The 53788-nt window shown below is 73.3% G+C and carries 57 protein-coding genes and 1 pseudogene (1 of these 58 cut by a window edge); 19 read left to right on the top strand and 39 right to left on the bottom strand.

The window, feature by feature from the left end; translation table 11 throughout:
- The 6 genes from rlmB to QK440_RS24550 all read right to left on the bottom strand — a co-directional run.
- Positions 1-504 carry the 5' portion of a 23S rRNA (guanosine(2251)-2'-O)-methyltransferase RlmB gene (gene rlmB / locus QK440_RS24575; protein WP_282795358.1) on the bottom strand. It extends 438 nt beyond the left edge of the window, so only the first 504 of its 942 coding nucleotides appear in the window; the start codon lies at positions 502-504; its stop codon lies beyond the left edge, outside the window.
- Positions 505-628: 124 nt separating this feature from the next.
- The gene (gene cysS / locus QK440_RS24570; protein WP_282795357.1) at positions 629-2032 is read right to left on the bottom strand and encodes a cysteine--tRNA ligase; all 1404 of its coding nucleotides are present in this window, start codon (positions 2030-2032) and stop codon (positions 629-631) included.
- Positions 2033-2133: 101 nt separating this feature from the next.
- A complete protein-coding gene (locus tag QK440_RS24565; protein ID WP_282795356.1) occupies positions 2134-2538 on the bottom strand; it encodes a PPOX class F420-dependent oxidoreductase in 405 nt (134 codons plus the stop codon).
- A gap of 307 nt (positions 2539-2845) precedes the next feature.
- Positions 2846-3355 (bottom strand): 2-C-methyl-D-erythritol 2,4-cyclodiphosphate synthase, encoded by a 510-nt coding sequence (ispF, locus tag QK440_RS24560; RefSeq protein ID WP_282795355.1) that lies wholly within the window; start codon positions 3353-3355, stop codon positions 2846-2848.
- On the bottom strand, positions 3345-4082 hold the full coding sequence (gene ispD, locus QK440_RS24555; protein WP_282795354.1) for a 2-C-methyl-D-erythritol 4-phosphate cytidylyltransferase: 738 nt from the start codon (positions 4080-4082) through the stop codon (positions 3345-3347). The genes ispF and ispD overlap by 11 nt, the downstream gene beginning before the upstream one ends.
- Positions 4083-4469: 387 nt before the next feature.
- Positions 4470-4952, bottom strand: a complete 483-nt coding sequence (locus QK440_RS24550) for a CarD family transcriptional regulator (protein WP_003953493.1) — start codon at positions 4950-4952, stop codon at positions 4470-4472.
- 731 nt (positions 4953-5683) lie between these two features.
- Between QK440_RS24550 and QK440_RS24545 the strand changes: the two genes are divergently transcribed.
- Positions 5684-6436 (top strand): DUF461 domain-containing protein, encoded by a 753-nt coding sequence (locus QK440_RS24545; RefSeq protein ID WP_282795353.1) that lies wholly within the window; start codon positions 5684-5686, stop codon positions 6434-6436.
- Between the two features lie 69 nt (positions 6437-6505).
- Here the strand turns inward: QK440_RS24545 and QK440_RS24540 are convergent, their stop codons facing one another.
- Together QK440_RS24540 and QK440_RS24535 are read right to left on the bottom strand one after the other, a co-directional pair.
- Entirely contained in the window at positions 6506-7186 is a 681-nt protein-coding gene (locus QK440_RS24540; protein ID WP_030682312.1) for a response regulator transcription factor, read from the bottom strand.
- Entirely contained in the window at positions 7183-8445 is a 1263-nt protein-coding gene (locus QK440_RS24535; protein ID WP_282795352.1) for an ATP-binding protein, read from the bottom strand. Before QK440_RS24535 ends, QK440_RS24540 begins: the two co-directional genes overlap by 4 nt.
- Before the next feature lie 297 nt (positions 8446-8742).
- Here QK440_RS24535 and phoU point away from each other — a divergent pair, with 297 nt between their 5' ends.
- Positions 8743-9423, top strand: coding sequence for a phosphate signaling complex protein PhoU (gene phoU, locus QK440_RS24530; protein WP_282795351.1), 681 nt, complete (start codon positions 8743-8745; stop codon positions 9421-9423).
- A 673-nt stretch (positions 9424-10096) separates the two neighbouring features.
- Here phoU and QK440_RS24525 read toward each other — a convergent pair.
- From QK440_RS24525 to QK440_RS24515, 3 genes are all read right to left on the bottom strand, one after another.
- Positions 10097-10288, bottom strand: a complete 192-nt coding sequence (locus QK440_RS24525; RefSeq protein ID WP_282795365.1) for a hypothetical protein — start codon at positions 10286-10288, stop codon at positions 10097-10099.
- A gap of 65 nt (positions 10289-10353) precedes the next feature.
- Positions 10354-10602 carry a hypothetical protein gene (locus tag QK440_RS24520; RefSeq protein WP_282795350.1) on the bottom strand — a complete coding sequence of 83 codons (249 nt, stop codon included), beginning with the start codon at positions 10600-10602 and terminating at the stop codon, positions 10354-10356.
- An 88-nt stretch (positions 10603-10690) separates the two neighbouring features.
- The gene (locus QK440_RS24515; protein WP_282795349.1) at positions 10691-11977 is read right to left on the bottom strand and encodes an MFS transporter; all 1287 of its coding nucleotides are present in this window, start codon (positions 11975-11977) and stop codon (positions 10691-10693) included.
- A 286-nt stretch (positions 11978-12263) separates the two neighbouring features.
- On the opposite strand from QK440_RS24515, the gene QK440_RS24510 reads away from it, so the two are divergent.
- Entirely contained in the window at positions 12264-13025 is a 762-nt protein-coding gene (locus tag QK440_RS24510) for a phosphoglyceromutase (protein ID WP_282795348.1), read from the top strand.
- A 73-nt stretch (positions 13026-13098) separates the two neighbouring features.
- Here QK440_RS24510 and QK440_RS24505 read toward each other — a convergent pair whose 3' ends face one another.
- From QK440_RS24505 to mshA, 3 genes are all read right to left on the bottom strand, one after another.
- Positions 13099-13314 carry a hypothetical protein gene (locus QK440_RS24505; RefSeq protein WP_282795347.1) on the bottom strand — a complete coding sequence of 72 codons (216 nt, stop codon included), beginning with the start codon at positions 13312-13314 and terminating at the stop codon, positions 13099-13101.
- A gap of 171 nt (positions 13315-13485) precedes the next feature.
- Positions 13486-14001 carry a YbjN domain-containing protein gene (locus QK440_RS24500; protein WP_282795346.1) on the bottom strand — a complete coding sequence of 172 codons (516 nt, stop codon included), beginning with the start codon at positions 13999-14001 and terminating at the stop codon, positions 13486-13488.
- On the bottom strand, positions 13994-15349 hold the full coding sequence (gene mshA / locus QK440_RS24495; protein ID WP_282795345.1) for a D-inositol-3-phosphate glycosyltransferase: 1356 nt from the start codon (positions 15347-15349) through the stop codon (positions 13994-13996). Before mshA ends, QK440_RS24500 begins: the two co-directional genes overlap by 8 nt.
- Positions 15350-15635: 286 nt before the next feature.
- Here mshA and QK440_RS24490 point away from each other — a divergent pair, with 286 nt between their 5' ends.
- The 3 genes from QK440_RS24490 to QK440_RS24480 all read left to right on the top strand — a co-directional run bounded on the left by QK440_RS24490 (position 15636) and on the right by QK440_RS24480 (position 19908).
- Complete coding sequence (locus QK440_RS24490; protein WP_282795364.1) at positions 15636-16364, top strand: class I SAM-dependent methyltransferase; 729 nt, start codon at positions 15636-15638, stop codon at positions 16362-16364.
- 350 nt (positions 16365-16714) lie between these two features.
- Entirely contained in the window at positions 16715-17764 is a 1050-nt protein-coding gene (locus tag QK440_RS24485; protein WP_349239318.1) for an NlpC/P60 family protein, read from the top strand.
- Between the two features lie 563 nt (positions 17765-18327).
- A complete protein-coding gene (locus tag QK440_RS24480; RefSeq protein ID WP_282795343.1) occupies positions 18328-19908 on the top strand; it encodes a fused response regulator/phosphatase in 1581 nt (526 codons plus the stop codon).
- A 123-nt stretch (positions 19909-20031) separates the two neighbouring features.
- On the opposite strand, the gene QK440_RS24475 is transcribed toward QK440_RS24480, so the two are convergent.
- The 3 genes from QK440_RS24475 to QK440_RS24465 form a co-directional block, all read right to left on the bottom strand.
- The gene (locus QK440_RS24475; protein ID WP_190137634.1) at positions 20032-20364 is read right to left on the bottom strand and encodes a DUF2516 family protein; all 333 of its coding nucleotides are present in this window, start codon (positions 20362-20364) and stop codon (positions 20032-20034) included.
- Between the two features lie 152 nt (positions 20365-20516).
- Complete coding sequence (locus QK440_RS24470; protein WP_282795342.1) at positions 20517-21302, bottom strand: hypothetical protein; 786 nt, start codon at positions 21300-21302, stop codon at positions 20517-20519.
- A 25-nt stretch (positions 21303-21327) separates the two neighbouring features.
- Positions 21328-21897 carry a helix-turn-helix transcriptional regulator gene (locus QK440_RS24465; RefSeq protein WP_282795341.1) on the bottom strand — a complete coding sequence of 190 codons (570 nt, stop codon included), beginning with the start codon at positions 21895-21897 and terminating at the stop codon, positions 21328-21330.
- Positions 21898-22026: 129 nt separating this feature from the next.
- Between QK440_RS24465 and QK440_RS24460 the strand changes: the two are divergent.
- The 3 genes and pseudogenes from QK440_RS24460 to QK440_RS24450 form a co-directional block, all read left to right on the top strand.
- Positions 22027-22437: pseudogene (locus QK440_RS24460) on the top strand (histidine phosphatase family protein); the annotation flags it as partial.
- A 123-nt stretch (positions 22438-22560) separates the two neighbouring features.
- Positions 22561-22935 carry a helix-turn-helix transcriptional regulator gene (locus QK440_RS24455; RefSeq protein ID WP_282795363.1) on the top strand — a complete coding sequence of 125 codons (375 nt, stop codon included), beginning with the start codon at positions 22561-22563 and terminating at the stop codon, positions 22933-22935.
- Positions 22936-22944: 9 nt separating this feature from the next.
- Positions 22945-23361 (top strand): VOC family protein, encoded by a 417-nt coding sequence (locus tag QK440_RS24450; protein WP_282795340.1) that lies wholly within the window; start codon positions 22945-22947, stop codon positions 23359-23361.
- Here the strand turns inward: QK440_RS24450 and QK440_RS24445 are convergent.
- Entirely contained in the window at positions 23336-23941 is a 606-nt protein-coding gene (locus tag QK440_RS24445; RefSeq protein ID WP_282795362.1) for a hypothetical protein, read from the bottom strand. The two genes, QK440_RS24450 and QK440_RS24445, sit on opposite strands and share 26 nt — an antisense overlap.
- Positions 23942-24333: 392 nt before the next feature.
- Between QK440_RS24445 and QK440_RS24440 the strand changes: the two genes are divergently transcribed.
- Entirely contained in the window at positions 24334-25779 is a 1446-nt protein-coding gene (locus QK440_RS24440) for a PLP-dependent aminotransferase family protein (RefSeq protein WP_282795339.1), read from the top strand.
- A gap of 184 nt (positions 25780-25963) precedes the next feature.
- Here QK440_RS24440 and QK440_RS24435 read toward each other — a convergent pair whose 3' ends face one another.
- The 4 genes from QK440_RS24435 to QK440_RS24420 form a co-directional block, all read right to left on the bottom strand.
- Entirely contained in the window at positions 25964-26761 is a 798-nt protein-coding gene (locus tag QK440_RS24435; RefSeq protein WP_282795338.1) for an ABC transporter permease, read from the bottom strand.
- A complete protein-coding gene (locus tag QK440_RS24430) occupies positions 26758-27858 on the bottom strand; it encodes an ATP-binding cassette domain-containing protein (RefSeq protein WP_282795337.1) in 1101 nt (366 codons plus the stop codon). Before QK440_RS24430 ends, QK440_RS24435 begins: the two co-directional genes overlap by 4 nt.
- 121 nt (positions 27859-27979) lie before the next feature.
- Complete coding sequence (locus QK440_RS24425; protein ID WP_282795336.1) at positions 27980-28762, bottom strand: DUF4097 family beta strand repeat-containing protein; 783 nt, start codon at positions 28760-28762, stop codon at positions 27980-27982.
- 399 nt (positions 28763-29161) lie between these two features.
- Complete coding sequence (locus QK440_RS24420) at positions 29162-31249, bottom strand: AAA family ATPase (protein ID WP_282795335.1); 2088 nt, start codon at positions 31247-31249, stop codon at positions 29162-29164.
- A gap of 202 nt (positions 31250-31451) precedes the next feature.
- Here QK440_RS24420 and QK440_RS24415 point away from each other — a divergent pair, with 202 nt between their 5' ends.
- Positions 31452-32027: a TetR family transcriptional regulator gene (locus QK440_RS24415; RefSeq protein WP_282795361.1), complete on the top strand. Its 576-nt coding sequence runs from the start codon at positions 31452-31454 to the stop codon at positions 32025-32027.
- Here the strand turns inward: QK440_RS24415 and QK440_RS24410 are convergent.
- From QK440_RS24410 to QK440_RS24395, 4 genes are all read right to left on the bottom strand, one after another.
- Entirely contained in the window at positions 32011-32634 is a 624-nt protein-coding gene (locus tag QK440_RS24410) for a hypothetical protein (protein ID WP_282795334.1), read from the bottom strand. The two genes, QK440_RS24415 and QK440_RS24410, sit on opposite strands and share 17 nt — an antisense overlap.
- A gap of 171 nt (positions 32635-32805) precedes the next feature.
- A complete protein-coding gene (locus QK440_RS24405; protein ID WP_282795333.1) occupies positions 32806-33960 on the bottom strand; it encodes an aminoglycoside phosphotransferase family protein in 1155 nt (384 codons plus the stop codon).
- Positions 33961-34125: 165 nt separating this feature from the next.
- On the bottom strand, positions 34126-34845 hold the full coding sequence (locus QK440_RS24400; protein WP_282795332.1) for an HAD-IA family hydrolase: 720 nt from the start codon (positions 34843-34845) through the stop codon (positions 34126-34128).
- Positions 34846-35754, bottom strand: a complete 909-nt coding sequence (locus tag QK440_RS24395; protein ID WP_282795360.1) for a GntR family transcriptional regulator — start codon at positions 35752-35754, stop codon at positions 34846-34848.
- 126 nt (positions 35755-35880) lie between these two features.
- Between QK440_RS24395 and QK440_RS24390 the strand changes: the two genes are divergently transcribed.
- The gene (locus QK440_RS24390) at positions 35881-36069 is read left to right on the top strand and encodes a hypothetical protein (RefSeq protein WP_282795331.1); all 189 of its coding nucleotides are present in this window, start codon (positions 35881-35883) and stop codon (positions 36067-36069) included.
- An 8-nt stretch (positions 36070-36077) separates the two neighbouring features.
- Here QK440_RS24390 and QK440_RS24385 read toward each other — a convergent pair whose 3' ends face one another.
- The 3 genes from QK440_RS24385 to QK440_RS24375 form a co-directional block, all read right to left on the bottom strand.
- Positions 36078-37013 (bottom strand): winged helix-turn-helix domain-containing protein, encoded by a 936-nt coding sequence (locus QK440_RS24385; protein WP_282795330.1) that lies wholly within the window; start codon positions 37011-37013, stop codon positions 36078-36080.
- Positions 37014-37520: 507 nt separating this feature from the next.
- Positions 37521-38489 carry an asparaginase gene (locus tag QK440_RS24380; protein WP_282795329.1) on the bottom strand — a complete coding sequence of 323 codons (969 nt, stop codon included), beginning with the start codon at positions 38487-38489 and terminating at the stop codon, positions 37521-37523.
- 172 nt (positions 38490-38661) lie between these two features.
- Positions 38662-39246 (bottom strand): ABC transporter substrate-binding protein, encoded by a 585-nt coding sequence (locus QK440_RS24375; protein ID WP_282795328.1) that lies wholly within the window; start codon positions 39244-39246, stop codon positions 38662-38664.
- Positions 39247-39803: 557 nt separating this feature from the next.
- Here QK440_RS24375 and dtd point away from each other — a divergent pair.
- The gene (gene dtd, locus QK440_RS24370) at positions 39804-40229 is read left to right on the top strand and encodes a D-aminoacyl-tRNA deacylase (protein WP_282795327.1); all 426 of its coding nucleotides are present in this window, start codon (positions 39804-39806) and stop codon (positions 40227-40229) included.
- 58 nt (positions 40230-40287) lie between these two features.
- Here the strand turns inward: dtd and QK440_RS24365 are convergent, their stop codons facing one another.
- Genes QK440_RS24365 through QK440_RS24355 form a run of 3 tightly spaced genes read right to left on the bottom strand, consistent with a single transcriptional unit; the run spans position 40288 to position 42450 of the window.
- A complete protein-coding gene (locus QK440_RS24365) occupies positions 40288-41253 on the bottom strand; it encodes a folate-binding protein (RefSeq protein ID WP_282795326.1) in 966 nt (321 codons plus the stop codon).
- 34 nt (positions 41254-41287) lie between these two features.
- A complete protein-coding gene (locus QK440_RS24360) occupies positions 41288-41842 on the bottom strand; it encodes a Fur family transcriptional regulator (protein WP_282795359.1) in 555 nt (184 codons plus the stop codon).
- A 20-nt stretch (positions 41843-41862) separates the two neighbouring features.
- A complete protein-coding gene (locus QK440_RS24355; RefSeq protein ID WP_282795325.1) occupies positions 41863-42450 on the bottom strand; it encodes an FABP family protein in 588 nt (195 codons plus the stop codon).
- A 248-nt stretch (positions 42451-42698) separates the two neighbouring features.
- On the opposite strand from QK440_RS24355, the gene QK440_RS24350 reads away from it, so the two are divergent.
- On the top strand, positions 42699-42944 hold the full coding sequence (locus tag QK440_RS24350; protein ID WP_282795324.1) for a DUF3099 domain-containing protein: 246 nt from the start codon (positions 42699-42701) through the stop codon (positions 42942-42944).
- A 152-nt stretch (positions 42945-43096) separates the two neighbouring features.
- On the opposite strand, the gene QK440_RS24345 is transcribed toward QK440_RS24350, so the two are convergent.
- The 6 genes from QK440_RS24345 to QK440_RS24320 all read right to left on the bottom strand — a co-directional run bounded on the left by QK440_RS24345 (position 43097) and on the right by QK440_RS24320 (position 48304).
- Positions 43097-43384, bottom strand: a complete 288-nt coding sequence (locus tag QK440_RS24345) for a DUF1416 domain-containing protein (RefSeq protein ID WP_282795323.1) — start codon at positions 43382-43384, stop codon at positions 43097-43099.
- Between the two features lie 57 nt (positions 43385-43441).
- Positions 43442-44287: a sulfurtransferase gene (locus tag QK440_RS24340; protein WP_282795322.1), complete on the bottom strand. Its 846-nt coding sequence runs from the start codon at positions 44285-44287 to the stop codon at positions 43442-43444.
- A 495-nt stretch (positions 44288-44782) separates the two neighbouring features.
- Positions 44783-45535: a DUF2993 domain-containing protein gene (locus QK440_RS24335; protein WP_282795321.1), complete on the bottom strand. Its 753-nt coding sequence runs from the start codon at positions 45533-45535 to the stop codon at positions 44783-44785.
- 180 nt (positions 45536-45715) lie between these two features.
- The gene (locus tag QK440_RS24330) at positions 45716-47188 is read right to left on the bottom strand and encodes a hypothetical protein (protein ID WP_282795320.1); all 1473 of its coding nucleotides are present in this window, start codon (positions 47186-47188) and stop codon (positions 45716-45718) included.
- The gene (locus QK440_RS24325) at positions 47185-47439 is read right to left on the bottom strand and encodes a MoaD/ThiS family protein (protein WP_282795319.1); all 255 of its coding nucleotides are present in this window, start codon (positions 47437-47439) and stop codon (positions 47185-47187) included. Before QK440_RS24325 ends, QK440_RS24330 begins: the two co-directional genes overlap by 4 nt.
- Positions 47440-47458: 19 nt before the next feature.
- Complete coding sequence (locus QK440_RS24320) at positions 47459-48304, bottom strand: alpha/beta fold hydrolase (RefSeq protein ID WP_282795318.1); 846 nt, start codon at positions 48302-48304, stop codon at positions 47459-47461.
- A 295-nt stretch (positions 48305-48599) separates the two neighbouring features.
- On the opposite strand from QK440_RS24320, the gene QK440_RS24315 reads away from it, so the two are divergent.
- Together QK440_RS24315 and QK440_RS24310 are read left to right on the top strand one after the other, a co-directional pair.
- Positions 48600-49451: a response regulator transcription factor gene (locus QK440_RS24315; RefSeq protein ID WP_282795317.1), complete on the top strand. Its 852-nt coding sequence runs from the start codon at positions 48600-48602 to the stop codon at positions 49449-49451.
- A gap of 79 nt (positions 49452-49530) precedes the next feature.
- Entirely contained in the window at positions 49531-50556 is a 1026-nt protein-coding gene (locus QK440_RS24310; protein WP_190136278.1) for a LacI family DNA-binding transcriptional regulator, read from the top strand.
- A 160-nt stretch (positions 50557-50716) separates the two neighbouring features.
- On the opposite strand, the gene QK440_RS24305 is transcribed toward QK440_RS24310, so the two are convergent.
- Positions 50717-50971: a CopG family transcriptional regulator gene (locus QK440_RS24305; RefSeq protein ID WP_190136277.1), complete on the bottom strand. Its 255-nt coding sequence runs from the start codon at positions 50969-50971 to the stop codon at positions 50717-50719.
- 496 nt (positions 50972-51467) lie between these two features.
- Between QK440_RS24305 and QK440_RS24300 the strand changes: the two genes are divergently transcribed.
- The 3 genes from QK440_RS24300 to QK440_RS24290 all read left to right on the top strand — a co-directional run bounded on the left by QK440_RS24300 (position 51468) and on the right by QK440_RS24290 (position 53585).
- Entirely contained in the window at positions 51468-51791 is a 324-nt protein-coding gene (locus tag QK440_RS24300; RefSeq protein WP_282795316.1) for a hypothetical protein, read from the top strand.
- A gap of 162 nt (positions 51792-51953) precedes the next feature.
- The gene (locus tag QK440_RS24295) at positions 51954-52367 is read left to right on the top strand and encodes a hypothetical protein (protein WP_282795315.1); all 414 of its coding nucleotides are present in this window, start codon (positions 51954-51956) and stop codon (positions 52365-52367) included.
- A gap of 150 nt (positions 52368-52517) precedes the next feature.
- The gene (locus QK440_RS24290) at positions 52518-53585 is read left to right on the top strand and encodes a trypsin-like peptidase domain-containing protein (RefSeq protein WP_282795314.1); all 1068 of its coding nucleotides are present in this window, start codon (positions 52518-52520) and stop codon (positions 53583-53585) included.
- Positions 53586-53788: the final 203 nt, after the last annotated feature.

Here is a 53788-nt window from a genome sequence, read left to right as displayed (position 1 = left end):
GGCGACGATGAGCGGGTCCTCGCCCTCGTCGTACGCCGCGGCGGCGAGGTCCTCCGGGTGCGCGTACTCGTACGGCGGCACCTGGAGGACGAGCCCCTGGTGGTTGAGGCCGTTGGTCATGCGGTCCAGCTCGGGGCGCGGCGCCTCCATGAGGTTGATGCCGCCGCGGTCGGCGGCCAGCTTCAGCGCCTCCCGCACCCGCTCGTCGTTGTCGATGAACTGCTGGACGTAGAGCGTCGTCGCGGGTACGCCGTCCCGCAGCGCCTCGAAGACCGGGTTGCGCCCGACGACCAGCTCGGCGGTCGACCTGCCGCCCCGGCCCTTGGCCTGCGGACGGCCCTGGGCGCGCCGCGTCTTGGCCTGCGCGGCCCGCTGCTTGACGTGTCCCTTGCGCATTTCGGCGGGCGGCGTCGGGCCCTTGCCTTCCAGGCCCCGGCGCCGCTTGCCGCCGCTGCCGACCTGCGCGCCCTTCTTGCCGGACATGCGGCGGTTGTTAGCGGCCATGACCTACCCGTCTGTGTGAAGCGTGGCCCCGTACGCGGTCGGCGTACGCGGCGTGAAGTCTCGTACTGATGTCCTGCATGCAGTGTGCCGCCCGGCGACCCGGGCGGCACATCAGCGGGTCGCGCTAGCGCGACCCGAGCGTCCAGCGCGGCCCCGAGGGGCTGTCCTCGATGGTGAGGCCCGCCTGGGCGAGCTGGTCGCGGATGGCGTCGGCGGTGGCCCAGTCCTTGCGGCCGCGCGCGGCCTCGCGCTGGTCGAGCACCAGCCGGACCAGGGAGTCCACGACGGCGCCCAGGTCGTCGCCGCCCTGGCCCTCGGTGCCCGCCCACCGCGGGTCGAGCGGGTCGAGGCCGAGGACGCCCAGCATGGCCCGCACCTCGGCGAGGCGCGCCACGGCGGCCTCCTTGTCGTCGGCGGCGAGCGCGGAGTTGCCCTGGCGGACGGTGGTGTGGACGATCGCGAGCGCCTGCGGGACGCCCAGGTCGTCGTCCATCGCGTCGGCGAACGCGGGCGGCACCTCGGCCGCGGGATCGACGACGCCCCCGGCCAGCTCCACCACGCGCTGCGCGAAGCCCTCGATGCGGGAGAACGCCGCCTCGGCCTCGCGCAGGGCCTCCTCGCTGTACTCGATGGTCGAGCGGTAGTGCGGGGTGCCCAGGTAGTAGCGCAGGACGATGGGGCGCCAGTGCTTGACCATCTCGGAGACCAGCACCGAGTTGCCGAGCGACTTCGACATCTTCTCGCCGCTCATGGTGACCCAGGCGTTGTGCACCCAGTACCGCGCGAAGTCGTCGCCGAAGGCCTTGGCCTGGGCGATCTCGTTCTCGTGGTGCGGGAAGACCAGGTCGAGGCCGCCGCCGTGGATGTCGAAGGCGCTGCCCAGGTACTTGTGCGCCATGGCCGAGCACTCCAGGTGCCAGCCGGGGCGGCCGGGGCCGAAGGGCGTCTCCCAGGCGGGCTCGCCCGGCTTGACGGCCTTCCACATGGCGAAGTCGCGCGGGTCGCGCTTGCCGGTGATGCCCTCCTCGGCGGGCTGCTGCATCTTGTCCAGGTCCTGGCGCGACAGCTCCAGGTACTGCGGCCAGGAGCGCACGTCGAAGTAGACGCTGCCGTCGGCCTCGTACGCGTGGCCGCGCTCGATCAGGGCGCGCATCATCGCGACCATTTCGGTGACGTGGCCGGTGGCGCGCGGCTCGTAGGTGGGCGGCAGGCAGCCGAGGACGTCGTAGCCGTCGTTGAAGGCGCGCTCGTTCTCGTAGCCGATGGCCCACCAGGGGCGGCCCTGGTCCGCCGACTTCGCGATGATCTTGTCGTCGATGTCCGTGACGTTGCGGATGAACGTCACGTCGTAGCCGCGGTACGTGAACCAGCGGCGCATGATGTCGAAGTTCAGGCCCGAGCGGATGTGCCCGATGTGCGGCGCGGCCTGCACCGTGGCACCACAGAGGTAGATCGAGACACAGCCCTCGGCGAGGGGCTGGAAGTCACGGATCTGCCGGGCGCTGGTGTCGTACAGGCGAATCGTCACCACTCCAGGGTAGTGGGCGCCGGGCAGTGCCCCGCGCCCTTGGGGGACACAGGGCGTCCGGCCGCGCCCGGGCCCCGGCCGGAGCCGCGCCCGGGTCCGGGTCAGAGCCGGCCGACGACCTTGCGGGCGCGGACGCGGACGACGACGCGCGGGCCGTCGTCCTTGGCGGCCGGGTTGAAGTCGGCGTACCTCTTGCCGGTGTACTTCATCGACAGCTCGTCGATGAGCTCCTGGCCGCCCTCGGTGGTGATCTCGGCGGTGCCGCGGATCTCGGCGTAGGTGTAGGGGGCGTCGAAGGGCTGGAGCAGCACGGTCACGCGGGGGTCGCGGCGGAGGTTCTTCTCCTTCTGCCGCCCGACGGTCGTGGAGAAGACGACGTCGTCGCCGTCGCGCTTCACCCAGACCGGGGAGAGCTGGGGGCTGCCGTCGGGCTGGATGGTGGCGACGGTGATGAAGACCGGGGTGTCGAGCAGGGACTTGATGGCGTCGGAGAGTGCGGCGCTCATGGGGTCGCTCCTGGTGCTGGTGGTTCGGGTGGCTGTTCGGTTCCGGTGGCTGTTCGGTTCCCGTGGCTGTCCGGTTCCCGTGGCTGTTCGGTTCCGGTGGACCGCGCGGGTCGTCTGTACGCGGCCGTCCCCGTACGTGGCTGACCGCTGTACGTGGCTCACCGCGCGGCCCGGGTCGGCCACGGGACGATGCGTACCCCTACCTGATCGCGGGGCCCCGCACCACGGGGCGGGCGGATGTCCACCCGCCCGCACCCCGTACGGACCACCCGGCCGCGCCCGGCCCCGGACGGAGCCCCGCCCGTCGTCAGCCGGTACGGACCACCAGCGCGGTGGCGATGCCCATGAGGCCCTCGTCGCGGCCGGGGAAGCCGAGGCCGTCCGTGGTGGCGCCGGAGACGCTGACCGGGGCGCCGACCGCCTCCGAGAGGAGCTTCTGGGCCTCGTCGCGGCGCTTGCCGATCTTCGGGCGGGGGCCGACGACCTGTACGGCGACGTTGCCGATGGTGAAGCCGGCCTCCCGGACGATCCGCGCGGCCTCGGTCAGCAGCGTGAGCCCGGACGCCCCGGCCCACTCGGGCCGGCCGGTGCCGAAGTGGGCGCCCAGGTCACCGAGCCCGGCCGCGGAGAACAGCGCGTTGCAGGCGGCGTGGGCGACGACGTCCGCGTCGGAGTGGCCGGCGAGCCCGGGCCCCTCCCCCTCCCACTTCAGGCCCGCGCACCACAGCTCGCGGCCCTCCTCGAAGGCGTGGACGTCGGTACCGACGCCGACGCGCGGCAGCGGGTACGGCAGCGCGGGAGCCGGTTCAGAAGCCATCGTTGGCCCTCCTGCGGGCGAGCACGGCCTCGGCGAGCACGAGGTCCAGCGGCCGGGTCACCTTGAACGCCTCCTCGTGCCCGGGCACGAGCACGACGGGCTCGCCCAGGCGCTCGACGAGGCCCGCGTCGTCCGTGGCGCCCTCGCCGACGACGTCCGCCTCGTGGGCGCGCACCAGCGTGGCCCGGTCGAAGCCCTGCGGCGTCTGCACGGCGCGCAGCCGCGCGCGCTCGGGCGTAGCGACGACGGGCTCGGGCTGTCCGGGCGCCCCCGGCTCGACCTCCTTGACGGTGTCCGCGAGCGGCAGCGCGGGCACGACGGCGCGCGCGCCGTCGCGTACGGCCTCGATGACGCCGTCGACGGTGTCCACGGGCACCAGCGGGCGGGCCGCGTCGTGGACGAGGACGATGTCGACGCCGGGCGGCAGGGCGTCGAGGCCGAGCTTGACGGACTCCTGGCGGGTGGCGCCGCCGGGCACGACCAGGAAGTCCGTGCGCTCGGGCAGCGCGTGGTCGGCGAGCAGCGTCTTGACCTCGGCGGCGCCGTCCGGCGGGGCGACGACCACGACGAGGGACACGGCGCGCGAGGCGGCCAGCGCGCGCACGGCGTGGACGAGCATGGGGGTGCCGCTGAGGGCGCGCAGGGCCTTGGGGGCGCCGGGGCCGAGGCGTACGCCGCGTCCGGCGGCGGGGATCACGGCCGCGGTGCGAGAGGTTACGTCAGACATCGGTTCCGTTCAGGTTTGTGCGCTCGGTTGACATGGGTATGGCCACACCGTGCCGGGCGCGACGCCTTGACCGGACCCTTCCGTGACATCTGGTCGAGCCAGAACTGCCCGAGCCCGGCACGCCAACGTACCGGGGGATCTTTCCGCACCCGCGAACCGCCGGTGAAGACCGGAAGACCGGGGGACGTGCGGCCCCGGCCCCGAGCACCGTCCGGGCGGCCCGCCGCCGCGCCCCGGACGGGAAACGCAGCGGATGTGCACATGCCGCAGTGCCCGGCGACACCCTGAGGGTCGGCGGGCACTGCGGCATGGTGGTCGTACACCTGGTATCCCGGACGCGGGCCCACGCGGGGCACCCGTGTCCGCGCGCGGCGGGGCCGCGGGCGGTCAGGACGCGAGAACCTCGTCGAGCAGGGCCTCGGCCTTGTCCTCGTTCGTGTTCTCCGCGAGCGCGAGCTCGCTCACCAGGATCTGACGGGCCTTGGCGAGCATGCGCTTCTCACCGGCGGACAGTCCGCGCTCACGCTCGCGGCGCCACAGGTCACGGACTACTTCCGCGACCTTGATGACGTCGCCGGAGGCGAGCTTCTCGAGATTTGCCTTGTAGCGACGCGACCAGTTCGTGGGCTCCTCGGCGTACGGCGCGCGCAGTACTTCGAAGACCCGGTCCAGGCCGTCCTGGCCGACCACATCACGCACACCGACGAACTCCGCATTGTCCGCTGGCACACGTACCGTCAAGTCGCCCTGGGCGACCTTCAGCACCAAGTAGGTCTTGTCCACGCCTTTGATCTGACGAGTTTCGATGGCCTCGATCAGCGCGGCCCCGTGATGGGGATAGACCACGGTGTCGCCAACCTTGAACGTCATGTGACAGGTACCCCTTCCGTGGCTATCCAGGGTAACACGGATACGGCGTCTTCTGAATGGCGTTTTCGCAGGTCAGGGCATATCTCGGGGCTTGACAACAGCGACACGAACGTGCTGCGAGCGGGGGGCGGAAGGGGGTATTCGCAGGTCGGAGCCGCTGTCCGGGGAAGGTGAAACGCCCACGTTACACACTCCACGAGGGTGCTCCAAGGTGACGTACGTCCCGTTTTGCCGGGTTCCCGGAGGTGAACTTCCGCTACTCCGTTCGGTGACCGCGGACACGTGCGGCGCCACCGGGCGGGCGAAGTGCGGGCCCCCCGGAGTGAATCCAGAATTGATCAAGAAGCGCGGGCTCCGATGCGCCGGAAGCGTGCTCCGACGCGCCAGGCGTTGCACACCGTGATCCCTGCACCGATCGGCACTGATCAATTTCCCGGACTGTCCCGCATTCCTTACGGGAAATCCCCCGCGACTCCACCGGCGGGGATATGCGAATGGGGAAACGCGAGGCCGCGGGGAAGCCCGGGGCGCGGCAGCCGCCGCAGGCTCGTGACCACCAGGGGCGGGTCGGGTGCGGGCGCGCGGGAACGGCTCGGTAACCTAAGCGCGCTGACACACCCTTAGGGCGGCTTTACGGCCGCCCGCCCGGCTCGACCCGGCCCGGCCCGTCCGTGCCTGCTCGACCTTGCTCGACCCTCCGTATCGCCCACGTTCAAGGAGTTGCCGCCGCCGTGAGCCGCAGCCTTCGACGCGGCGCCATCGCCGCCACCGCCCTCGCGTTCTCGCTCGCCTCGCTCACCGCCTGCGGTGCCGGAAACAACGCCCAGACGATCGAGATCAAGCCGGACAACGCGGCGACCGCCGTCGGCGACATCAAGATCCAGAACGCCATGATCATCACCCAGCCGGACCGCGAGTCGACGGGCCCCGCCGTGGTCTCCGCCACCGTGTTCAACGGCGGCCGCACCGACCAGATCCTGGAGTCGATCACGGTCGACGGCACCGGCAAGAAGGCCCGGCTCCGCCCCGCCAAGGGTGACCGGCCGGGCCAGAAGGGCAAGGGCGGCGGCCTGGTCGTCCCGGCCGGCGGCTCCGTCGTGATCGGCGGCAAGGACAACGCCGTGGCCCTTCTGCCCAGCAGCCGCGAGTCCGTCAAGGACGGCAACGCGCAGCCGGTCACCTTCGGCTTCAGCAAGACCGGTGACGTCAAGCTGAAGACGTTCGTCGTCCCGGCCGAGAGCTACTTCGAGGAGTGGGGCCCGACCGAGGTCCCGCAGTCCCCCGACGCCAAGCCGTCCGGCAGGCCCTCGGGCAAGCCGTCCGGGAAGCCGTCCGGCAGCCCCTCCGGCTCCCCGTCCGGTTCGCCCTCGGGCTCGCCCGAGTCGCAGCGGTCCGGTGAGGCCGGCACCCCGGCCGGCGGTGCCGAGGCGGACGCCTCGCACGACGCCGGTGCCGCGCACGAGTCGGACGCGCAGCAGCACTGACGCCCCGGGGCCCGTGCCCCGTGCGTACGTACGGGGGACGCGGCCCGGCCGCGGCTCCCCGGACGCGGTCTACGGCTCGAACTTGTAGCCGAGGCCCCGCACCGTCACCAGGTAGCGCGGCGCCCCGGGGTCCGGCTCGATCTTGGCGCGGAGGCGCTTGACGTGGACGTCGAGGGTCTTGGTGTCGCCGACGTAGTCCGCGCCCCAGACGCGGTCGATGAGCTGCATGCGGGTCAGCACGCGGCCCGCGTTGCGCAGCAGCATCTCCAGGAGGTCGAACTCCTTCAGCGGCAGGTCGACCTTGGAGCCGGAGACCGTGACCACGTGCCGGTCGACGTCCATGCGGACCGGACCCGCCTCCAGGGCCTGCGGGGTGACCTCCTCCGGCTCGCCGCGGCGGCGCAGCACGGCGCGGATGCGGGCGACCAGCTCGCGCGAGGAGAACGGCTTGGTGACGTAGTCGTCGGCTCCTATCTCCAGGCCGACGACCTTGTCGATCTCGCTGTCCTTCGCGGTCACCATGATCACCGGGACGTTCGACCGGCTCCGGAGCTGGCGGCAGACCTCGGTGCCGGGCAGGCCCGGCAGCATCAGGTCGAGCAGGACGAGGTCGGCGCCATTGCGTTCGAATTCGTCGAGTCCGTCCGGGCCGGTGGCCGCGATCGCGACCTCGAAGCCCTCCTTGCGGAGCATGTACGACAGGGCGTCGCTGAAGGATTCCTCGTCCTCGACGACGAGCACTCGGGTCACGGAAGGACCTCCGGGGCGGCAGGAATGGGTTCGTATGCGGTGGTGTCGGGCCTGATGCCCTGGTGCGCGTCCTCGTCGCCGAGACCGTGCCCGGATCCGCGGTCGCGGGTCGCGCCCGCCTCCGGCAGGCGCAGGGTGAAGGTGGAGCCCTGTCCCTCGGAGCTCCACACCGTGACCTCCCCGCCGTGCGAGGCGGCCACGTGCTTGACGATGGCGAGACCGAGCCCGGTGCCTCCGGTGGCACGGGAGCGGGCCGGGTCGACGCGGTAGAAGCGCTCGAAGATGCGCTCCTTGTCCTTGTCGGAGATGCCGATGCCCTGGTCCGTGACGGCGATCTCGATGAGGTCGCCGCCGGGGGCGTTGACGCGGCGCGCGGCGATGCCCACGCGGGTGCGGGCGGGCGAGTAGTTCACGGCGTTCTCGACGAGGTTGCCGAGCGCGGCCGCCAGCTGGCCCCGGTTGCCCCACACGTGCAGGTCGGCGGTGCCGCCGGTGGCCATGGTGATCTGCTTCGTCCCCGCCTGGTGGCGGCAGCGGTCGATGGCCTCGCCGACGAGCTCGTCCACGCGGACCGGCTCGGCGTCCTCCAGCGGGTCGTCGTTCTGCACCCGGGAGAGGTCGATCAGCTCCTGTACGAGGTTGGTGAGGCGGGTCGCCTCGTTCTGCATGCGGCCCGCGAAGCGCTCGACGGCCTCGGGGTCGTCGGCGGCGTCCATGACGGCCTCCGAGAGCAGGCTGAGGGCGCCCACCGGGGTCTTCAGCTCGTGGCTCACGTTCGCCACGAAGTCGCGGCGCACGGCCTCGATCCGGCGGGCCTCGGTGAGGTCCTCGACGAGCAGCAGCACCAGGCGGGAGCCGAGCGGGGCCACCCGCGCGGAGACGGCGAGGGCGTCGCCGCGGCCGGTGCCGCGGCGCGGCAGGTCCAGCTCGACCTGGCGTATCTCGCCGTCGCGCCGGGTGTCGCGGGCCATCTGGAGCATCGGCTCGACGGCGAGTTTGCCGCCGCGCACGAGACCGAGCGCGTACGCCGCCGAGCTGGCCTTGACCACGCCGTCCGACTCGTCGAGCACGACGGCGGAGGAGCGCAGTACGGAGAGCACGGTGTCGACGCCGGGCGGAAGCACCGCGTCGGTGTGCAGGGAGGTCCGGGTGGGGCGCTTCTGGTCGCGTTCGCTCCAGCGGAACGCCAGCATGGCGATGACACCGGTGCACACTCCGGCGATCGCTGCCGCTGCGGCGACCGCCGCGTTCACGTCCATGCCTCCAGGTTATGCGGGTGCGGAGCACTGCCCACAGCCATCCGAGTGGCCGCTCGAACAGTCGTCGCTCAGAGTTCACCGAGGGGACAGCGATGGTTCATTTCGGACGCCCGGACCGGCGGAGGGATCACTTCCGGGGTGACGGGGGCGTCGCCCACCGTTCACCTGGGGGACGGCGCCGGTTCACATGGGGTGCCGGTAACGGACGCGTCCGCGCCACACCGTGGGAGCGTAGGGGACAACCCCTGATGGACGTAGGGGGCAGCCCCCTGTGACGTACGAGAGAGGGACAGCCAGATGCGTGACGCGTACCACGAGGAACTTGACTCGATCGGCGAGGGCCTGGTCGAGATGGCCCGTCTCGTCGGGTCGGCGATCGGGCGCGCCACCACGGCCATGCTCGACGCGGACCTGAAGCTGGCGGAGAGCGTGATCGCCGCCGACCAGAAGGTCGACGACCTCCAGCACGACCTGGAGGCCCGCGCGATAGCCCTGCTGGCCCGGCAGCAGCCGGTCGCCACCGACCTGCGCATCGTCGTGACCTCGCTGCGGATGAGCGCGGACCTGGAGCGCTCCGGCGACCTCGCCCAGCACGTGGCGAAGCTCGCGCGGCTGCGCTTCCCGGACTCGCCGGTGCCGCGCGACCTGCACGCGACGATCCTGGAGATGGGCCAGCTCGCGCAGCGTCTGATGGCCAAGGCGGCGGAGGTCATCATCACCAAGGACGTCGACCTGGCGCTCCAGTTGGAGCAGGACGACGACGAGATGGACCTGCTGCACCGCACGCTCTTCCAGCACCTGATGGACGACCGCTGGAAGCACGGCATCGAGACCGCGGTCGACGTGACGCTCCTCGGCCGCTACTACGAGCGCTTCGCGGACCACGCGGTGTCGGTGGCGAAGCGGGTCGTGTACCTGGTGACGGGCGAGCACGCCGACGAGATCCAGCCGGGCACCGCCCCGGTCGAGGGGGCCTGACCTCAGGCCCCGGTCTCACGCACCAGAGTGGGCGCCGCACCCGGGGGGTGCGGCGCCCGTTCTTTCACCGGCTGACGCGGCCGGGCCTCAGCCGCAGCCGCCACCGCACTGGCAGGGACCGCCGGACTGGCAGCCGCAGCTGCACCCGGGACCGCACTGACAGCCGTCGGCACAGGTGTCGCGCTCGGGGGATTCGGCCATGGTCTCCTCCTCGAAGGCGTGAGACGTACTGCTTGCCCTCCATTCCATGCAGCGACCAACGGGGCGCGTCAACGGCGCACATATGCGCGCTCGCCACCGAATGCGCCGGGCGGTGCCTCCCGTGTCACCCCCTCCTCGGCCGTCGTGGGGGTGGCTTGTTCCGCGCTGTACAGCGGGGGCGGGCGGGTGCGGGGGAGGCCGGGCCGCAGGGGGGTGACCGGGGTGGGGCGGCTGGGGCGACGCCGGGGGTCGGGGGCCGGGGCGTGCTCCGCTCACGCAGTGCTGTACGTGAACTCCATTCACGTACACAAACACATGGACGCGCAGACGCGCAGAGGCACTGTCGCGCAGACGCACTGCCCCATGGACGCGGGGAGAGGTGGGGGCGCGTCATGGCCGACGCGGACTTCTCGCCGAAGGGAACTGGGCGGGATCCCTTTGGAACTGGGCTGGATCCCTTTGGAGGGGAGGCCTAACCGAACGGGACGAGGCGGACCACCGTGACCGTCAGGACCGAACCCGACACGTAGTAGAGGACGATGGCGCCGCCGACCGTCGCCTCGCGGCGGTCGCGCTCCGCGTCCACCGCCGCCGAGCCGTGCCCGTACGGGTCGCGGCCGAGCGTGCGGGCCATCGCCGACCGGAACTCGTCGGCGCCGTCCATCTTGGCGAGGGTGTCGTCGGCGGGCGGGGCGTAGGTGATGCGGTAGCTGCGCCTCCGGTGCCGGCTCACGCGATGCTCCGCCTCTCGGCCTCGTCGGCCGCGAGGCGGTCGAGCAGCGCCTCGGCCTCGGGGTCGGGCACGGCCTCCAGCATCCAGTGGCGCATCACCGCGTGGATCTCGTCGACGCCCGCCTGGTTGATGGCCCGGTCGAAGTCCGCGCGTCTGTCCTCCGGGAGGGCGGCGCGGATGTCCGGGATGGTGTTGGGCACCTCGACCTCCTCGCCGCCGATGAAGGTCTTCAGTGGTTCGGCCATGTGCGGGTCACTCTCCCTGGGGGTCCCTGGACGGTCCCGGCGCAGGGCTCACGGTAGCGGCCGGGGCCGGGGCCGGGGCCGCGGGAGTTCAGCCGGTGGCCTCGGCCTGCCGGGCGTGGTCCGGCAGGCTCACACCCGTGTCCAGCGGTTCCGTACGCGGCTTCGCGCCGGGGGCGGGTTCCGAGAGCCCGCGCATCAGGCTCCAGTACCCGAGCGCCGCGACCGTGCCCACGAGCGCGCAGAAGCCCCACAGCCACTCCTGGCCAAGGCGGTCGATGAAGAACCCGGACAGGAGCGGGGCCGCGAGCGCCGCCACCGACCAGGACATGGCGTACATGCCCTGGTAGCGGCCGCGGGCGTGCGCCGGGGAGAGGCGGACCACCAGGGTGGACTGCGTGGGGGCGTTGACGATCTCGGCGAGCGTCCACACGCACACCGTGAGGGCGATGAGGCCGACCGACCCGGCGAACGCGGTGAGGCCGAAGCCGTACCCCGCCACGAGCGAGGAGATCACCAGCAGGCGCTGGGGGTCCCGGTGCTCGATGAACCGGGTCACCGGGATCTGGAGCAGCACGATCATGACGCCGTTGCAGGCGATGGCCACGCCGAAGTCGCTCGGCGTGAAGCCCGCCTCGCCCATCGCCACCGGCAGGCCCACGTACGCCTGTTGGAAGACCAGCGCGACCAGGAAGGAGAGCCCGACGACACCCATGAAGCGGCGGTCCCGCAGCACCGTGCCGAGGCCCCCGTCGGGTGTGTGCGCCGCCGCCCCGTCCGGGTGCTCGGGGCGCGACTCGGGCAGCTTGACGAACACCAGAACCGCGCAGACCAGCGTCATCACGGCCTCGATGAGGAAGCCCGCGCGGTAGCTGTACGCGGCAATGAACCCGGCGCCTGCCGAGGAGATGGCGAAGCCGAGGTTGATGGCCCAGAAGTTGAGCGAGAACGCGCGGACCCGGTCCTCGGGCCGGACGATGTCGGCCATCATCGCCTGCACGGCGGGGCGGGACGCGTTGCTGGCCATGCCGACCGCGAAGGCCACCGCGGCGATGGCCACCGGGTGCGACATGAAGCCGAGCAGCGCCACGGAGACCGCCGTGGAGGTCTGCGCGACCAGCAGCGTGGGCCGCCGCCCGAGCCGGTCGGTCAGGACGCCCGCGCCGAGGGAGGAGATGACGCCGCCGAGCCCGTGCAGGGCGGCGACGAGCCCCGCGTAGGTGGCCGAGTACCCCATCTCCAGGGTGAGGTAGATCGCCATGAAGGTGGACACGAACGCGCCCAGGCGGTTCACCAGGGTGCTGGTCCACAGCCACCAGAAGGCCGGGGGCAGCCCCGACACGGATTCCTTGACGGCACGTCTGGCGGCGGTGAGCATGCGGGTCCCCCGGGGCGGTGCTGGCTGGCTTGCTGGCTGGCTGGCGGCTGAGCGGAGCGAGTGCGGGTGCGAGTGCAGGTGTGGGTGCAGAGGCGGGCGTGGGTGCAGATGAGGGCGTGGGTGATGTAAGTGTCGAAACCCGCGCCGACAACTTACGAACCCTGCGCCCGCCCCGCCACTCATTTGACGACCACCGTCAATCGAGGAGGCCGGGCCCCGGCGGCGGCTCCGGGGCCCCCGGGCTCCCGGGCGCGGCCCTCACGGGGATTCCATTACGCTCGTGGGCATGGCCGACGCACCGTACAAGCTGATCCTCCTCCGCCACGGCGAGAGCGAGTGGAACGCGAAGAACCTGTTCACCGGCTGGGTGGACGTCAACCTGAACGAGAAGGGCGAGAAGGAGGCGGTCCGGGGCGGCGAGCTGCTCAAGGACGCGGGTCTGCTGCCCGACGTCGTGCACACCTCCCTCCAGAAGCGCGCCATCCGCACCGCGCAGCTCGCGCTCGAGGCCGCCGACCGGCACTGGATCCCGGTGCACCGCTCCTGGCGCCTGAACGAGCGCCACTACGGCGCGCTGCAGGGCAAGGACAAGGCCCAGACCCTCGCCGAGTTCGGCGAGGAGCAGTTCATGCTGTGGCGCCGCTCGTACGACACCCCGCCGCCGGCGCTCGAGGACGGCGCGGAGTTCTCCCAGTCGGACGACCCGCGCTACGCGACCATCCCGCCGGAGCTGCGCCCCCGCACGGAGTGCCTCAAGGACGTCGTCGTCCGCATGCTCCCCTACTGGTACGACGGCATCGTCCCCGACCTCCTGACCGGCCGCACCGTCCTGGTCGCCGCCCACGGCAACAGCCTCCGCGCCCTGGTCAAGCACCTCGACGGCATCTCCGACGCCGACATCGCGGGCCTGAACATCCCCACCGGCATCCCGCTCTCCTACGAGCTGGACGCCGACTTCAAGCCCCTGAACCCGGGCGGCACGTACCTCGACCCGGCCGCCGCGAAGGCCGCCATCGAGGCGGTCAAGAACCAGGGCAAGAAGAAGTAACCTCCTGACGTTTCCTGCCCCCTGCCCGGGTGTTCTGGGCAGGGGGCTTCGGTATGGGCGGGGGTGCGGGGGGTCAGGGTGTGCCCGTGTTCGAGATGGTTCTGGCCAGGTCGCCCGTTGTGTCGAGGATTCCCTGGCCCAGGTCCGTGGGGGCTATCAGGACTCCGAAGACGACGGCTACGGCCAGGGTCATCGCCTGGTCGGCCCGGCTTCGGGCCTGGACCTTGCGGCGGATCAGCAGGACGAGGACGACGGCCAGCAGGACCGCCATGTTGATCGTCAGTTTCATGGGGTCGGCCCTCCCCCCGGGCGGAGACGTCCCAGCTTTCCTCTGTAGCAGGGGGCGGGCGTGCGGGGGTGCCGGTCGGCCGGGGTTGGCGGCAAAGTGCGCAGACGGGGCCGGATCGGCGCGGCGCCGGGCCCGGGCGGTGCTACTCCGGGGTGCCGGGTCCGGGCGGTGCTACTCCGGGGCGCCGGGGCGGGGCTTCGTCAGGTGGGCGAACGCGGCGAGGTTGCGGGTCGATTCGCCGCGCGAGACGCGCCAGGCGTACTCCTTGCGGATCGCGGTCGCGAAGCCCAGTTCCAGGAGGGTGTTGAAGGAGCCGTCCGAGGCCTCCAGGACGGAGCCGAGGAGGCGGTCCAGCTCGTCGGGGGTGACGGCGGCCAGGGGGAGCTTGGCGGTGACGTAGATGTCGCCGAGGGGGTCGATCGCGTAGCTCACGCCGTACAGGCGCAGGTTGCGCTCCAGGAGCCAGCGGTGGACGGCCTCGTGGTTCTCGTCGGGGTGGCGGATGACGAAGGCGTTGAGGGACAGGGAGTGCTTGCCCACGATCATCGACAGGGTCGTCGAGAGCTTGCGGGTGCCGGGGAGGGTGATCACGTACGAGCCGGGGTCGGGGGACTCCCAGGTCAGTTCGGCGTCGTCGAGGAATCGTTCGATCACCGCGTCAGGCGCCCCGCCGGCAACGTCACCCATGGTGCGAGGGTACGCGACGCCGGTGGTCGTGCATCGCGGCGGTGTACACGTCGGCCGTGGTGGACGCCGCCGTGCCCCAGCCGAAGGACTGCGCGTGGCGCGCGGCCGCCGCGCCCATGCTGTCCGTGAGGTGGGGGCTGTCGGCGAAGTCGCGGAGCACGCGCGCGTAGAGGGCCGGTTCGTGGCCGTGGACGAGGAAGCCCGTCGTACCGTCGCGGACCGCGACCGGCAGGCCGCCGACCGCCGCCGCGAGCACCGGGGTGCCCGCCGCCTGCGCCTCTATCGCGACCAGGCCGAAGGACTCGCTGTACGAGGGCATGACGAGCACGGACGCCGCGCGGAACCAGTCGGCCAGTTGCTCCTGCCCGACCGGCGGCTGGAAGCGGACGACGTCGGCGATGCCCAGGCGGGCCGCCAGCTTCTGCAGGCCCTCCGGCTTCGCCAGGCCGCTGCCGCTCGGCCCGCCCACGACCGGAACGACCATGCGGCGGCGCAGCTCCGGGCGTTCGTCGAGGAGTACGGCGACCGCGCGCAGCAGGATGTCGGGCGCCTTCAGGGGCTGGATGCGGCCCGCGAAGAGGGGGATCAGGGCGTCCTGGGGCAGGCCGAGGCGGTGCCGGGCGGCGGCGCGGCCGTCGGCGGGGCGGAAGCGGTCGAGGTTGACGCCGGGGTGGACGACGGCGACCTTGCCGGGGTCGGCGTCGTAGTGGTGGACGAGTTCGCCGGCCTCTTCGGAGGTGTTGGCGATCAGGCGGTCGGCGGCGCGCACGATCTGTGTCTCGCCGATGACGCGGGCGGCGGGCTCGGGGGTGTCGCCCTCGGCGAGCGCCGCGTTCTTGACCTTCGCCATGGTGTGCATGGCGTGTACGAGGGGGGCGCCCCAGCGCTCGGCGGCGAGCCAGCCGACGTGGCCGCTGAGCCAGTAGTGCGAGTGGACGAGGTCGTAGTGGCCGGGGCGGTGGCCGGCCCAGGCGAGCATGACGCCGTGCGTGAAGGCGCAGAGCTGGGCGGGCAGCTCCTCCTTGGCCAGACCCTCGTACGGGCCCGCGTCCACGTGGCGGACGAGAACGCCGGGGGCGAGCTCGACGGCGGGCGGCAGGGCGGCCGTGGTGGCGCGCGTGAAGATCTCCACCTCGATGTTGATCTCGGCGAGGCGCTTGGCGAGCTCCACGATGTAGACGTTCATGCCGCCCGCGTCGCCCGTGCCGGGCTGGTGCAGCGGTGAGGTGTGCACGCTGAGCATGGCCACGCGGCGGGGGCGGCGCGGCGAGCCGGGCAGCCGGAGCCGGGCCGGCGCCGAGGGGGCCGCTGGGAAACGACGCCCGAGCCTGGTCACGTAGTGGCTCACGTGGCGATCCTCCTTGGCCTCGGCGGCGTCCTGGACCTCGTACGGCGGGCATGGCGATGCGGAGGACGTACGGGGCCTCTGGAGCGGGAACACCGGAACACTCGACTCCATTTCGCTCTTTGCCAAAGCATTACCTTGGAGGTTCCTGGCGGGGGCCTTGCTTACGCTTGCCCTCATGGCCCCCCGCGCCCCCCGCACCTCCCGTCACTCCAGTACCTCGCCTTCCTCGCCCCGCCCCCGGGGGACCGTGACGCGCGGGACCACCAACCCCAACCGGCTGCGCCGCATGGACCGCTGGATCGCCGCCGTCCACGGCGCCGCGCTGCGCCGCGCCGCCGACCCGCTCACCGTGGACCTCGGCTACGGCGCCGCGCCCTGGACCGCCGTCGAGCTGCTGCTCCGGCTGCGTACCGCCGCCCCACGCGCGCGCGTGGTGGGCATCGAGATCGACCCGGCGCGGGTCGAGGCGGCCCGGCCGTACGAACGGGAGGGGCTCTCCTTCCTGCACGGCGGCTTCGAGGTACCGCTGCCCGCGCGCCCGGTCCTCATCCGCGCCGCGAACGTGCTGCGCCAGTACGACGAGGGCGAGGTCGCCGCCGCCTGGGAGCTGCTGCGCGCGCGGCTGGCGCCCGGCGGGCTGCTCGTCGAGGGGACGTGCGACGAGGTCGGGCGGCGGCACGTGTGGGTCGCGCTCGGCCCCGAGGGCCCGCGCACGGTGACGTTCGCGGCGCGCCTCGCCTCCCTCGAGCGCCCCTCCGACCTCGCCGAGCGGCTGCCGAAGGCGCTGATCCACCGGAACGTGCCGGGCGAGCCGGTGCACGCGTTCCTGCGCGACTTCGACCGCGCGTGGGCGGCGGCGGCCCCGTACGCGTCGTACGGGGCGCGGCAGCGGTGGATCCGGACGGTACGGGAGCTGCGGGCGGACTGGCCGGTGGTGGACGGTGCTGCGCGGTGGCGGCAGGGCGAAGTGACGGTGGAGTGGGGGGCGTTGGCGCCTCGCGGGGGTGGGAGCTGAGGGGATTCCTCGCAGGGGCCGCTGAGGCCGGGGCTCCCGTCAGGGGCTGAGGGGTTTCCCTTGCGGGCGTCGGCTGCGGCGAGGGCTTCAGACGGGGCTGAGGGGCTTGCGCGCGGGTGGCGGCTGAGGCCAGGGCTTCGCCGTGGGCGAACCCTTGTGCGAGGGGAACGATCACCGCGTGCCGCTCGTCACACGAGTCGGGAGGGGATCGTCCGTCGCCGTGTGGCCCTGTCGCCACGGGCGCGGACGTGGCACCATCCCGGGGAGCCCAGGCGTTACTGACGGTATATCAGGGATCGGTTGTGGGGGTGGCGAGCGTGTCCGGCAAGCGGTGTTCGACGGCGACAGCCGTGGCTCTGATCTGCGCGACGGCGGTGCTGGCCGCGCCCGGCACGGCGTTCGCGAGCCCTGCCGAGCCCGCGCCGCCCGCCCCGCCGAGACCGCCGGCGCCCACGGCGCCCGCCGGGGACACCGCCCTGGAGCAGGTCCGCAAGGAGATCGACCGGCTCTACCGCGAGGCGGGCTCGGCCACGGACGCGTACAACGCGGCGGAGGAGCGGGCCGAGCGGCAGTCCAAGGAGATCGCCCGCCTCTCCCGTGCCCTCGACAGCGGCCGGAAGAAGCTGGAGCGGCTCAAGGCCCAGGCGGGCGCCGCGGCCCGCGCGCAGTACCGCGGCGGGAGCATCCCGGACCAGGCCCGCCTGATGCTGAGCCGCAGCCCGGAGCGGTTCCTGGACGGCGCGGGCCGCCTGCGCCAGGGCCAGCACGGCGCGAAGTCCCTGCTCACGGAGGTGAGCCGGACCCAGGACGACCTGAAGACGTACGCCAAGGACGCCTCGGCGCAGTGGCGGAAGCTGGAGGCCAACCGCCGGGCCAAGGCCGAGGCGCGCAAGAAGGTCGAGAAGAAGATCGCCGCCGCCGAGAAGCTGGAGTCGCGCCTGGAGAAGAGGGAGCGCGACCGGCTGCGCCGCCTTGAGGAGGAGGCCGCCCGCAAGCAGCAGTCGGCCTGGGTGAGCACGGGGATACTGGACGACCTCAAGGGCGGCGCGACCGCCCGCGGCAGGAAGGCCGTCGCCTTCGCCACGGCCCAGCTCGGCAAGCCGTACGTCTGGGGCGCGGAGGGCCCGAAGTCGTACGACTGCTCGGGGCTGACGTCCCAGGCCTGGGCGGCGGCGGGGCGCGGCATCCCGCGCACGTCGCAGGAGCAGTGGAAGCGGCTGCCGCACGTGGACGTGAAGAACATGCGCCCCGGGGACCTGATCATCTACCACAAGGACGCCAGCCACGTCGGGCTGTACGTCGGCAACGGCACCATCGTGCACGCCCCCCGGCCGGGGCGGGACGTGACGATGGCGGGCGCGGGCTCGATGGAGATCCTCGGGGTGGTGCGGCCGGGGTAGGGGTTGGGGCTTGGGCTGGAGTGGCCCTGCGGAGGCGGCGGGGGCAGTGCGACCCGGCGGCCTCTGAGCCCCGGGGCTCCGGTGATCCCTCCACCACGGCAGGGGCGACCGGGCACCCGCCGGGCCCCAGCAATCCCTCCACCACGGCAGAGCGATCCGGCACCCGCCGGGCCCCGGCGATCCGCCCCTGCGGTGGAGCGGCCCGGCACCTGGAGAGGCCCGACGATCACCCGCCCCACCCACGGTGAGCCCCCGTGCCCAGGCGTGGCCGCGCGCGGCAAGGGGACAGCAGGGGAGCGGCCAGGGAAGGGACGACGCACCCCGGCGACGGGGTGTGACCCAGTGCACCGGGGGCCGGGGCGCTCAACCTTCCGGGGGTGATGTTCGTCATCCCAGGAAGACCCGGTTCGTGCCCTCTTGCGGTTCAGGACACGGCATATGCCGTCTGCCGGGTGCCGCGCCGCGTTCCCCAGGGGGTCCGGCTACCGCTAAGGTCCCCGTCTGGTGTGGGGCGTGCGACCGTCGCCCCACCGTGCCCTCGGGGGGAGGGAAGGATTCCACGCATGTCCGCACGCATACCGCGGCCAAGGGCGATCCCGGCCGCGGAAGGCGGTCAGGCTCCGCCGACCTCCGCGCCGCACCGCCCCCCTGGCGGCTCCGGCGACTCCGGCGGCCCTGACGGCTCCGGCGGCCGGGGCGGCCCCGATCGCCGGGGCGGCCCCGACGGCCACAGCCGTGTCCGAGACCCCCGCGGCCCCGGCCCGGCCCACGGCTCCGGGCTCACCCTGCTGGTGATCGAGGACGACCCGGGCGGCTCCCTGCGGCTTCCCGAGCTGCTGGCCGCCGACGGCAAGCCCATGCGCATCCGCACCGCCCGCAACCTCACCGAGGCCGAGCGGCTGCTCACGGACGACGTGCACTGCATCCTGCTCGACCTCGCCCTGCCCGGCGGCTCCCCCGCGAACGGCGGCACGGGCCCGACGGGCACCCCGCCGCCCACCGGACCGGGCCCCGCACCCAGCGGCCCTCCGCGGACCGCCACCAGCGGCACCGGCGCCAACGGCAGCGGCAGCGGCCCCACCGGCACCACCGGCACCGGCACCGGCACCGGCACCGGCACAGACATCGACGCCGACGAGCTGGCCCCCTTGCGGCACGTGCTGCGCCTCGCGCCCCGCCAGGCCGTCCTCGCGCTCACCACGTCCGGCGACGCCGAGCGCGGCGCGCGGGCGGTGCGGGTCGGCGCCCAGGACTACCTGCTCCGCGACGAGCTGGACAGCCGGGTGCTGAGCCGCGCGATCCAGTACGCGGTCGAGCGCAAGCGCGCCGACGCCGCGCAGCGGCAGCTCTTCGAGTCCCGTGTACGGGCGCAGGAGAACGCCCGGCTCGAGCGGGGGCTGCTGCCGACGCCGCTGCTCGACGGCTCGCCGCTGCGGTTCTCCTCCCGGTACCGGCCGGGGCGTTCGCGCGCCCTGCTCGGCGGCGACTTCTACGACACGGTGCGCACGCCGGACGGCTCGGTGCACGTGATGATCGGCGACGTCTGCGGGCACGGCCCGGACGAGGCGGCGCTCGGGGTGGAGCTGCGCATCGCCTGGCGGGCCCTGACGTTCGCGGGCCTCGTCGGCGACGAGCTCCTCGGCACCCTGCAGAAGGTCCTGGAGCACGAGCGGCCCAACGACGAGATCTTCGCGACGCTGTGCACGGTCGACATCGCGCCGGACGGCCGCCGGGCGGGCCTGTGCCTGGCCGGTCACCCGTCGCCGCTGATCGTCCGCCACGGACCCGCGGCCGCCGCCGGTGTCACGCGGGAGCAACCGGCGCCCCGGGCGGAGCTGTTGCCGTACGACAACGGCGGACCGGCGCTCGGCCTGCTCCCGCGCGCCCGCTGGCCGCGCCAACAGGTGGAGCTCGGTGGCCGCTGGAGCCTGATGCTGTACACGGACGGCCTGATCGAGGGCCGGGTCGGCGAGGGCAACCAGCGGCTGGGGCAGGACGGCATGGTGGAGATGGTGCGCCGCCAGCTCGCCTCGGGCCTGCGGGGCGACGAACTGCTGGAGGCGGCCGTGACCGAGGTGCGGGAGCTGAACGGCGGCGAGCTCACGGACGACGTGGCGGTCCTCCTCCTCGACCGCGAACGCTGAGGCGGAACACCGGACGCGGTGGCCGCGCCCAACGGAGCAGGGCCGTCCGGTCACCTGCCCCGGGGCCCGAGCAGAGCAGTCCCCGGCGCCGCCCCGCGGGAGGCGCCGGGGAAACGCTGCTCGCTAGCGCCCGCCGTTGTACGGCCCGTACGGACCGTCGCTGCTGGAGCCGCGGCGACCGCCGCCCTTGCCCATGACCTGCCGCAGCGCGGGCCGGACGTCGACCATGTACACGATCGTGGCGATGAGGCCGATGATGGGCAGGAACGACAGGATGTTGAAGATCAGGTTCACCACGAAGGCGAGCCCGAGGATGATGAGCCAGAACGGCTTGGTCTTCTTGTCGGCCGCGCGATAGGCGTCCTCACGCCGGACGGCGGCGTCGAGGAGCGCGAATCCGCTGAACAGGATCAGGGCCAGCGACAGCAGCCACATGAAGTTCGCGAACCCCTGCATCAGCACAACGTCCACCACCAGTCTCGGCGTATCCAACGCGACGCACGCGTCCTGCGTACAAAGTCACGGTACCGCTACCCGTACAACGGGCCGGGCACTCCGAGAGTGCCCGGCCGCGTGTACGAACACCAGCCCGTCCGTACGTCCCTCGGCTACTTGGACGCCGGGGACGACGCGGACGAGTCCGTGGAGTCCGACGAGTCGGAGGAAGCCGTGGACGCCGTGGACGACTGGGACGCCGTGGACGACGTCGTCGAGGACGTGGACCCGGTGGACGACGGAGACGACGTAGACCCGGGAGACGCCGGAGACGCCGGAGACGAGGCGGACGCCGGGGTCGGCGCCGCCGCGGGCTTCTTCGCGGTCGTCTTCTTGGCCGGGGCCTTCTTGGCGGCGGGCTTGCGCGCCGCGGCACCTTGCTCGGTACCGGTGCCGGTGTCCCCGGCGGCGGTGGCGCTCGCGGCTCCGTCCGCGGGCTGCTGCGGGTCGGGCTCCACGGTGTCCGCCAGCTCGACGAGCTCGTCGGCGGCCTCGCCGCGCAGGTGGCGCACGGTCTGCTCGCCGTGCTCGGCGACCTTCTCGTACGTCTCGCGCGCCTGGACGGCGTACTCGACGGCGACGCCGACGCCGCGCAGGGCGAAGTCCTGGGCGTTCTCGCCGAGCCGCTTCAGGTCGGTGTCGAGCGCGCCGAAGAGCTCGTTGACCTTGGACCGGAGGACCTGCCGCGCCTCCTTGGCACGGGCGGTCGCGCGGTCCTGGACCTCCTTGGGGTCGGTGTTGCGGACCGCGTCCAGGCGGGCCGGCGCCTCGGCGGCGAACTGCTCGAGGACGGTCGGTACCTTCTTCGCCTGCTGGTACGCCAGGTCGGCTCCGCCGACGACGAAGTAGAGGGGGGTCGGGTTGGTGACGGCCTTGCGTACCTCATCGGAGATGGGCATGACGATGGTCCTCCCGGAAATCGCTTCAGCTTGAGTGCTGTCGGTCCGTGGGCTCGCCGCCCGCGGGGTCGGCGTCGCCGCCGTCGGCCGTGCGGGGTCCGTCAGCGGTGGGGGCCGGTGCGCCGTTCTCCCGGGCGGTGGCCGCCGCGCTCCCGGGAGCGGCGCCGTTGGTGCTCGGGGACGCGGACGCCGAGGACGGCGCGTCCGCGGGGGACGGCGCGTCCGGCAAGGGCGGCGCCGGCGGTGACGTGAAGCCGTTCTCCTTGCGGAACGACTCGTAGATCTGGAGCAGTACCTGCTTCTGCCGCTCGTTGATGGACGGGTCGGCGAGGATGACGGCGCGCGTCTCCAGCTCGTCCCGCTCCTTCTCGTCGAGGATGCCGGCCCGGACGTACAGGGTCTCGGCGGAGATCCGCAGCGCCTTGGCCACCTGCTGGAGCACCTCGGCGCTCGGCTTGCGGAGGCCGCGCTCGATCTGGCTCAGGTACGGGTTGGACACCCCGGCGGCGTCGGCGAGCTGCCGCAGCGAGAGTTGCGCGTTCCGCCGCTGCTCGCGCAGGTACTCGCCGAGATTGCCGACGTTGAGCGATGCCATGCCTCGATACTGCACACCCCTCGCTAACTTTTGCAAGCACCCGCTTGCAAAAGTGCGCCACGCCACCCCGCCACCCGTGCCCCCACCCGCCGCCCGCGCCCGAGCCCGCCGCCCGCCGCCCGCCGCCCGAGGGAATCGGAACCGGCCGGTGACCACGTCCCGTCCGTGCCCGCGCGGGAGGAGCTGCCGCCGGACGCGGCCGACGCCGTGGTCCGCTTCCTCGCCCAGGTGCCGGAGGAGGAGCGCGCCCGTGGTCCGGAGCTGGCCCGACAGGCGCTGGCGATGTTCACCGGGCCGGTCGGCGGGGACCGCGCCCGGCATGAACTGGTCGTCACGCACAACTTCCTCATCGGCTGGCTGGTACGCGCCGCCCTCGACGCGCCCGCCTGGCGCTGGACGAGTGTCAACCAGGGCAACACCGCCCTGACGGTCATCCGTTACGCCCCGGGCAGGCCCTCCTCGGTGCTGGTCCACAACGACGTACGCCACCTGCCCGCCGAGCTGCGCTGGACCGGCTTCCCGCCCGAGCTCCACGTCTGACGGGCGGCGCAGGGGCGCGTGGCGCGGGCGCTGTCACACCCCCTCGGTAGCGTGGTGTGCGTGACCTCCTCAGGCCGTGTCCCCCTCGACGACCTCGTACGGCTGCGCCGGGCCCGGGACCGGATGGACCGGGACTACGCGCAGCCCCTCGACGTGCCGGCGCTCGCGCGGGAGGCCCTGATGTCGTCGGGCCACTTCTCGCGCAGCTTCCGCGCCGCCTACGGCGAGACGCCGTACAGCTACCTCATGACCCGCCGCATCGAGCGCGCCAAGGCGCTGCTGCGGCGCGGCGACCTGTCGGTGACGGAGGTGTGCATGGCGGTCGGCTGTACGTCGCTGGGGTCGTTCAGCACCCGCTTCACCGAGCTGGTCGGGGAGACGCCGAGCGCGTACCGGGCCCGCGACCACGGGGACGGTGCCGCCGTCCCGGCCTGCATCGCCAAGATCCACACCAGGCCGGTCAGGAACGGAGAAGCGAAGCCCGCGCCCGGTGCCTAGCGTGGGGGCATGGACATCAGCCTCTCCCAGTGTTTCATCGCCGTGGACGACCCCGACAAGGCGCTCGCCTTCTACCGCGACGTGCTCGGCCTGGAAGTACGCAACGACGTCGGCTTCGAGAACATGCGGTGGGTCACCGTCGCCTCGCCGTCGCAGGACGTGGAGATCGTCCTTGAGCCGCCGCTCGCGGACCCGAACGCCTCGGACGCCGACCGCCAGGCGGTGACCGAACTCATGGCCAAGGGCATGCTGCGCGGCGTCATCTTCCGGACCGCCGACTGCGACGCCACCTTCGAACGCATCCGTGCCGCGGGCGCCGAGGTGCTCCAGGAGCCCATGGACCAGCCGTACGGGGTGCGCGACTGCGCGTTCCGCGACCCGGCCGGGAACATGCTGCGCTTCAACCAGCCTCGCGAGGGGAAGTAGCCCCGCCGCCCGGGTCGTACGCCCACCGCGGCAGGAAGTACTGCGCCACGGGCCCGACCGCGACGGCGTACAGGACCGTGCCCACGCCCACCGTCCCGCCGAGGAGCCAGCCCCCGGCGAGGACGGTCAGCTCGATGCCGGTGCGGACGGTGCGCAGCGAGCGGCCGGTGACGGCGGCCAGGCCGGTCATCAGGCCGTCGCGCGGGCCGGGGCCGAAGCGGGCGCCGACGTAGACGGCGACGGCGAAGCCGTTGAGCACGATGCCCGCCGCCAGGAGCGCCGCCCTGGCCGGGAGGCCGGACGGTTCCGGGACCAGCCACAGCCCCGCGTCCGCCGCGCCGCCCACCAGCGCGAGGTTGGCGAACGTGCCGAAGGCCGGTTTCTGCCGCAGCGGTATCCACAGGGTGAGGACGGCCGCGCCCACCAGCGCGGTCAGCGCCCCGAAGCTGAAGGGGGTGTGCGGTTCCAGGCCCTGGTTCAGGACGGCCCACGGGTTGACACCGAGGGCGGCCCGGACCGTGAGCGCGATGCCGGCGCCGTACAGGGCCAGTCCGATGAGGAGTTGCGGTACGCGGCGCAGGGGGCGCTCCGCGAGGGGGAGGTGGGTGAGGGCCGGGGCCGGCGGCTGCTGCCGCCGCCGCTTGCCTGCACGGGTGGTTTTCCTGTCCGGGTCTGTGGGCCTCGCCGGGGCTGTGGAATGCGCTGGGGCTGTGGGGTGCGCTGGGTCCGTCGGCCCCGCCAACTCCCTTGGCCGCGCCGCGGCCGGTGATTTCGCCGCGTCCGGCAGCCCCGCCGCGCCCGGTGGCTGACCCGTCCCGTCCAGCGGCCGTCCCGCACCCGTCACCCGCGCCATACCCGCGACCTCCCACCCCAGGCACCCTCCAGCCTTGCCGGAGCCGCGCCGCCTTGTCCGAGTGCCGGAGTCTGTACAGTCATTGGCCCGGAAAGCATGGCCAATCGTCGAGGAGTGGCATGGTCGAGCGGAGCCTCGGTGGGGGGCGGCTCGCCGCGCTGCTGCCCGCGGTGGGCGGCGTCCGGCCCGCCTACCGGCACCTGGCGCAGGCCATCGGCGACCTGGTCCTGGACGGGCGGATCGCGCTGCACGTGCGGTTGCCCGCCGAGCGGGAGCTCGCCACGGCGCTCGGCGTGAGCAGGCCCACCGTCACCGCCGCGTACGACCTGCTGCGCGAGAGCGGCTACGCGCACAGCCGCCGGGGCGCCGGCACCTGGACCGCGCTGCCCGAGGGCCGCGCGCCGCACGGCGTCGCCCGCGTGCTCGCGCCCCCGGAGTCCGCCATCGACCTGGCCAGGGCCTCGCCGGGGCTGCCGGAGCGCGTCCTCGCCGAGGCCCTCGCCGAGGCGGCGCCCCGGATCGCCGCGCACACGCACACGCCGGGCTACCACCCGTACGGGCTCCCGGAGTTGCGGGCCGCCGTCGCCGAGCGGTTCACCCGGCGCGGCCTGGCCACCGTGCCGGAGCAGATCCTGGTGACCTCCGGCGCCCAGCACGCGCTGACGCTGGTCCTCGGCCTCCTGTCCGGCCCGGGTGACCGGGTCCTGGTCGAGAGCCCGTCGTACCCGAACGCCCTGGAGGCCCTGCGCCGTGCGCGGCTGCGCCCGGTGTCGGTGCCGGTGACCGACGACGGCTGGGACGCGGAGATCGTCGAGTCGACGCTGCGGCAGGCCGTGCCCCACCTCGCCTACCTCGTCCCCGACTTCCACAACCCGACCGGGCTGCTCATGCCGGACGACACCCGGGCCCGCGTGCTGCGGGCGGCCCGCCGCTCCGGCACCTGGGTGGTCGTCGACGAGTCCCTGGCCGACCTCGCCCTCGACGTGCCCGCGCCCCTTCCGAGCGCCGCGCACGCCGCCCCCGGCGGGTCCGGGCAGGTCGTCACCGTGGGCTCGATGAGCAAGAGCTACTGGGGCGGCCTGCGCGTCGGCTGGCTGCGGGCGCCCGCGCGCCTCGTGACGGAGTTCGCCGCCCAGCGGATCGCCACCGACCTGGGCGGTTCGGTCGTGGACCAGCTCCTCGCCCTGCACCTCCTGGGCAGGGAGGCCGAGTTGGTGCCGGCCCGGCTCGCCCTGCTGCGCGAGCGGCGGGACGCGCTCACCGCCGCGCTCGCCGAGCGGTTGCCGGGGTGGGCCTGGCGGCAGCCGCCCGGCGGCCTCTCGCTCTGGGTGGACCTGGGCGCGCCGGTCGCGGCCGCGCTGGCCGAGCGGGCCCTCGGCCACGGCGTACGGATCGAGGGCGGCTCCTGCTTCGCCGCCGACCCGGGCGTCTTCGAGCAGCGGCTGCGGATCCCGTACACCACTCCCCCGGAGACACTGCGGGAGGCCGTGCGCCGCATGGCCGCCGCGCTCGCCGACACCCGCCCGCCGTCGCCGTCCGGCAGCCGGCCGCGGTGGGTCGTCTGAGGCGTACGTACGGGACCGGCGTTCCGGGAGCGGCCACCGACGCCGGACGTACGGAGGAAGCGGGCCGCCCGCACAGCAGCCCCGGAGCGAGAAGGGCACACGAAGCGGGCGGCCCCCCGGTGCCGTGCCGGGGAAGCCGCCCGCTTCGTGTGCGCGGAGCCGTCGTACGGCCGCCGTTCGCCGGTCAGCGCTTGACCGCCTTCTTGAACGCGGCCATGGACCACAGGTAGCCGAGGAGGGAGAGGCCCGCCAGCCAGGCCAGCGCGATCCAGCCGTTGTTGCCGATCTCCGAGCCGCTCAGCAGCCCCCGCACCGTCTCGGTGAGCGGTGTGAACGGCTGGTACTCGGCGAACCAGCGGATCCCGGCGGGCATCGAGTCCGGGGTGACGATCGCGGAGCCGAGGAAGGGCAGCAGGGTCAGCGGCATCGGCGCGTTCGACGCGGTCTCCACCGAGTCGGAGCTGAGGCCCATCGCGGCCGACAGCCAGGCCAGCGCGAAGGCGAGCAGGAGCAGGAGGCCGCCCGCCGCGGCCCACTCCACGACCGAGGCCTCGGGCCGGAACCCGACGGCCAGGGCGACGCCCAGGGTGAGGAGCAGGGCGAGCACGGTCTGGATCATGTTGCCCAGGACGTGCCCCACGAGCACCGAGGACCGCGAGATCGCCATGGTGCGGAAGCGGTTGATGATGCCCTCGGTCATGTCGGTGCACACCGAGATGGCCGTGGCGATCGAGCTGCTGGCGACGGTCATCAGCAGGATGCCGGGGGCGAGGTAGTTGGTGTACGCGTCGCGGCCCGAGCCGCCGCCGGGGATCTCGATGCCCTCCCCGAGCGCGCCGCCGAAGAAGTAGACGAACATCAGGAGCATCACGATCGGCATGATCACGACGGTGACGGTCATCGACGGGTAGCGCTGGGCGTGCTTGAGGTTGCGGCGCAGCATGGTCATGGCGTCGCGTACGGGGTACGTGGTGGCGCTCATCGCCGGATCTCCTTCACAGCGGTCGCGTGCACGGCGGTCGGGTCGGCGGCGGCAGCGGTCGCGTGCCCGGCGGCCGCGTTCGCGGCGGTCGAGCCGTACGCGGCGGCGGCCGGGGTGCCGTACGCGTCGGCGGGGGCGGTCCCGGACCCGTGTCCGGTCAGGGCCAGGAACACGTCGTCCAGGTCGGGGGTGTGCACGGTGAGCGCCTCGGCGTGGATGGCGGAGCTCTCCAGGATGTCGAGGACGGAGCGCACGGCGGAGACGCTGCCGTCGCTCGGGACGTGGAGCGTGAGCTCGTCGTCGTGGCGCGTGGCGGTGGAGAGCGCGAGGCGCGAGGCGGCGGAGTGCAGGCTGTCGACGTCGTTGAAGCGGAGCCGGATGTGGCCTCCGGGGATACGGCGCTTGAGCTCGTCGGCGGTGCCCTCGGCGACGATCCTGCCCCCGTCGAGGACGGCGACGCGGTCGGCGAGCTGGTCGGCCTCCTCCAGGTACTGCGTGGTCAGCAGGATGGTGGTGCCGCCGGCGACGAGGTCGCGGATGAGGTCCCACATCGTGCGGCGGCTGCGCGGGTCGAGGCCCGTCGTCGGCTCGTCCAGGAAGATGACGCGGGGGCGGCCGACGAGCGTCATGGCCAGGTCCAGCTTGCGGCGCATGCCGCCGGAGAAGGACGCCGCGGGCTTCCGCGCGGCCTCCGTGAGCTCGAAGCGCTCCAGGAGCTCGGCGGCGCGGCGCCTGCCCTCGGCGCGGTCGAGGTGCAGCAGGTCCGCGATGAGGAGCATGTTCTCCTCGGCGGTGAGCAGGCCGTCGACGGCGGCGAACTGGCCGGTGACGCCGATGGCCCGGCGGATCGCGTCCGGCTCCGCGTCGAGGTCGTGCCCGGCGACGCGGGCCGTGCCGCCGTCGTGCGCGATGAGGGTGGAGAGGATCTGCACGGTGGTGGTCTTGCCGGCGCCGTTCGGGCCGAGCAGGGAGAAGATCGTGCCGGGGGCGACGTGCAGGTCGACCCCGTCCAGGACGGTCTTCTCGCCGTACGACTTGCGCAGCCCCTGGGCGGTGATCCCCGCGGCCGCGGCGGTTGAACCGGTGGTGGCAGTCATCGTGCCGCCTCCTTGCTTCGTCGTTCGCTTCGTCGTTCGCTTCGTCGGTGCGTGACCGGGGGCGCGCGGTCGGGGGGCGCGCGGTCGGGGTGCTCGGTCGGGGTGCTCGGTCGGGGGCGCGTCAGGCGCGGCGGATCACGATGTCGCCGTAGCCGGTGCGGGCCTGGAGCTCGACGGTCTCGGTGTGGGCCACGGGGGCGCCGACCTGGTCGAGGGCGTTGTGCACGGTGCCGTACTGGGTGTTGACCTCCAGGCGGACCGCGCTCGACTCGCGCACGCCCACCTCGAGGTCACCGGCGCTGGACTCGACCGAGACGCGCCCGCGGGCCACGTCCGCGAGCCGCACGGCGCCCTTGCCCGCCTTCGCCTCGACCCCGGCGTGCGCGACGGCCACGCGGATGTCGCCCTCCTGGGAGTCGGCGCGCAGGGTGCCGTTGATCTCGCCGAGGTCGACCGGACCCGCGGTCTCCACCTCGACGTCGCCGTCGGCGCGCTCCAGGCGGATGGTGCCGTAGCCGCTCTTGAGGACCGCGGCGCCGGTCTCGGCGAGGAGGATGTCGCCGGCGCTGGTCTCGAAGCGGCAGGTCCCGAGGCGGCCCTCGGCCTGGAAGCCGCCCGCGGCGGTCACGCCCTGGACGTCGGCCCCGGCCGGGAGCTCGACGGTGATGGTCACCGAGCCGTTCTTGCCGAACATGGAGCGCTGCTTGGGGCCCCGCACGACCAGTCGCCCGTCGGTGCAGGTGACCTGCACCTGCTCGGCCACCTTCACGTCGGCCTGCGCCCCGGGGTCGCTCGGTTCCACGGTGACGACGGTGTCGAGGCGCTTGCTCGCGACGAAGTGGGCGGTGCCCACCTCGAACTCGACGAGGGCGGAGACGGACTCGGGGGTGTCGAAGGCGGGCATGGCCGTCCTTTCAGTCGGTCGTGCAGCGCGGTGCGGCTCCGGGCGTCGCCGCCGGTCATGTGCCGTGCTGCTCTTCGGTGGTGTCGCTGCCGCGGTGCGGCGTGACGCCAGCATGGCATCACCGTGGCACCAATGCAAGCCCCCTTTGGCGCACGAGCGGCACCACAGAGCCCCACCGCGGCGGTAGGAGCCGCCCAGCGACCGACCAAGTCCCCTATGAGCTGCGGAAACAGAGACGTACCAGCTATCGGAAGGTGTGGCGCACCCGAGAGCCAGACCAGCCCGTCCCCGGCCTCCGCCCCCGCCCCGGGAGAACCCAGGCCGCACATGACGCCACCGGCGGAGCCACCGCGGCACCAACCGGCGCCGCGAACGAGCCACGCCCCCCGCTCCGGGGCGTCACCGCGGCACGGACCCGGGCGCGGATGCCGACGCGACGGGGGCCGCACCCCACGGCACCCCCCTGCTGTGCAGCACCTCCAGGCTCGTCACCGCGCGGGTGAGCACCACGTACAGCCGGTGCAGGCCGCGGGCCTCCGCCTCCGCGATCCCGGCGGGCTCGACGACCACCACGTGGTCGTACTCCAGGCCCTTCGCCAGCGACGCGGGCACGACCGCGACCCGCGCGCCCAGGTCGTCCGGTCCGGCCGCGGCCACGCCCGCCCCGGCGAGCGCGGCCCGTACCGCGGCCACCGTCGCGGCGGCGGCGATGACGCCCACGGACCCCTCGCGGGCGAGCGCGCGCCGCACGGCGGTCACGGCGGCGGCCACCGCGTCCGGCACCTCGCGCACGGCCAGGTCGCCGTCGTGGCGCAGGGAGCGCGCGGGCGGCACGTCGACGCCGAGCCCGGCGAGCAGGGCGTTGGCCAGCGACACGATGGCCTCCGGGACGCGGAAGCTGGTGGTGAGCGGGGTGACCGCCGCGTCCGGCCGGCCCAGGTGGGCGAGCAGCTCCGGCCAGGAGCGGGCGGCCCACGGCGTGGTGCCCTGCGCCAGGTCGCCGAGGACGGTCAGCGAGGCGGAGCCGGCGCGCCGCGCGACGGCCCGGCACTCCATCGGGGAGAGGTCCTGCGCCTCGTCGACGACGATGTGGCCGTAGCTCTCGGGGCGTTCCATCAGGCCCGCCACCTCGTCGAGCAGGACGAGGTCGGCGGCCGACCACTTCGCCGACCGGTACGAGCGCGGCGGCCGGGCCCAGCGGATCGCCCGCTGCTCCCCGGCGGTGAGCAGGCCGTCGGCGGCGGCCGCCAGGGCGCCCTCGTCGGCGAGGAGTCCGTACAGCACCTCCTCCGGCTTGACCTTCGGCCAGGCCGCGTCGACGAAGGCGGAGACGGGCCGGGCCCGGGAGATCCTCTGCACCCAGGTGTTGGTCATCGGCCCGGCGCGCCGCTCGGCCTGGTCCTGGACGTACCGCACGGCACGGCTGCGGACGCGCTCGCGGCCGGTGTCGTACGGGGGCCGCTCCGCGAGGACGTCCGCGACGATCCGCTCCAGCTCGTCGGCGGGCACCCGCCAGCGGTACGAGCCGTCCGGCACGGCCAGGGCGTCGGCGACGGGCCGCACGCGCGCGTAGAGGGCGCGGCGCAGCACCTCCGCCATGCGGGCGTCGTGCTTGACGGCGGCGGCCGGCTCGTCGTCGGACGCGGTCACGGGCTGCCGGGCGATCTCGTCCCGCACGGTGGACTGGCGCACCCCGGTCTCGCCGAGCGAGGGCAGCACCTCGGCGATGTACCGCAGGAAGGTGCGGTTGGGGCCGAGGATCAGCAGGCCGGAGCGGCGCACGCGCCCCGGGTGGGTGTAGAGCAGGTAGGCGGCGCGGTGCAGGCCGACGGCGGTCTTGCCGGTGCCGGGGGCGCCCTGCACGCACACGGTGTCGGTGAGCGGGGCGCGGACGAGGTCGTCCTGCTCGGGCTGGATGGTGGCGGCGATGTCGCGCATCGGGCCGACGCGGGGCCGCTCGATCTCCCCGGCGACGATGCGGCTCGGCCCGCCGGTGCCGCCCGCGGCCAGGTGCTCGTCCTCCAGGCCGGTCAGGTCCGCGGAGTCGCCCTTGCTGCCGGGCGCCCAGCCGAAGCGGCGGCGGACGGCCACGCCCTGCGGGTCGCGGGTGCCCGCCTGGTAGAAGGCCCGGGACACCGGCGCCCGCCAGTCGACGACGAGCGGCGGGGCCGCCGGGTGCTCGGTGACGCGCAGCCGGCCGATGTGGTAGCGCTGCCCGCGGTGGTCACCGGCCTCGGGCGCCGCGGGGTCGAAGTCGAGCCGCCCGAAGAAGAGCGGCGCCTCGGGCAGTTCGCGCATCTCCTTGGCCCTGCTGCGCAGCGCGTAGCCGAGTACTTCGGCGTCCGCGCCGGAGGCGGAGACGTGCTCGCCGCTGACCACGTGCTCCTCGGCGCCCTCGACCATGGCGGCGAGGGCGGCGCGGCAGAGGTCGTGGTAGCGGCGCTCCTCGGTCAGGGCGTCCGTGAGGGTCTCGTCGGGTGGCGTCATGCCATCGAGCGTAACAAAAAGCGTTACCGAGTTAACTTTCTTACCGCGACTCACCTTGCGGTACGCTGCCCGCATGACCGGTACGACGGACGCGCCCACGCCCGGCGCGGCAGGCCCGGGCCCCGCGGCGCACCCAGACAGCACGGCGGACCCGGGCGGCACGGCGGGCCCCGGCGGGCTGCGGGAGCGCAAGCGGCGGCGGATGTACGCGGCGATCTCCGAGGCGGCCATCGCCCTCTTCCTGGAGCGCGGCTTCGACAAGGTGTCGGTCGCGGAGGTGGCCGCCGCCGCCGAGGTCTCCAAGCCGACGCTCTTCCGCTACTTCCCGGCCAAGGAGGACCTGGTCCTGCACCGGTTCGCCGACCACGAGGACGAGGCGGCCCGCGTGGTCGCCGCCCGCGGCGGCCGCTCCCCGCTGCGGGCGCTGCGCGACCACTTCCTCGCCGGCCTCGACCGCCAGGACCCGGTGACCGGCCTCAGCGACGACCCGGCCGTGCTCGCCTTCCACCGGCTGCTCTACGGCACCCCGTCGCTGGTGGGCGGCCTGTACGCGTACCAGGAGCGGGCCGAGGCCGCCCTCGCGGAGGCGCTCGGCGAGGCCTCGCTCGACGCCCGCCTGGCCGCCGCCCAGATCCTGGCCGCCCAGCGGGTGCTCGCCCTGGAGAACTGGCGCCGCGTCGCCGCGGGCGAGTCCGCGGCCGCCCTGCTGCCCCGGGCCCGGGACGAGGCGGAGCGGGCCTTCGACCACCTGGGCGCGGGCCTCACCCGGTACGCGTGAGCGGCCGCGCCACGCTCCACAGCGCGTCGAAGAGCAGCCCGCGGGCGCGGATCCGCTCCCGGGCGGCGGCCCCGGCGTCGACGTGCCACCGCGTCAGGACGGCGTCGCGGCCCGCCGCCGGGGACAGCCGGGGCGCGGCCTTCCCCTCTCCCCGGTCGCGGGCCGCGTCGAAGAGCTGGCTGCGGTCGATGAGGCAGAACGTCACGACCGGCGTGAGGTGCAGGACGCGGAACTCCACGTCGAGCCGGGCCCGGCGCCCGCTGTGCAGCCTGCGGTCGAGCGCGGCCATCTCGTGCGCCAGGCCGACGGCCTCGCGCAGCAGCTCCCGCCGGAGCACCTCGTCGTCCTCCGCGCCGCCCTCGCCGTTCACCCCGCGGGGCCCGTCCAGGGGCTGCGTGAAGTCCGGCACGACGACCCGCAGCCGGACGTGCGGGCGGCCCGTCAGGTCCCCGTGCTCCAGGCACCGCCTGAGCTGGTCGGCGACGGTCCCGCCGGCGCACCCGACGGCGTCGATGCCGGGGTCGCCGGGCAGCGCCTCCCGGAGGTAGCGGCCCAGGTCGCCCGCCACCACCTGCTGCCGCTCCACCGGCCGCATGGAGTCCGTCACGCCACGCACCTCGCTCCAGGCCCATGGCAGCCGCGTCGGCCCCCGGCAAGCACGTGCAGAGCCATGGTGCCCGCGTACCGGACGCTCAGGAAGGGACCGGTACCGGGCCGCGCGGGGAGCAGGGCGGGCCGGTGCGCGCACCGCGGGCGCCGAGCGGTCCGTCCGCGCCGCTCACCGCCCGTCGTCCGCCACCAGGTCGCGGGGCGAGGCACCGCGGACGCCGGCGTGCCACTCCCGCAGGGCGGCCGCCACCTCGGCGCGGTCCGGCGCCCGGTCGAGCCGCAGGGGCTCGGCGGCGCGGCGCAGCGCCCGGCACACCCGGTCGGCCGCCGCGCCGTAGTCGTCGTCCGTGCCCGCGCCGGGCAGGGCCAGGGCCGCGCGCATGATGTCGGGGAAGACGGACTGGGCGTACTCGAAGTCGACGTACACCCGCAGGTCGGTGTCGATCCCCGCGGTGAGGTCGCCGAGGCCCGCGCGGCACATCGCGTCCCGCCACAGGGCGCACATCAGCGCCCGCTCCTCCTTGTCGTAGCCCATGCGCACCAGGTGGGTGGCGAGGTCGTGCAACGGGTCGCCGTACAGGGCGAGTTCCCAGTCGATGACGGCGAACGAGCGGTGGTCCACGATGATGTTGGCGCGGTGCACGTCGGTGTGGAGCAGGCAGAACGGGCGCGGCGTCAGCCGGGGGCTCGCGCGCCTGAACTCCGCCATGACGTGCGGCCGGATGCCGACGGCCTCGAAGAGGGTGTCGAAGCGCGCCCGGTTGGGGCGGTGCACCCGGCGTTCGGTGAAGTCGATGAGCCAGTCGAGGAACCCCGTGGTGTCGCCGTCGGCGGGCCAGTCGGCGGGCAGCGGCGGCAGCTCGCCGGCCGGTACGGCGGCGGTCCGGGCGAAGAACTCCGCGAGGGCCGCCATGAGTTCGTACGTGACCGGGCCCTCGGGGTTGACCTGCGACAGCGGGCTGCCCGCGTGGTAGGTGTGCATCTGCCAGTCGCCCAGGTCGACCAGGCAGCGCGGGGTCTCCTTGAGGTGCCGCGTGACGACCTTCAGGATCTCGTTCTCGCTCGGCCAGACGCGCGGCACCACCTCGACCGCCTGCAGCGGCGTACGGCACTTGACCCGCGCGCGGAACGGCATGGTCCGCAACAGCAGGGCCAGCGTCCAGCCGAGCGGCACGATGGAGTTGCTGTTGTGGTAGCCGGTCACCACTTCCCCGTCGGTGCGGGCGCGGTGCTGCTCGGCGAGGCGGCGTACCCACCGGGCGTGCCGGGCCGCCACGCGGCTCGGCAGGTCCCGTGCTCCGCGCGACAGCGAAGGTGGTGACATGGGGCGCACCCTACAGATCGCGCAGGACCGTTCCTGCCCCGTGCCAGGATGTGGACACCTGGCGCGTGCGTACGTCGCTCACCTGCGCGTTCCTGCCGTGTACGGGCCCTCGGGCGCCGCTCGGCCGCCCCCCGTTCCGGCCGTCCGCGGCCCTGCGCGCACCGGTCAGCCGCCGCCGGTGAGGGACCGCACCACCGGCAGCAGCGACGACACGGTGTGCCGCGCGCCGGCCTCCCGCAGCAGCCCCTCCTTGCGCCGGTTGCGCGCGTACCCGAGGAAGTGGACCCCGGCGGCCCGGGCGGCGTGGAAGTCGGAGGGGGCGTCGCCGATCATCAGCACCTCCGGCGGCGCGGCCCCCATGGCGCCGAGCGCGCGCTGCACGCAGTACGGGTCGGGCTTGAGCCGGCGCAGGTCCTCGGTACGGCCGTAGATGTGCGGCGCGAAGCAGCCGGTGAGCCCGCGCGCGGCGAGGTACCTGCGCACCGCGCGCGGGGAGTTGTTGGTGGCGACGCCGAGCCGGACCCCCACCGCGGACCAGGTGCGGATCAGCACGTCGGCGTACGCCGTCGGCCGGGCCGTCTCCACGGCCGTCAGCTCCTCGCGCGTGAGCCGCTCCCCCAGCTCGGCGACCAGGTCGCTGCCGGGGCGGCGCCGGTCGACGGCGCGCAGCACCACGTACGGGTCCGGCTCCTCCCGGACGCCGTTGGCGAGCAGGCCGTGCAGCCCCCGCTCCTCCAGCCAGCGCACCTGCTTGCGGGCGACGAGCGGCGCCGCGTGCCCGGCGAAGAGGCGGCAGATGGGCCCGTCGAAATCAAACAGCACGAACCGAACAGATTCGATCAGCTTCCGGGCATCCTCGGTCAGTTCAGTCGCTTCTGAGGTCATCTAAGAGAGTGTTAGGTCCGTCGTGATCGTTTCCCAGAGCGCGTCGAACCACTTCTGCGATTCCCGCACGAATCCGGAGTCGCGGGAACCGGACCCTTCGGTGAAGGAGAACAGCGGGGTCTTCAGCCCGCCGGCGTCGTAGAGCTCCACCGTCTCCCCGCCGTCCGTGTCGAACTCCACCTGGTCGCGCTCCAGCGTGTAGTACGCGAGGAGCGCCTCGCGGCCGTTGAGGACGTACAGCTTCACCGGTGTCGTGAAGGGCAGGGCCCGGAACCGGACGCGGACGTCGATGCCGAGCGGGGCGTTGCGCAGCGACAGGAGGTTGTGGCGCAGAACCTGCACCTGGGCGTTGCGCTGGGTCAGCCACCGCTGGTGCAGCCGCCGCCGCTCGCCCTCCGCCTCGCCCTCGACCGGCACCGGGAACGCCAGCGTGATGGCGCTGCTCGGCAGCAGCACGCGGACGTCGACGGAGCGCGGGCGCAGCAGGCCCGCGTGGATCTGCCGAATCGGTTCGCTCACCGCGTTCATCAGCGTCTCGGCGGTGTACGACACCGCGTCCACGCGCACGCGCTCCTCCTTGAACGCGTGGACCAGGCACGGGGCCAGCGCCACCATCGACGGCTGGGGCTCCTGGGCGAGCGGGGCGGACTCCTCGGCCGGGGCGGCGACGCGCGGCGGGCTACCCTTGGTGACGTGGTTGATCAAGCCGTCACGGTGCAGCCCGTGCAGGGCCTGGCGGACCGTGCCGCGCTCCACGCCGAACTCCTCGGCGAGCCGGGCCTGGGTGGGCAGCCGGTCGCCGGGTTTGAGGGTGCCGGTACGGATGCGGTCGCGCAGGGCGTCGGCGATGTCCTGGGGCGAGGGCTTGCTGCTGCCGGTCACTGCACCGTTCTCCTTGGTCACGGCCAGACGATACAACTGGCTGCCATCTTTGGGGAGTTGGAGGAGCAGTTGGTTTACGGATACCTGCCAAGTGGGGACAACTTCAATGAGTTGGTTGCCAACTTTTCCAAGCTGGCAGAAGGGGGAACCACCATGCCCGTCATCGCTCTCCTCGCAGCCGTGCTCGCCGTCAGCGCCGAGCAGCTCGTGCAGTGGAAGTACGGCACCCTCGGCATCGTGGGGCTGACCCTGCTGACCGTGGGCGTCAAGGCGCGGAACGCCACGTGCAGCTCCCTGGGCGCGGCCGTCCTCGCCCTGATGGTGACCGGGCCGGTCCTGTGACGGGCGGCCTAGGAGCCGTTCAGCCGCAGGTCCTCGCTGATCGTGGTCCACAGCGCGTCGAACCACAGGTGGGACTGTTCCACGAACGCCGTGTCCCGCGGCCCGTCCCCCTGGTGGAAGGGGAAGAGCGTCGACTGCGTCCCCTGCGCGTCCCACAGCTCCAGGTGCTCCTGGCCGAACTCCTCGCCGCGCTTGGCGAGGGTGTAGTACGCGAACAGCGCCTCCGAGCCGTTGAGCAGGTACAGCTTCACCGGCGGCGTGAACGGCAGGGCGCGGAACTCCACGCTGACGTCGATGCCGTGCGTGCCGCGCAGGGTCAGGAGGTTGTGGCGCAGGACCTGACCCTGCGCGTTGCGCTGGTCGAGCCAGCAGCGGTGCACGTACGCGCCCTCGTCGCCGCGGCCTCCCACCGCCGCCGGGAAGGCGAGCGCGATGTCCCGGCTCGGCAGCAGGACGCGGACGGCGACCTTGGCCGGTTTCAGCCGCCCGGCGTGGATCTGGCGCAGCGGTTCGCCGATGGCCATCGTCAGCGAGATGGACGTCAGGCAGAGCGCGTCGATCTCCACGTGCCGCGCCTGGAAGGCCGCCGCTATCCGGGGGGCGAGCCCGACCATCGTGGGCTGCGGGCGCACCGCGTCGGGGCTCGCGGCCGCGGGGGCCGCGACCGTGGCCGGGCTGCCCTTGGAAACGTTGGCCAACAGGTGCTCGCCCTGCAGGATGCGCAGGGCCCGGCGCACCGCGCCGCGCTCCACGCCGAACTCGGAGGCCAGCTCCGCCTGCGTGGGCATGCGCTGTCCGGGGCGGAGCGTGCCGGACCTGATCCGGGCCCGCAGCTCGTCGGCCACCTCGCGGTGCGAGCGGTGTGCGCGCCGCTCGCCCGCCGAGCTCGGGGACGGCCCGGTCGGCCGCTCCCGCTCGTCGACGGAGGCCTGGTCCGTACTCACACCCAAACCGTACAACTTCCCGCCATCTTTGGGGAGTTGACCAGTGGGTGGTTATAAGACGCGCCAGGGCGGAGATAAGTCAGAGGGAGTTGGTGGCCAACTTGGGCGAATTGGTCGGAACCATTGGAGGGTTGGCTGCCAGCTCTCCTTCCGGTCGGGCTGGCCGGGCTCTCATCCGGAGGGGAGCAGGGAGTTCGGTCAGCCGTTGAGCGGGGCGGGGGTGCCCCGGGGCATGGTGGTGGGGGTGGGCGAGCCCTCACCACCAGGGCCTCGGGCCGGCCGGGGGGCCGGGGCCTTTCCCACCCGCCCACCCGCATGTCCCCGGCTTCGACGGCCCGGCCCCGGCGCGGAGCGCTGTCCCGCCGTCGTCTGCGTTCCGCCGCTGCCGCGGCGGTTCTCCCACCCGCCCACCCGTGACACCCCGGCTGCGATGCGGAGCACCCGGGTGGGTGGGCGCAGCGCCCAGGTGCCGACCGGCCCGTTCAGCAAGGCCCCGGCCCGGCAGGGCTACAGCGTCGGCCTGATCTCCCCCACCCGTACGCCCCCGCCCAGCAGCGGCGCCTCGGCGAGGCGGTCGAGGACCGGGGCGGTGACGCCCGCGCGGGTCAGGGCCCGGGCGAGGACCGGGCCCAGGACGCGCGTCGCCCCGTCGTCGATCTTGAAGGCGAGCGCGCGCCCGTCCGGGAGCGCCACCGCCTGCACGGCCTCGGCCCCCATCTTGGACAGCGTCCCGGGCAGCTCCCGCATCAGCCACGTGTCCGGCCGCCGCGTCCCCGCCACGTACTCGGGGTGCGCCCGCATCGCGTCCGCCACGCGCCGCTCGGCCGTACCGGGCGCCGCGAGGACGAAGTGCCGGTAGGCGCGGGCGAGCCCGGTGAGGGAGATCGCCATCAGCGGCGCCCCGCACCCGTCCGTGCCGACGGCCGTGACCGGCTCCCCCGCCGCCTCCTCGATCACCTCGTGCACGCGCCGCTGCAGCGGGTGCCCCGGGTCGAGGTACGTCTCCTTGGACCAGCCGTTGACGTCGCAGACCGCGAGCATCGCCGCGTGCTTGCCGGAGCAGTTCATCGTGACCCGGTCCCGCACGGCCCCCGCCGCGAGGTACGTCTCCGCCTCCACGGGGTCCAGCGGCAGGTCGGGCGGGCACTGGAGCTCCGCGGCGGTCAGCCCGTGCTCGGCCAGCATCTTCTGCACCAGGTCCCGGTGAAAGGTTTCCCCGGAGTGGCTCGCGGCGGCCAGGGCGAGGCGCTCGCCGGAGAGCTCGAGCCCGGCCCGCAGCACGGCTGCGGCCTGCATCGGCTTGTTGGTGGAGCGCGGGAAGACGGGCGCCGTCACGTCGCCGAGCGCCAGCTCGACCTCGCCGTCCGCCCCGAGCAGCACCAGGCTGCCCCGATGTCGGCCCTCGACGAAGCCGGAACGTACGACTTCGGCGAGGACCGGGGGTATGACGGGGGTGGCGGCGGACGTCGGCGTCATCTTCGGCCTTCCGGGTGCGGGTGGTGCGGGTGGTACCTGTGGTGCGAGCAGTGCCGTACGACGGGCCACCCGCGCCCGGAGCCTTCCGGAAGGGCCTCACGCGGCCGGGGCGGCGGGGGCACCGGTGATCCCTGGGATCACCGGAGGCACCGGGCCGCCCGGGCCGAGGGGGTCACGCGAGCAGGTCGTCGACTTGTGCTTCGCCTTCACGGTACCTGCGCCCGATCTCCGCACTGCAATCGTCCGTGGTCCGCTGCATCGCGTGACGCCGCTGCGACACCTGCTGCTCGTACCGCACCAGGCGCCCCATCGCCGCGTGCAGCTCGTCGTCCGTGCGGGCGGCCAGGTCGGACAGCTCCACCTCGGCGAGCATGTCGGCGGCGAGGCGCCGGTACTCCTCGCTGTGCGGCGTGCCGAGCGTCACGTGCCGGGCGGAGGCGCGGCGCCGGGCCGGGCCGTCCACGAGGATCTCCGGGAGCCGGTCCACGAGGAGCCCTTCCGCCCCGTCCGCGTCCCGTGCTTCCGCACCACCCTCCCGCACGGCGCCCGCGCCCCGGCGCGCGCGCCGTGCGGTCTCGGCCCGCAGGATGTCGATACGCCCCTGGAGCAGCCGTCGTACGTAGCTGAGGTCGGCCTCGTCCTGCTGCGCGGCCCGGCGCAGCTCCCGCAGCTCGGGCAGGCGCAGCGCGGTCAGGTCGGGCGCGGGGGCCTCCGGCAGGACGGGGCTGTCGGTGCGCTGCACGGGCGGACGCGGCACCCGGGCGCCCCCGAAGCCACCACCGCCCTCGAGCACCCCGGGCGCCCCGAGCCCCGGCGCCACGGACGCCCCGGCACTCCCCGCGATCCCCGCCGGTCCCCCTTGCCCTGCTGCCCCCGTCGGTCCCGCGGCCCCCGCGGCCCCTGCGGCCACCCCTGCCGTCCCCGTCATCCCGGCCATCCCCGTCATCCCCGTAGGAACCGTCATCCCTGCCATCCCCGTCGTCCCGGCGGTCCCGGCCGCCTTCGCCGTCCCCGCGGCCCTCTGGGCCCCGGCCGTCTGTACCGGCCCCGCTGCCCCGGTCGCCCCTGCTGTCGCCACTGTCCCCGCCGTCCCGCCTGTCCTGCTCGTCCCGCTCGCCCGCCCCGCCCTGGGGGCACCGGGCGTACTGGGTGTGCTCATGTGGCTCTACCGTCCCCTCAGCCGGCGCGGTGCACCGCGTGTGAGCATGGTGCCACCCCGCGTGGCCACTGTGTGCACGAGTGCCCCCGTTCGCCCCCGGATGGAGGCTCCCGACCGGCGTACGGACAGGCGCGGGCGCAGGGCATGATGGCGCCATGCGAGCGGTGGTGCAGAGGGTGGACGGCGCGAGCGTCGTCGTGGACGGCGAGACGGTCGGCGAGATCACGGGGGAGGGCCTGTGCGTGCTCGTGGGTGTCACCCACGAGGACACCAAGGAGAAGGCCGCGCAGCTCGCGCGCAAGCTGTGGACCCTGCGGATGCTGCACGACGAGAAGTCCTGCTCGGACGTGGACGCCCCGCTCCTGGTGATCAGTCAGTTCACCCTGTACGGGGACGCGCGCAAGGGCCGCAGGCCCACCTGGAACGCGGCGGCGCCCGGGGACGTGGCCGAGCCGCTGGTGGACGAGGTGGTGTCGCGGCTGCGGGCGCTCGGGGCGACCGTGGCGACGGGGCGGTTCGGGGCGCGGATGCGGGTGGGCCTCACGAACGACGGCCCCTTCACGGTGCTCCTGGAGATGTGAGGGCCGGGCCCCGCGAGGCTCCCCGTCCGCCCCGCGCGGGGCGGACGGGGCCAGGGGCCTACGGCTCGACCACGGTCTCCTGGGCGGCGGCCGTCGTGCCCGCGAGGAGCTCCGCGTCCACGGGTACGTTCCGCTTCACCAGGGCGAGCGCGATCGGCCCCAGCTCGTGATGGCGTACCGAGGTCGTGATGAAGCCCAGCTTGCGCCCCTCGGGGCCGTCCGCGGCCAGGTGCAGCGGCGTGCCGTGCGCCGGCAGGTGCACCTCGCTGCCGTCCAGGTGCAGGAAGACAAGGCGCCGCGGGGGCTTGCCCAGGTTCTGCACGCGGGCCACGGTCTCCTGGCCGCGGTAGCAGCCCTTCTGGAGGTGTACGGCGCTGCCGATCCAGCCCAGCTCGTGCGGGATGGTGCGGTGGTCGGTCTCGAAGGCGAGCCGCGGCCGGTGGTGCTCCACGCGCAGGGCCTCGTAGGCGAGCAGCCCGGCGACGGGCCCGTGCGACGCGGCGAAGGCGGGCAGCTCGGCGCGCGGCAGGAACAGGTCGCGGCCGTGCGGCGTCTCGCGGACGACGACGCCCTCGGGGACCTCCGCGATGGACCCGGCGGGCAGGTGGACGACCGCGAACTCCTCGGTGCGGTCGGCGACTTCCACGCGGTAGAAGAACTTCATGCTCTCCAGGTACGCGATCAGCGCGTCCTGCGTCCCGGGCTCGACGTGCGCCCACATCGTCTCGCCGTCGTCGACGAGGTAGAGGGCGTGCTCGATGTGGCCGTTCGCGGAGAGGATCAGCGCCTCGGTGGCCCGGCCCGCGGGCAGCTCGCTGACGTGCTGGGTGAGCAGCAGGTGCAGCCAGCTCAGCCGGTCGGAGCCGGTGACGGTGACGACGCCGCGGTGCGACAGGTCGACGCATCCGGTGCCGTCGGCGAGGGCGCGCTGCTCGCGGAACAGGTCGCCGTAGTGGGCGGCGACGCCTTCGTCCACGCCCTCGGCGGGGACGGCGCCGGGCAGGGACAGCAAGGGGCTCTTCATGTTCACAAAGACTACGACCCGTGAGCGCCCGCGTTTATTTCTGTCCCGCTCCCGCGGCCCGGTCGCCGGGTCCCGCACCCGGGCCCCGGCCGTCCTGGCCGCCGGAGCCGTCGCCGTCACCGTCAACGTCACCGTCGCCCGCGGTGTCCGGCCCCTCACCGGACGCGCACTTCCCGCACCTGCCGAAGATCGCGAAGTGCTTCATGTCCGTGTCGAAGCCGAACATGCCGCGCAGCTTCTCCGTGAAGTCCGCCGCGACCGACAGGTCGGCCTCGATGACGCCCGTGCAGTCCCGGCACACCAGGTGGATGTGGTGGTGCCGGTCCGCGAGGTGGTACGTGGGGGCGCCGTGCCCGAGGTGGGCGTGCGAGACGAGCCCGAGCTCCTCCAGGAGCTCCAGCGTGCGGTAGACCGTGGAGATGTTGATCCCCGACGCGGTTTTGCGGACCTCGCAGAGGATGTCGTCGGGGGTCGCGTGCTCCAGGGCGTCGACGGCTTCGAGCACGAGCTGGCGCTGCGGCGTCAGGCGGTAGCCGCGTTGCCGCAGGTCGCTCTTCCAGTCGGTCTTCGCGTCCGGGTCGGTGCTCACCACACCCCCGAGTCTAAGGACTACTTGAAGAAGGCGATGCCGTCGTCGGGAAGATCGCCGAGGTTGCGCGCCATCTCGGCGACCTCCTCGGGCGATACGACCTTCTTGAGCTGCGCCGACATGTACGGGCGCAGCGGCACCTCGGGGGTCTGCTTCTCGCCGACCCACATCAGGTCGCCCTTGACGTAGCCGTAGAGGCGCTTGCCGCCGCTGTACGGGCCGGAGGCGGCGGTACGGGCGACCGCGTCGGTGGCGAGGTCGATCTGGGGCTTCTTGTCGGCGAGCTCGCCGTACCAGACCTCGACGACGCCGTCCTGGCGGACCATGACGACTTCGACCTTGCGGGGGCCTGCGTCACCGTCGGCGGACACGCGCCAGAAGCCGGACTCGGACTCCAGGGGCCGGGTCTTGTTGCCCTCGGCGTCGAGCACCCAGGTGCGCGAGTGGTACTCGAGGAAGTCCCGCCCGTCGTGGGTGAAGGTGACCTCCTGGCCGAAGTTCGCCTTCGGGGAGCCCGGGAAGTCGGTCACGCCCGCGCCCTCCCAGGTGCCCAGGAGCCAGGCGAGGGGGACGAGGTCGGGGTTCAGGTCGGACGGGATCTGGATCATGGGATTGCTCAGGCGTCTCTCGTGGGGGTCCCGATGGGGGTCAGCGCTGGCCCTGGTACAGCTTCTTCACGGTCAGACCCGCGAAGGCGAGGACGCCGACGCAGACCAGGACAAGGAGGGCGGAGAAGAAGGCCTCAAGCACGGGGTGCTCCTCGGTGAGCTGTGTGGTGGGCGGTGAACAGAGCCGTACTCCACTGTAGTGGGGCCGCGCGGACCCTTCTCTGCGAGGTCCGCCGTACGCTGGACGCATGTACGCGCGACGGCGTCATGTGTACTTCGTCCTGATGGGCACGTGCCTGGGCCTGTTCGTCCTGGCCTGGGGCGTGGTGCGGCTCTGGTCGGTGCCGGTCGCGGTCGCGATGTGCGGGGTGGCGATGGTGATCCCGCCCCTGGCGGCGGTGGTGGCGAACCGCCGCGGCCCCGACGACCGCTGGTGGGACGCGCCCTCGGGCGACCCGAAGTCGGACGAGTGGTGGAACGAACTGGACCGGTAGCCCACCGGGGTACCGCTCCCCCGGCCGCCCCGCCTCGATCGCGCTGACGCGCTCGTCCTCAAAAAACGCCGGACGGGCTGAATCCCCCCGGGCAGGCCGAAGGGGCCGCACCCTGGCGTCCAACCCCGGTGCGGCCCCCAGGCCGGAAAAGATCAGACCGCGATGGCCACCTCCGCCAGCCCGCCCTGCTGCGCGACCACGGTCCGGTCGGCACTGCCCCCCGGCACGAGGGCACGCACCGTCCACGTGCCCTCGGCCGCGTAGAAGCGGAACTGACCGGTCGCCGAGGTCGGGACCTCGGCGGTGAACTCGCCGGTCGAGTCCAGCAGGCGGACGTAGCCGGTCACCGGCTCGCCGTCGCGGGTCACCTGACCCTGGATGGTGGTCTCACCGGGCTTGGCCGTCGAGGCGTCCGGGCCGCCGGCCTTGGCTCCGCACATGGGTACTCCTAGGGATCGAATGAGGGGACGGGCGGAAGGGCGGGAGGAGCGGGCCGGCTACTTGGCGGCGCCGAGCTCGATCGGCACGCCGACGAGGGAGCCGTACTCGGTCCAGGAGCCGTCGTAGTTCTTCACGTTCTCGACGCCGAGCAGCTCGTGCAGGACGAACCAGGTCAGGGCCGAGCGCTCGCCGATGCGGCAGTACGCGATGGTGTCCTTGGCCAGGTCGACGTGCTCGTCGGCGTACAGCGCCTTGAGCTCGTCGTCCGACTTGAAGGTGCCGTCGTCGTTGGCGTTCTTCGACCAGGGGATGTTGCGGGCGCTCGGCACGTGGCCCGGGCGCTGCGACTGCTCCTGCGGCAGGTGGGCCGGGGCCAGCAGCTTGCCGGAGAACTCGTCGGGCGAGCGGACGTCGACGAGGTTCTGGTTGCCGATGGCGGCGACGACGTCGTCGCGGAAGGCGCGGATGGAGGTGTCCTGCGGCTTGGCCTTGTACTCGGTGGCCGGGCGGTTCGGGACCTGGGAGCCGTCGACCAGGTCGCGGGAGTCCAGCTCCCACTTCTTGCGGCCGCCGTCGAGGAGCCTCACGTCCTGGTGGCCGTAGAGCTTGAAGTACCAGAAGGCGTAGGCGGCGAACCAGTTGTTGTTGCCGCCGTAGAGGACGACGGTGGAGTCGTTCGCGATGCCCTTGGCGGACAGGAGCTTCTCGAAGCCCTCCTGGTCGATGAAGTCACGGCGGACCGGGTCCTGGAGGTCCTTCGTCCAGTCGATCCGGATCGCGTTCCTGATGTGGTTCTTGTCGTACGCCGAGGTGTCCTCGTCGACCTCGACGAGGACGACCTTCGGGTCGTCGAGGTGGGCCTCGACCCAGTCGGCGTCGACCAGGACGTCGCTGCGGCTCATGCGTTTCTCCTCCGGGGCAGGTGCGGCGGGGATGTACGGGGGTGCGTGCGGGTACGGGAGCGTGCGGGGAGGCACGGCGTACGGGTGGCACACAGTGGCCCTGGCGACCCTGAAGGCGGTCGGTGGGCCCGGGAACGCGGGAGCTGGGGAGTCCCGCTCAGAGGGTGCGACAGAGCATGGCGGCGACGCGGCACAGGTCCACTGCCCGCCGCTTCGTGAGATCCGCCTGTCGGTGCATGGGTCCGATCGTAGGGACGCGGGGACGGCCGTGTCACCGGCGTGTCGGATGGTGAGACATATTCGTCCGCCATATGGACGAGGCACCGGGTTCCGGCTGGAGCCGCGGGTCCGGCGGCCCGCTCCGACGCGGACGGGCGCCCGTCCCCATCTGAGGGACGGACGCCCGTGTCTCGTACTGCGGACAGGGACCGGGCAGCGCCCGGGACCCGCCGAGGAGGGGGATGCGGGGGGGCGAAGGCCCCGGGCCCGGCCGGGTCAGGACACCAGGTCGACGTTCTCGCCCTTGACGGCCACGTCCACGCCGTCCGGCGCCGCCTGCACGGTGTCGAGCCTGATGCCGCCCGGCAGGTCGGAGACCTTCTCCTCGAAGTCGGTGACGTCGCGGACCAGGCCCTCGGGCAGCCGGATGCTGAGGCCGAGCACCTCCAGCTTGTCCGGGACCTTGTCGGCGTGCACGCGGATGGTGTCGCCCTCGACGCTGACGCTGCTCAGCACGTGGACGGGCTTGGGCAGCTTCGTGCCGCCCTTGCTGACCTCGACCGCGACCTTGATCTTGCCGTCGCCGCCGTCGGAGAGGCCGACCACCTTGCCCGTGGCGCCCAGCGGCAGCTCGACCGGCTCGGACTCGGCGGCCTTGAGCAGCTCGTCGTAGGAGATCCGCGCGACGCCCGCGGCGCTGTCGGCGGTGGCGGAGCTGTAGTCGCTGGAGAAGTCGACGCCGTGCATGGTGGCGTCGAGGTCGTCGACGCGGATGGTGTCGCCGTCGGACTTGGCGTCGTAGTCCTTGATGCTGATCTCGACGTCGTCGAGCTTGCCGCCGATCACCTGGGTCAGGAACGGGAAGCCCTTGATCGACACGTCCGGCGTGCTGCTGAGGCCCTCCTGGGACTTCACCTTCTCCGCCGCCTCGTTCTCCGCGAAGGAGACCGCGAACCGGTCGGCGGCCACGAAGAGACCCCCGAGGACCACGACGACGATCAAGAGGATGCGTATCGCGCGCTTGCTCATGCCTGTGTCCCGTTCCCCCGCCTCAGAGTCAGATGCCGCGAGCCTAAAGGACAGGTCCCCGGCCGGAGCGCCCGGCCGGGGACCTGTCGAGGAGCTGTGACGATCGCCTCGTACGGGAGAATCGCCTCGTACGGGGACATTGCGTCCCACGGGAAAGAGGGGACGAAGGGGGCGAGCGGGTCAGCCGAAGGCCCGCCCCAGCAGGTACACGGCGGGCGCGGCGGCCGCCAGCGGCAGCGCGACCCCGGCCGTGAAGTGGACGAACCGCGACGGGTAGTCGTAGCTGGCCACGCGGTGCCCGACGAGCGCGCAGACGCCGGCCGCGAGACCGAGCACCGCCCCCTTGGAGCCGAAGTCGGTGGGGCCGCCGACCGCGATGCCGGCCCCGGCCGCCGCGAGCAGCGCCACCACGACGGACGCGGGCGTCGGCAGCGGCAGCGCGCGGGCCAGCACGGCCGCCGCCACCGCGATGCCGCCGACGGTCGCCGCCTCGTGGACGGCGGCGAGGTGCCCGGCCGCGATGATCGTCAGGGCGCTGGAGGCCACGGTCGCCATCAGCCCGTACATGCGCTCATCGGCACCGGCGTGGCTGCGGAGCTGGAGCACGAGGACGAGGAGCACCCAGACGCCGAGGGTGCCGAGGATGGCGGCCGGGGCGTTGCCCTCGCCGGTGGCGAGCAGGGCGGCGTCGGCGACGAGTCCGCCGAGGAACGCGAGCGCGATGCCCTGCCGGGCGGGCCACATGCCGTTGAGCCGGAACCACCCGGCGGCGGTCACGGCCTGGAGCAGCACCAGCGGTACGAGCAGCGCGTACTGCCCCACCGCCGCGCCGCCGGCGAGCAGCAGCCCGAGCACCGCCGTGAGCAGCGCGGGCTGCATCCCCGGCTCTATGATCGGCGACCGCCCTTCGGCCCGGGCCCGCTGGGCGTCGGTGATCCGGGCGTTGCCGGTGGTGGTGGCGGGGCCGTAGGCGGGCCCGGCGGCGGACTCCGGCTCCGACTCGGGCTCGGGCCCGGGCTCCGGCTCGGGGGCGTCCCCCGCGGGCGGCTGGTCCGACCAGGCGGGCGCGGCCTGGGCACCCGGGTCCGGGTACGAGGACTGGGCGTGCTGGGCCTGCTGGGCCTGCTGGGCCTGCTGGGCGTACGGAGCCTCGGGGGCGGAGGACCACTGGGCGGCGGCCTGCGGCGGCAGATACGCGGTCTCGGTCAGGTCCGCCGCGGGCCGGGGCGGCGGCTGGATCTGCGTGTCCCAGGTCTGCCCCTGCCACTGCTGGGTGTGGTCGAGGTGGTCCTGCTGCCCCGCGTAGGGGTCCTGGTACCCCCAGTGCTGCTGGGCCTGCTGGTGCGCCTGCTGCTGATGAGCGGCGGCTTGCTGCTGAGGCTGCGGCTGCTGCTGGGGCGCGTGGTGCTGGGCCTGGTGGTACGGGGCCTGCTGGTGCTGCCCCTGCTGGGGCTGGGGCTGCTGGTACTGGCCTTGGTGCTGCTGGTGGTGGCCCTGCTGGTGCTGGGGCTGCTGCCCCTGCTGGTACTGCCCCTGCTGCTGAGCCTGCTGGTAGGCCTGCTGCCGGTAAGGGTCGTAGGGGTCATACCCCTGGTGCCCCTGCTGCGCCTGGTACGGGTCGTACCCCTGGTGCGGCTGGTCGCTCAACGTCATCCTCCTGCGAACGGCGGGAGCACCTCGACCGTGCCGCCCTCGGCAAGCCGTACCGTCTCATGGGCACGGGTACCCACGGGGTCGCCGTCGACCAGGAACGAGCAGCGGAGCAGGACGCGCTCCAGTTCCCCGGGGTGGCGCGCGCGGGCCGCGCTCAGCGCATCGGCCAGCGTGGCCTCGGCGTACGGTTCCTCGGCGACACCCGCGGCCGCCTTGGCGGCGGCCCAGTACCGGATCGTCCCGGTGACCATCCGCCCCTCCTCTCGCTCGTCACTCGGCGGTTGCCGACGTCCATGATGCCGTGGCCCAGGCGGCGATCCGCTCCAGGAGCGCGTCGCTCGCCGCGTGCTCGGCGTGGCCCATGCCCTGCTCCAGCCACAGCTCGGCCGCGCCGTCGGAGGCGGCCGCCAGCATCCGGGGGTGGTCGAGGGGGAAGTACGGGTCCCGGTCGCCGTGGACGATCAGGAGGGGCGCCGGGGCGATGAGCGGCACGGCCTCCGTCGGCGACAGCGGCACCGGGTCCCAGTCGCGCGGGTGGATCCGGGTGCGCAGCCCGACGCGGCCCACGGCCCGGCCCACCGGGCGCTGGATCAGCCAGTGCAGCCGCCGCATGGGGGCCGTACCCCGGTAGAACCAGCGGGCCGGGGCGCTGACCGCGACGACGGCGTCAACCCGCGCTTCCGTGCGCCCCCTGTGCAACGCCGCGTGCCGCAGCACCACCGAGCCGCCCATGGAGAAGCCGACGGTCACCACGCGCGCGTGGCCGAGCGAGCGCGCCCAGGCGACCGCCGCGGCCAGGTCCAGCACCTCGCGATCGCCGACCGTGGACCGCCCGCCGGACGCGCCGTGGCCCCGGAACGAGAACGTGATCACGGCCGCACGCTGCGCGAACACCCCGGCCACCCGCCGCACGTGCGGCCGCGACCGGTCCCCGGTGAAGCCGTGCGCGACCACGATCGCGGGCCCGCCGACCGGGCCGGGACCCGGGTCGTAGGCGGCGTCGAGGGTGACGCCGTCCGCCGTGCGGAGCGTCGTGCGCAGCGGCGCGCCGCGCCGGGCGCGCGTGACCGGGGGCACAGAAGATCGCGCCGCTTGACCTGCCGGACCGGAACTCATGTGGGCTATTCTGCTGCGCGGAGGATCCGGGCAACGCAGCCCCCGGGTCCTTTCGTGCTTTCTGAGGTCGCCTTCCCGAGGCTGCCGCCGCGGTCCGCGCCGGAGCGGGCCCGCCGACGTAGCCTCGAGGGAAGCGGCGAGCGGAACGCCTCCCCGGGCGCGGGAGGCGCGGCACCGTACGAAGCAGTGCCCCCACGTCCTCGCACGGGACCCGAGGAGGAACCGACGTAATGGGCGAGCGAAACGTGCACGGCGACCGGACGCACCGGCCGGCCCCCCAGGCAGGTGGTGGGCGATGAGTTCCCTGCTGCTCCTGACCAACGCCCTCCAGCCGTCGGCGGAGGTGCTCCCCGCCCTCGGCCTGCTGCTGCACAACGTGCGGGTGGCCCCCGCCGAGGGCCCCGCCCTCGTCGACACCCCCGGTGCCGACGTCGTCCTCGTCGACGGGCGGCGCGACCTTCCGCAGGTGCGCAGCCTGTGCCAGCTCCTGCGCTCCACCGGGCCGGGGTGTCCGCTGCTCCTCGTCGTGACCGAGGGCGGTCTGGCCGCCGTCACCGCGGACTGGGGCATCGACGACGTCCTGCTCGACACCGCGGGCCCGGCCGAGGTCGAGGCGCGGCTGCGCCTGGCCATGGGCCGCCAGCAGATCGGCACCGACGACTCCCCCATGGAGATCCGCAACGGCGACCTCTCCGTGGACGAGGCGACGTACAGCGCGAAGCTGAAGGGCCGGGTCCTGGACCTGACCTTCAAGGAGTTCGAGCTGCTCAAGTACCTGGCGCAGCACCCGGGCCGGGTCTTCACGCGGGCGCAGCTCCTCCAGGAGGTCTGGGGCTACGACTACTTCGGCGGCACGCGCACGGTCGACGTGCACGTACGGCGGCTGCGGGCCAAGCTCGGCGTCGAGCACGAGTCGCTCATCGGCACCGTGCGCAACGTGGGCTACCGCTTCGTCGTGCCGGAGAAGACCGACAAGACCCCCAAGACCGCCAAGACCTCGAAGGCCGACAAGCCCGCCGAGGCTGACCGAGCAGTCCAGGCAGTCCAGGCCGACCAGGCGGACAGCGCCGGCGGAGCGGCGCGGGCGGCCGTGGAGGAGGCCGGCGGCGCGGCGGCGCCCCCTTCGTCCGCTTCGTCACGGCGGTAGCCGGCCGCCGCGGCCGGGCACCCCGGTGAGCCGCCGCACGGCCTGCTCAGGGGCCACTCCATCCGCGTAGACTGCGCGCGTGGCCAAGGTGACGCGGGACGATGTGGCGCGACTGGCGGGTACTTCGACCGCGGTCGTGAGCTACGTCATCAACAACGGACCCCGGCCGGTCGCCCCGGCCACGCGCGAGCGTGTCCTCGCCGCGATCAAGGAGCTGGGCTACCGCCCGGACCGGGTCGCCCAGGCCATGGCGTCCCGGCGTACGGACCTCATAGGCATGATCGTGCCGGACGCGCGGCAGCCGTTCTTCGCCGAGATGACGCACGCCGTCGAACAGGCGGCGTCCGAGCGCGGGAAGATGGTGCTCGTCGGCAACTCGGACTACGTCGAGGAGCGCGAGACGCACTATCTGCGCGCCTTCCTCGGCATGCGGGTCTCCGGTCTGATCCTCGTCAGCCACGGCCTGACCGATCAGGCCGCCGCGGAGATCGACGCGTGGGACGCGCGGGTGGTGCTGCTGCACGAGCGGCCCGAGGCGATCGACGACGTCGCCGTCGTCACGGACGACGTGGGCGGCGCCCAGCTCGCCACTCGCCATCTCCTTGAGCACGGCCACGCGTACGTCGCCTGCGTCGGCGGCACGGCGGAGACGCCCACGGTCGGCGACCCGGTCTCCGACCACGTCGAGGGCTGGCGGCGGGCGATGCGCGAGGCGGGCCGGTCCACCGAGGGCAGGCTCTTCGAGGCGCCGTACAACCGCTACGACGCCTATCAGGTGGCCCTGGGTTTCCTGGGCGGACCGGACCGCCCCACCGCGATCTTCTGCTCCACCGACGACCAGGCCATCGGTGTCCTGCGTGCCGCGCGTGAGCTGCGCATCGATGTGCCGGGCGAGCTGGCCGTCGCCGGCTTCGACGACGTGAAGGAGGCGGCGCTCACGGATCCGCCCCTCACCACCGTCGCCTCCGACCGGCCCGCGATGGCCCGCGCGGCCGTGGACCTGGTCCTGGACGACGGCTTGCGGGTCGCCGGGTCGCGGCGCGAGCGGTTGAAGGTGTTCCCCTCCCGGCTGGTCGTGCGCCGGTCGTGCGGGTGCGGCGGCTGACGACGCCGCGGCCTCCGGCCCCCGGGTGGTTCCCGGTGCCCGGCCGCGCCTGCCGCGGTCCCGCCTGAGTTCTGCGCCTGTTCCTCTGTCGGGTCGCCGTCGCGCCCTGCCGGGTCTCCGTCAGGCCCTGCCGGGTCGCCGTCGCGCCCTGTCGGGCGGATCAGACCAGCCAGAGCTGGCGGACCGACTTGCCGTCACGGGACTTGAGCAGGACCTCGTTGCCCCCGGCCGTCTCGCGTTCCACGAGATCGAGCAGGGCCACGGCGCGTCGGATCGTCTCGGTGATCGAGATGCCCTTCTGCTCCTTGTACCAGCGGAGCTTCGCCGCCGTCTCCGCGTTGATATTCACACTGAGGCGGGTGATGTGGGTGTCCGCCGCGGTGGCGGGTGATTCCGTCGTGTTTTCAGCAGCCATGCCAGTACCCCTAAAGTTCCTCAGTTGGCAGATGTCGCGAGAGCCACGGACACACGCAGTCCGGGGCAGCGCTGATCAGGGGCTCTCCCCCTGAATGCTCCCCGTGTGTTCGCGTATGTACGAGTCGGTCCCGGTGCCGCGATGGGCGCGGCCTTTATCGGCTCGCGCCGGCGCGCTTCGCCCCGCGCGCCAAGAACCCACATCGATGTGTGACGGCACCGGCGCTTCCGCCGGCGCGTGGGCGGGATCTCATGAGCTCGGTAAAGAGTCCGTCGCACGGCCCATCGCCAGCTCCTCCCAACCATCTACGTCGGAAACGCGTGCACAACATGTTGCCCGCGCGCGCACGCCATGTCAAGCAAATCTGCATGCGATGAGGCGCGGACGCACATCCGATGTGTATCAGGTCCACATCGAATGTGCTCGCTGTGTTGAAATTGATCACATACAGTGTGGTAACCTCCCTCACATGACGCCAGGGGGTCCTGATCTGCCCATGGATGAGCCGACACCCGCGCAGGGGGCGCACGGCAAGGGCCGGCGCGTGACCGTGCAGATCTGCTGTACACGGGTGGGCCACCTCACGCCCTACCGTGAGTGGCACAACGAGCGGCAGCTCGACACGGTGCCCGAACTCCCGGAGGATTTCGCGGAGTTCATCGACACGCTCGACGAAGACCCCGGCCTGAGCGGCGAAGTGCTGCTGCGCGAGGACGAACCGCCCGGGCCGGACCGGGAGATCTGCCGGATCGGCCCTCCGCTGCCGGTGGCGCCCTGCGCCGTGGGCGGGGAGGACTGCCGGTGCGCGATCGACCCGTAGATGCGGGTGAGCGGTCCGTAGGCGCGCGTGACCGACTCGTGGGCGCACGTGACCGACCCGTGAGTGAACATGACCGACCCGTGGGTGCACGTGAGCGGCCCGAAGTGAACGTGAGCGACCCGCAGGCGGTGCGTCCGCCCGGCGGGTGAACAGGAGTGTGCGGTGACGACGGAGCCCGGTGACGCCCTGAGCGAGGACGAGCCCCCCTCGCGGGACGGGCTCGACCTCGGCTTCCTGCGCGACGGCGTCCAGTCGGGCGGCGGTGCCGTGCAGCCCGATGCCTCCCTGACCGAGTACGAGCTGCCCTCGCCCGCCGGCCTCGACACCGAGAACTGGCTCAAGATCAGCAAGCAGCGGCACATGAACGAGACCCGCCGCATGCTGGCGGTCGGCCTCTTCTGGCTCGTCTGCGTCCTCGCCGTGGTCCCGAGCCTCGCCCTGGTCTTCAGCCACTGGACGCACTTCAAGGCCGACAACTACCGCGAGCTGAGCCTGGTCTTCACCCCCGTGGTGGCCCTGGCCAGCGCCGCCTTCGGCTTCTTCTTCGCGAGCGACGAACGCAACCGGGACCTGTGAGGCCCCTTCTCGCGTACGCGCCCGCGGTCTTCGTCCCGGGTCTTCGTCCCGGGTTTCGTCTCGGGTCTTTATCTCGGGCAAACAGGGTTCTGCCGGGCTTCTCAGGGCGTACTCAGCGGGCTCTCATCTGCGGCCGCGAAGCTCGGGTACATGACCGAGAGCTTCCGCCACAGCGGCGAGTACCACCAGCAGCAGTCCCTCCCCGGGCACGACGGCGGTACGCAGGGCGCGTACCCGCCCCCGCCCGCCCATGAGCCGAAGCCCTGGGGGCCACCGTCGGGGGCGCACACCGGGGCGCACACCGGGCCGCCCGCCGCCGCGCCGCGGCGTCGTCTGAAGGGGCCCGCCGCGCTGCTCGCCGCGGTCGCCGTCGCCGCGGCCGCCGTCGGGGGTGGCACCGCCTACGCCGTACAGACGCTCACCGGTCACGACGGCGGCACGGCGGCCAAGAACGTCAACGGCACCAGCGTCTCCGCCGGCAGCAAGGGCACCGTCGCCGGTGTCGCCGCCGCCGTGTCCCCGAGCATCGTCGAGATCAACGCCACCACCGGCTCCGGCGAGTCCACCGGCTCCGGCGTGATCGTCACCTCCGACGGCGAGATCGTCACCAACAACCACGTCGTCTCCGGAGCCACCTCCATCGCCGTGCGCACCAGCGACGGCAAGACGTACCAGGCCGAGACCGTGGGCACGGACAGCAAGAAGGACCTGGCGCTGATCAAGCTGAAGGGCGCGTCGGGCCTCAAGGCGGCGAGCCTCGGCGACTCCGACGACGTGAAGGTCGGCGACGAGGTCGTCGCGATCGGCTCGCCCGAGGGGCTGACCGGGACCGTGACCAGCGGCATCGTCTCCGCGCTCGACCGGGACGTCACCGTGTCCGCGGACCCCGGCAAGGGCCGGGAACGACAGGGGCCCGGCGGGGGCGGGGGCTGGCCGTTCGAGTTCGGGGGGCAGGAGTTCAACGGCGACACCGGGGCCTCCAAGACGACGTACAAGGCGCTGCAGACCGACGCCTCGCTCAACCCCGGGAACTCCGGGGGTGCGCTCATCGACATGAACGGGGAGGTGATCGGCATCAACTCGGCGATGTACGCGCCCAGTTCCGGGGGCGGGGCCGGTGGGTCCGGTGACTCGGGCAGCGTGGGGCTCGGGTTCGCGATCCCCGTGAACACGGTGAAGGCGGACCTGGCGAAGCTCAGGGCGGGCGCCGCGGACTAGCCCTCGCGGGGGGCGCCCCAGACCCGCCCCTTTCCCGAAACCATAGGGCTCCGCCCCCTGGACCCCCGCAATCGCGCTGGCGCGCTCGTCCTCAAACGCCGGACGGGCTGGAATTTTCGCCGGGGCGCGGGGGAGGGGTTGCGCCCGGCCGGCGGTTGGGGACGAGGCGCGGAGCGCCGAAAAAGCGGGGTCCAGGGGCGGCC

Origin of the sequence: Streptomyces sp. CC224B (assembly GCF_030010595.1) — a bacterium.
In the GTDB taxonomy this organism is placed as follows: Bacteria; Actinomycetota; Actinomycetes; order Streptomycetales; family Streptomycetaceae; genus Streptomyces; species Streptomyces longispororuber.
This window is presented reverse-complemented; position numbering and strand designations above follow the sequence as displayed.

Excerpts from the sequence above, each read along its gene's own strand:
- QK440_RS24565 (WP_282795356.1), bottom strand. The coding sequence starts at position 2,538 with ATGAGCGCCGCACTCTCCGACGCCATCAAGTCCCTGCTCGACACCCCG.
- ispF (WP_282795355.1), bottom strand. The coding sequence starts at position 3,355 with ATGGCTTCTGAACCGGCTCCCGCGCTGCCGTACCCGCTGCCGCGCGTC.
- ispD (WP_282795354.1), bottom strand. The coding sequence starts at position 4,082 with ATGTCTGACGTAACCTCTCGCACCGCGGCCGTGATCCCCGCCGCCGGA.
- QK440_RS24550 (WP_003953493.1), bottom strand. The coding sequence starts at position 4,952 with ATGACGTTCAAGGTTGGCGACACCGTGGTCTATCCCCATCACGGGGCC.
- QK440_RS24535 (WP_282795352.1), bottom strand. The coding sequence starts at position 8,445 with ATGGACGTGAACGCGGCGGTCGCCGCAGCGGCAGCGATCGCCGGAGTG.
- phoU (WP_282795351.1), top strand. The coding sequence starts at position 8,743 with ATGCGTGACGCGTACCACGAGGAACTTGACTCGATCGGCGAGGGCCTG.
- QK440_RS24525 (WP_282795365.1), bottom strand. The coding sequence starts at position 10,288 with ATGGACGGCGCCGACGAGTTCCGGTCGGCGATGGCCCGCACGCTCGGC.
- QK440_RS24520 (WP_282795350.1), bottom strand. The coding sequence starts at position 10,602 with ATGGCCGAACCACTGAAGACCTTCATCGGCGGCGAGGAGGTCGAGGTG.
- QK440_RS24515 (WP_282795349.1), bottom strand. The coding sequence starts at position 11,977 with ATGCTCACCGCCGCCAGACGTGCCGTCAAGGAATCCGTGTCGGGGCTG.
- QK440_RS24510 (WP_282795348.1), top strand. The coding sequence starts at position 12,264 with ATGGCCGACGCACCGTACAAGCTGATCCTCCTCCGCCACGGCGAGAGC.
- QK440_RS24505 (WP_282795347.1), bottom strand. The coding sequence starts at position 13,314 with ATGAAACTGACGATCAACATGGCGGTCCTGCTGGCCGTCGTCCTCGTC.
- QK440_RS24500 (WP_282795346.1), bottom strand. The coding sequence starts at position 14,001 with ATGGGTGACGTTGCCGGCGGGGCGCCTGACGCGGTGATCGAACGATTC.
- QK440_RS24490 (WP_282795364.1), top strand. The coding sequence starts at position 15,636 with ATGGACCGCTGGATCGCCGCCGTCCACGGCGCCGCGCTGCGCCGCGCC.
- QK440_RS24480 (WP_282795343.1), top strand. The coding sequence starts at position 18,328 with ATGTCCGCACGCATACCGCGGCCAAGGGCGATCCCGGCCGCGGAAGGC.
- QK440_RS24475 (WP_190137634.1), bottom strand. The coding sequence starts at position 20,364 with ATGCAGGGGTTCGCGAACTTCATGTGGCTGCTGTCGCTGGCCCTGATC.
- QK440_RS24470 (WP_282795342.1), bottom strand. The coding sequence starts at position 21,302 with ATGCCCATCTCCGATGAGGTACGCAAGGCCGTCACCAACCCGACCCCC.
- QK440_RS24465 (WP_282795341.1), bottom strand. The coding sequence starts at position 21,897 with ATGGCATCGCTCAACGTCGGCAATCTCGGCGAGTACCTGCGCGAGCAG.
- QK440_RS24455 (WP_282795363.1), top strand. The coding sequence starts at position 22,561 with ATGGACCGGGACTACGCGCAGCCCCTCGACGTGCCGGCGCTCGCGCGG.
- QK440_RS24450 (WP_282795340.1), top strand. The coding sequence starts at position 22,945 with ATGGACATCAGCCTCTCCCAGTGTTTCATCGCCGTGGACGACCCCGAC.
- QK440_RS24440 (WP_282795339.1), top strand. The coding sequence starts at position 24,334 with ATGGTCGAGCGGAGCCTCGGTGGGGGGCGGCTCGCCGCGCTGCTGCCC.
- QK440_RS24435 (WP_282795338.1), bottom strand. The coding sequence starts at position 26,761 with ATGAGCGCCACCACGTACCCCGTACGCGACGCCATGACCATGCTGCGC.
- QK440_RS24430 (WP_282795337.1), bottom strand. The coding sequence starts at position 27,858 with ATGACTGCCACCACCGGTTCAACCGCCGCGGCCGCGGGGATCACCGCC.
- QK440_RS24425 (WP_282795336.1), bottom strand. The coding sequence starts at position 28,762 with ATGCCCGCCTTCGACACCCCCGAGTCCGTCTCCGCCCTCGTCGAGTTC.
- QK440_RS24420 (WP_282795335.1), bottom strand. The coding sequence starts at position 31,249 with ATGACGCCACCCGACGAGACCCTCACGGACGCCCTGACCGAGGAGCGC.
- QK440_RS24415 (WP_282795361.1), top strand. The coding sequence starts at position 31,452 with ATGTACGCGGCGATCTCCGAGGCGGCCATCGCCCTCTTCCTGGAGCGC.
- QK440_RS24405 (WP_282795333.1), bottom strand. The coding sequence starts at position 33,960 with ATGTCACCACCTTCGCTGTCGCGCGGAGCACGGGACCTGCCGAGCCGC.
- QK440_RS24400 (WP_282795332.1), bottom strand. The coding sequence starts at position 34,845 with ATGACCTCAGAAGCGACTGAACTGACCGAGGATGCCCGGAAGCTGATC.
- QK440_RS24390 (WP_282795331.1), top strand. The coding sequence starts at position 35,881 with ATGCCCGTCATCGCTCTCCTCGCAGCCGTGCTCGCCGTCAGCGCCGAG.
- QK440_RS24380 (WP_282795329.1), bottom strand. The coding sequence starts at position 38,489 with ATGACGCCGACGTCCGCCGCCACCCCCGTCATACCCCCGGTCCTCGCC.
- dtd (WP_282795327.1), top strand. The coding sequence starts at position 39,804 with ATGCGAGCGGTGGTGCAGAGGGTGGACGGCGCGAGCGTCGTCGTGGAC.
- QK440_RS24365 (WP_282795326.1), bottom strand. The coding sequence starts at position 41,253 with ATGAAGAGCCCCTTGCTGTCCCTGCCCGGCGCCGTCCCCGCCGAGGGC.
- QK440_RS24355 (WP_282795325.1), bottom strand. The coding sequence starts at position 42,450 with ATGATCCAGATCCCGTCCGACCTGAACCCCGACCTCGTCCCCCTCGCC.
- QK440_RS24350 (WP_282795324.1), top strand. The coding sequence starts at position 42,699 with ATGTACGCGCGACGGCGTCATGTGTACTTCGTCCTGATGGGCACGTGC.
- QK440_RS24345 (WP_282795323.1), bottom strand. The coding sequence starts at position 43,384 with ATGTGCGGAGCCAAGGCCGGCGGCCCGGACGCCTCGACGGCCAAGCCC.
- QK440_RS24340 (WP_282795322.1), bottom strand. The coding sequence starts at position 44,287 with ATGAGCCGCAGCGACGTCCTGGTCGACGCCGACTGGGTCGAGGCCCAC.
- QK440_RS24335 (WP_282795321.1), bottom strand. The coding sequence starts at position 45,535 with ATGAGCAAGCGCGCGATACGCATCCTCTTGATCGTCGTCGTGGTCCTC.
- QK440_RS24330 (WP_282795320.1), bottom strand. The coding sequence starts at position 47,188 with ATGACGTTGAGCGACCAGCCGCACCAGGGGTACGACCCGTACCAGGCG.
- QK440_RS24325 (WP_282795319.1), bottom strand. The coding sequence starts at position 47,439 with ATGGTCACCGGGACGATCCGGTACTGGGCCGCCGCCAAGGCGGCCGCG.
- QK440_RS24320 (WP_282795318.1), bottom strand. The coding sequence starts at position 48,304 with ATGAGTTCCGGTCCGGCAGGTCAAGCGGCGCGATCTTCTGTGCCCCCG.
- QK440_RS24315 (WP_282795317.1), top strand. The coding sequence starts at position 48,600 with ATGAGTTCCCTGCTGCTCCTGACCAACGCCCTCCAGCCGTCGGCGGAG.
- QK440_RS24305 (WP_190136277.1), bottom strand. The coding sequence starts at position 50,971 with ATGGCTGCTGAAAACACGACGGAATCACCCGCCACCGCGGCGGACACC.
- QK440_RS24300 (WP_282795316.1), top strand. The coding sequence starts at position 51,468 with ATGGATGAGCCGACACCCGCGCAGGGGGCGCACGGCAAGGGCCGGCGC.
- QK440_RS24290 (WP_282795314.1), top strand. The coding sequence starts at position 52,518 with ATGACCGAGAGCTTCCGCCACAGCGGCGAGTACCACCAGCAGCAGTCC.